General features: G+C 49.5%; 55 protein-coding genes (1 of these 55 running past the window's edge). 24 read left to right on the top strand and 31 right to left on the bottom strand.

What is annotated here, in order from left to right:
- Positions 1–155: 155 nt before the first annotated feature.
- From rpmG to PQQ36_RS16680, 4 genes are all read right to left on the bottom strand, one after another.
- On the bottom strand, positions 156–326 hold the full coding sequence (rpmG, locus tag PQQ36_RS16665) for a 50S ribosomal protein L33 (protein ID WP_011078893.1): 171 nt from the start codon (positions 324–326) through the stop codon (positions 156–158).
- A gap of 15 nt (positions 327–341) precedes the next feature.
- The gene (rpmB, locus tag PQQ36_RS16670) at positions 342–578 is read right to left on the bottom strand and encodes a 50S ribosomal protein L28 (RefSeq protein WP_011078894.1); all 237 of its coding nucleotides are present in this window, start codon (positions 576–578) and stop codon (positions 342–344) included.
- Between the two features lie 311 nt (positions 579–889).
- Positions 890–1,564, bottom strand: a complete 675-nt coding sequence (radC, locus tag PQQ36_RS16675; RefSeq protein ID WP_011078895.1) for a RadC family protein — start codon at positions 1,562–1,564, stop codon at positions 890–892.
- A 113-nt stretch (positions 1,565–1,677) separates the two neighbouring features.
- Positions 1,678–3,345 (bottom strand): methyl-accepting chemotaxis protein, encoded by a 1,668-nt coding sequence (locus PQQ36_RS16680; RefSeq protein WP_130250723.1) that lies wholly within the window; start codon positions 3,343–3,345, stop codon positions 1,678–1,680.
- Between the two features lie 281 nt (positions 3,346–3,626).
- On the opposite strand from PQQ36_RS16680, the gene coaBC reads away from it, so the two are divergent.
- The 3 genes from coaBC (at position 3,627) to PQQ36_RS16695 (ending at position 6,515) form a co-directional block, all read left to right on the top strand.
- Positions 3,627–4,832 carry a bifunctional phosphopantothenoylcysteine decarboxylase/phosphopantothenate--cysteine ligase CoaBC gene (gene coaBC / locus PQQ36_RS16685; protein ID WP_072610254.1) on the top strand — a complete coding sequence of 402 codons (1,206 nt, stop codon included), beginning with the start codon at positions 3,627–3,629 and terminating at the stop codon, positions 4,830–4,832.
- A 150-nt stretch (positions 4,833–4,982) separates the two neighbouring features.
- Complete coding sequence (gene slmA, locus PQQ36_RS16690; RefSeq protein WP_011078898.1) at positions 4,983–5,573, top strand: nucleoid occlusion factor SlmA; 591 nt, start codon at positions 4,983–4,985, stop codon at positions 5,571–5,573.
- A 3-nt stretch (positions 5,574–5,576) separates the two neighbouring features.
- A complete protein-coding gene (locus PQQ36_RS16695) occupies positions 5,577–6,515 on the top strand; it encodes a Kdo(2)-lipid IV(A) acyltransferase (RefSeq protein ID WP_273661860.1) in 939 nt (312 codons plus the stop codon).
- 137 nt (positions 6,516–6,652) lie between these two features.
- On the opposite strand, the gene pyrE is transcribed toward PQQ36_RS16695, so the two are convergent.
- A complete protein-coding gene (gene pyrE / locus PQQ36_RS16700; RefSeq protein ID WP_011078900.1) occupies positions 6,653–7,294 on the bottom strand; it encodes an orotate phosphoribosyltransferase in 642 nt (213 codons plus the stop codon).
- Between the two features lie 226 nt (positions 7,295–7,520).
- Positions 7,521–8,237, bottom strand: a complete 717-nt coding sequence (rph, locus tag PQQ36_RS16705; RefSeq protein ID WP_011078901.1) for a ribonuclease PH — start codon at positions 8,235–8,237, stop codon at positions 7,521–7,523.
- Positions 8,238–8,442: 205 nt separating this feature from the next.
- On the opposite strand from rph, the gene PQQ36_RS16710 reads away from it, so the two are divergent.
- On the top strand, positions 8,443–9,309 hold the full coding sequence (locus PQQ36_RS16710; protein WP_011078902.1) for a YicC/YloC family endoribonuclease: 867 nt from the start codon (positions 8,443–8,445) through the stop codon (positions 9,307–9,309).
- A gap of 67 nt (positions 9,310–9,376) precedes the next feature.
- Here the strand turns inward: PQQ36_RS16710 and PQQ36_RS16715 are convergent, their stop codons facing one another.
- From PQQ36_RS16715 to PQQ36_RS16725, 3 genes are all read right to left on the bottom strand, one after another.
- Positions 9,377–10,348 (bottom strand): DMT family transporter, encoded by a 972-nt coding sequence (locus PQQ36_RS16715; protein ID WP_176301080.1) that lies wholly within the window; start codon positions 10,346–10,348, stop codon positions 9,377–9,379.
- 114 nt (positions 10,349–10,462) lie between these two features.
- Positions 10,463–10,843 (bottom strand): hypothetical protein, encoded by a 381-nt coding sequence (locus PQQ36_RS16720; protein ID WP_039552276.1) that lies wholly within the window; start codon positions 10,841–10,843, stop codon positions 10,463–10,465.
- 157 nt (positions 10,844–11,000) lie between these two features.
- Positions 11,001–11,426: a phosphate-starvation-inducible protein PsiE gene (locus PQQ36_RS16725; RefSeq protein ID WP_039552275.1), complete on the bottom strand. Its 426-nt coding sequence runs from the start codon at positions 11,424–11,426 to the stop codon at positions 11,001–11,003.
- A gap of 228 nt (positions 11,427–11,654) precedes the next feature.
- Between PQQ36_RS16725 and PQQ36_RS16730 the strand changes: the two genes are divergently transcribed.
- Positions 11,655–13,553: an LTA synthase family protein gene (locus tag PQQ36_RS16730; RefSeq protein ID WP_225470920.1), complete on the top strand. Its 1,899-nt coding sequence runs from the start codon at positions 11,655–11,657 to the stop codon at positions 13,551–13,553.
- A gap of 40 nt (positions 13,554–13,593) precedes the next feature.
- Here PQQ36_RS16730 and PQQ36_RS16735 read toward each other — a convergent pair whose 3' ends face one another.
- From PQQ36_RS16735 to PQQ36_RS16755, 5 genes are read right to left on the bottom strand one after another with little or no spacing between them, the layout of a single operon-like run.
- A complete protein-coding gene (locus PQQ36_RS16735; protein WP_080933279.1) occupies positions 13,594–14,433 on the bottom strand; it encodes an ABC transporter ATP-binding protein in 840 nt (279 codons plus the stop codon).
- Between the two features lie 10 nt (positions 14,434–14,443).
- Positions 14,444–15,313, bottom strand: coding sequence for an ABC transporter ATP-binding protein (locus tag PQQ36_RS16740; protein ID WP_181388645.1), 870 nt, complete (start codon positions 15,311–15,313; stop codon positions 14,444–14,446).
- A gap of 23 nt (positions 15,314–15,336) precedes the next feature.
- Positions 15,337–17,166, bottom strand: coding sequence for an extracellular solute-binding protein (locus tag PQQ36_RS16745; RefSeq protein WP_206636418.1), 1,830 nt, complete (start codon positions 17,164–17,166; stop codon positions 15,337–15,339).
- Positions 17,167–17,207: 41 nt separating this feature from the next.
- Positions 17,208–18,251, bottom strand: coding sequence for an ABC transporter permease (locus PQQ36_RS16750; protein WP_045596129.1), 1,044 nt, complete (start codon positions 18,249–18,251; stop codon positions 17,208–17,210).
- Position 18,252: 1 nt separating this feature from the next.
- Positions 18,253–19,278, bottom strand: a complete 1,026-nt coding sequence (locus PQQ36_RS16755) for an ABC transporter permease subunit (protein ID WP_011078910.1) — start codon at positions 19,276–19,278, stop codon at positions 18,253–18,255.
- Between the two features lie 833 nt (positions 19,279–20,111).
- Between PQQ36_RS16755 and PQQ36_RS16760 the strand changes: the two genes are divergently transcribed.
- The 13 genes from PQQ36_RS16760 to PQQ36_RS16820 all read left to right on the top strand — a co-directional run bounded on the left by PQQ36_RS16760 (position 20,112) and on the right by PQQ36_RS16820 (position 35,927).
- Positions 20,112–22,700, top strand: a complete 2,589-nt coding sequence (locus tag PQQ36_RS16760; RefSeq protein ID WP_045623819.1) for a TonB-dependent receptor — start codon at positions 20,112–20,114, stop codon at positions 22,698–22,700.
- An 83-nt stretch (positions 22,701–22,783) separates the two neighbouring features.
- Positions 22,784–23,548 (top strand): DUF3450 domain-containing protein, encoded by a 765-nt coding sequence (locus PQQ36_RS16765; protein WP_013572562.1) that lies wholly within the window; start codon positions 22,784–22,786, stop codon positions 23,546–23,548.
- Between the two features lie 2 nt (positions 23,549–23,550).
- Entirely contained in the window at positions 23,551–24,912 is a 1,362-nt protein-coding gene (locus tag PQQ36_RS16770) for a MotA/TolQ/ExbB proton channel family protein (RefSeq protein ID WP_130349483.1), read from the top strand.
- A gap of 9 nt (positions 24,913–24,921) precedes the next feature.
- On the top strand, positions 24,922–25,449 hold the full coding sequence (locus PQQ36_RS16775; RefSeq protein WP_011078914.1) for a MotA/TolQ/ExbB proton channel family protein: 528 nt from the start codon (positions 24,922–24,924) through the stop codon (positions 25,447–25,449).
- Between the two features lie 81 nt (positions 25,450–25,530).
- On the top strand, positions 25,531–25,938 hold the full coding sequence (locus PQQ36_RS16780) for an ExbD/TolR family protein (protein WP_011078915.1): 408 nt from the start codon (positions 25,531–25,533) through the stop codon (positions 25,936–25,938).
- A 4-nt stretch (positions 25,939–25,942) separates the two neighbouring features.
- Positions 25,943–26,575 carry an energy transducer TonB gene (locus PQQ36_RS16785; RefSeq protein WP_011149230.1) on the top strand — a complete coding sequence of 211 codons (633 nt, stop codon included), beginning with the start codon at positions 25,943–25,945 and terminating at the stop codon, positions 26,573–26,575.
- A gap of 10 nt (positions 26,576–26,585) precedes the next feature.
- Complete coding sequence (locus tag PQQ36_RS16790) at positions 26,586–27,803, top strand: hypothetical protein (RefSeq protein ID WP_039552265.1); 1,218 nt, start codon at positions 26,586–26,588, stop codon at positions 27,801–27,803.
- Positions 27,804–28,088: 285 nt separating this feature from the next.
- Complete coding sequence (gmk, locus tag PQQ36_RS16795; RefSeq protein WP_011078918.1) at positions 28,089–28,712, top strand: guanylate kinase; 624 nt, start codon at positions 28,089–28,091, stop codon at positions 28,710–28,712.
- Positions 28,713–28,839: 127 nt separating this feature from the next.
- A complete protein-coding gene (gene rpoZ / locus PQQ36_RS16800) occupies positions 28,840–29,112 on the top strand; it encodes a DNA-directed RNA polymerase subunit omega (RefSeq protein ID WP_011078919.1) in 273 nt (90 codons plus the stop codon).
- A 34-nt stretch (positions 29,113–29,146) separates the two neighbouring features.
- Complete coding sequence (spoT, locus tag PQQ36_RS16805) at positions 29,147–31,267, top strand: bifunctional GTP diphosphokinase/guanosine-3',5'-bis pyrophosphate 3'-pyrophosphohydrolase (protein ID WP_011078920.1); 2,121 nt, start codon at positions 29,147–29,149, stop codon at positions 31,265–31,267.
- A gap of 87 nt (positions 31,268–31,354) precedes the next feature.
- Positions 31,355–32,041: a tRNA (guanosine(18)-2'-O)-methyltransferase TrmH gene (gene trmH / locus PQQ36_RS16810; RefSeq protein WP_038969587.1), complete on the top strand. Its 687-nt coding sequence runs from the start codon at positions 31,355–31,357 to the stop codon at positions 32,039–32,041.
- 143 nt (positions 32,042–32,184) lie between these two features.
- Positions 32,185–34,266 carry an ATP-dependent DNA helicase RecG gene (gene recG, locus PQQ36_RS16815; RefSeq protein ID WP_263195486.1) on the top strand — a complete coding sequence of 694 codons (2,082 nt, stop codon included), beginning with the start codon at positions 32,185–32,187 and terminating at the stop codon, positions 34,264–34,266.
- Between the two features lie 254 nt (positions 34,267–34,520).
- On the top strand, positions 34,521–35,927 hold the full coding sequence (locus PQQ36_RS16820; RefSeq protein ID WP_263195485.1) for a uracil-xanthine permease family protein: 1,407 nt from the start codon (positions 34,521–34,523) through the stop codon (positions 35,925–35,927).
- A 76-nt stretch (positions 35,928–36,003) separates the two neighbouring features.
- Here PQQ36_RS16820 and envZ read toward each other — a convergent pair whose 3' ends face one another.
- The 3 genes from envZ to greB form a co-directional block, all read right to left on the bottom strand.
- Positions 36,004–37,302 carry a two-component system sensor histidine kinase EnvZ gene (gene envZ / locus PQQ36_RS16825; protein WP_011149224.1) on the bottom strand — a complete coding sequence of 433 codons (1,299 nt, stop codon included), beginning with the start codon at positions 37,300–37,302 and terminating at the stop codon, positions 36,004–36,006.
- A 92-nt stretch (positions 37,303–37,394) separates the two neighbouring features.
- On the bottom strand, positions 37,395–38,114 hold the full coding sequence (gene ompR / locus PQQ36_RS16830) for an osmolarity response regulator transcription factor OmpR (protein ID WP_011078925.1): 720 nt from the start codon (positions 38,112–38,114) through the stop codon (positions 37,395–37,397).
- A gap of 199 nt (positions 38,115–38,313) precedes the next feature.
- Positions 38,314–38,796, bottom strand: a complete 483-nt coding sequence (gene greB, locus PQQ36_RS16835; RefSeq protein ID WP_013572566.1) for a transcription elongation factor GreB — start codon at positions 38,794–38,796, stop codon at positions 38,314–38,316.
- Positions 38,797–39,031: 235 nt separating this feature from the next.
- Here greB and PQQ36_RS16840 point away from each other — a divergent pair, with 235 nt between their 5' ends.
- Positions 39,032–41,356, top strand: a complete 2,325-nt coding sequence (locus PQQ36_RS16840) for a Tex family protein (protein WP_273661867.1) — start codon at positions 39,032–39,034, stop codon at positions 41,354–41,356.
- Positions 41,357–41,438: 82 nt separating this feature from the next.
- On the opposite strand, the gene PQQ36_RS16845 is transcribed toward PQQ36_RS16840, so the two are convergent.
- Together PQQ36_RS16845 and bioH are read right to left on the bottom strand one after the other, a co-directional pair.
- Positions 41,439–41,909: a hypothetical protein gene (locus PQQ36_RS16845; protein WP_011078928.1), complete on the bottom strand. Its 471-nt coding sequence runs from the start codon at positions 41,907–41,909 to the stop codon at positions 41,439–41,441.
- Positions 41,910–42,046: 137 nt separating this feature from the next.
- On the bottom strand, positions 42,047–42,814 hold the full coding sequence (gene bioH / locus PQQ36_RS16850; protein ID WP_111416669.1) for a pimeloyl-ACP methyl ester esterase BioH: 768 nt from the start codon (positions 42,812–42,814) through the stop codon (positions 42,047–42,049).
- Positions 42,815–42,902: 88 nt separating this feature from the next.
- Between bioH and PQQ36_RS16855 the strand changes: the two genes are divergently transcribed.
- From PQQ36_RS16855 to cysQ, 4 genes are all read left to right on the top strand, one after another.
- A complete protein-coding gene (locus PQQ36_RS16855; RefSeq protein WP_045596124.1) occupies positions 42,903–43,613 on the top strand; it encodes an amidophosphoribosyltransferase in 711 nt (236 codons plus the stop codon).
- Positions 43,614–43,743: 130 nt separating this feature from the next.
- Complete coding sequence (gene nfuA, locus PQQ36_RS16860; protein ID WP_026050270.1) at positions 43,744–44,328, top strand: Fe-S biogenesis protein NfuA; 585 nt, start codon at positions 43,744–43,746, stop codon at positions 44,326–44,328.
- Positions 44,329–44,443: 115 nt separating this feature from the next.
- Positions 44,444–44,998, top strand: coding sequence for an ADP compounds hydrolase NudE (gene nudE / locus PQQ36_RS16865; protein WP_011078932.1), 555 nt, complete (start codon positions 44,444–44,446; stop codon positions 44,996–44,998).
- A 14-nt stretch (positions 44,999–45,012) separates the two neighbouring features.
- On the top strand, positions 45,013–45,840 hold the full coding sequence (gene cysQ / locus PQQ36_RS16870; RefSeq protein ID WP_045623813.1) for a 3'(2'),5'-bisphosphate nucleotidase CysQ: 828 nt from the start codon (positions 45,013–45,015) through the stop codon (positions 45,838–45,840).
- A 126-nt stretch (positions 45,841–45,966) separates the two neighbouring features.
- Here the strand turns inward: cysQ and PQQ36_RS16875 are convergent, their stop codons facing one another.
- The 12 genes from PQQ36_RS16875 to gspC are packed head-to-tail and all read right to left on the bottom strand — an operon-like array spanning position 45,967 to position 57,232.
- Complete coding sequence (locus tag PQQ36_RS16875) at positions 45,967–46,728, bottom strand: type II secretion system protein N (RefSeq protein ID WP_011078934.1); 762 nt, start codon at positions 46,726–46,728, stop codon at positions 45,967–45,969.
- A gap of 1 nt (position 46,729) precedes the next feature.
- Positions 46,730–47,221 (bottom strand): type II secretion system protein M, encoded by a 492-nt coding sequence (locus PQQ36_RS16880; protein WP_011078935.1) that lies wholly within the window; start codon positions 47,219–47,221, stop codon positions 46,730–46,732.
- Between the two features lie 7 nt (positions 47,222–47,228).
- On the bottom strand, positions 47,229–48,428 hold the full coding sequence (gspL, locus tag PQQ36_RS16885; protein WP_043920924.1) for a type II secretion system protein GspL: 1,200 nt from the start codon (positions 48,426–48,428) through the stop codon (positions 47,229–47,231).
- Complete coding sequence (gspK, locus tag PQQ36_RS16890; protein WP_225458102.1) at positions 48,397–49,419, bottom strand: type II secretion system minor pseudopilin GspK; 1,023 nt, start codon at positions 49,417–49,419, stop codon at positions 48,397–48,399. Before gspK ends, gspL begins: the two co-directional genes overlap by 32 nt.
- Entirely contained in the window at positions 49,412–50,113 is a 702-nt protein-coding gene (gene gspJ / locus PQQ36_RS16895; protein ID WP_013572574.1) for a type II secretion system minor pseudopilin GspJ, read from the bottom strand. Before gspJ ends, gspK begins: the two co-directional genes overlap by 8 nt.
- The gene (gene gspI / locus PQQ36_RS16900) at positions 50,100–50,462 is read right to left on the bottom strand and encodes a type II secretion system minor pseudopilin GspI (protein WP_011078939.1); all 363 of its coding nucleotides are present in this window, start codon (positions 50,460–50,462) and stop codon (positions 50,100–50,102) included. The genes gspJ and gspI overlap by 14 nt, the downstream gene beginning before the upstream one ends.
- On the bottom strand, positions 50,455–51,159 hold the full coding sequence (gspH, locus tag PQQ36_RS16905; protein ID WP_273661869.1) for a type II secretion system minor pseudopilin GspH: 705 nt from the start codon (positions 51,157–51,159) through the stop codon (positions 50,455–50,457). The genes gspI and gspH overlap by 8 nt, the downstream gene beginning before the upstream one ends.
- On the bottom strand, positions 51,086–51,529 hold the full coding sequence (gspG, locus tag PQQ36_RS16910) for a type II secretion system major pseudopilin GspG (RefSeq protein ID WP_011078941.1): 444 nt from the start codon (positions 51,527–51,529) through the stop codon (positions 51,086–51,088). The genes gspH and gspG overlap by 74 nt, the downstream gene beginning before the upstream one ends.
- Before the next feature lie 53 nt (positions 51,530–51,582).
- On the bottom strand, positions 51,583–52,800 hold the full coding sequence (gspF, locus tag PQQ36_RS16915) for a type II secretion system inner membrane protein GspF (RefSeq protein ID WP_011078942.1): 1,218 nt from the start codon (positions 52,798–52,800) through the stop codon (positions 51,583–51,585).
- Positions 52,800–54,299 (bottom strand): type II secretion system ATPase GspE, encoded by a 1,500-nt coding sequence (gspE, locus tag PQQ36_RS16920; RefSeq protein ID WP_013572576.1) that lies wholly within the window; start codon positions 54,297–54,299, stop codon positions 52,800–52,802. The genes gspF and gspE overlap by 1 nt, the downstream gene beginning before the upstream one ends.
- Entirely contained in the window at positions 54,299–56,320 is a 2,022-nt protein-coding gene (gene gspD, locus PQQ36_RS16925; RefSeq protein WP_273661873.1) for a type II secretion system secretin GspD, read from the bottom strand. Before gspD ends, gspE begins: the two co-directional genes overlap by 1 nt.
- 36 nt (positions 56,321–56,356) lie before the next feature.
- Entirely contained in the window at positions 56,357–57,232 is an 876-nt protein-coding gene (gene gspC, locus PQQ36_RS16930; RefSeq protein WP_172665345.1) for a type II secretion system protein GspC, read from the bottom strand.
- Positions 57,233–57,616: 384 nt separating this feature from the next.
- Here gspC and hslR point away from each other — a divergent pair, with 384 nt between their 5' ends.
- Positions 57,617–57,671: the 5' portion of a ribosome-associated heat shock protein Hsp15 gene (gene hslR / locus PQQ36_RS16935; RefSeq protein WP_273661874.1), read on the top strand. The gene runs 332 nt beyond the window's last position; only the first 55 of its 387 coding nucleotides appear in the window; its start codon is at positions 57,617–57,619; its stop codon lies beyond the right edge, outside the window.

Here is a 57,671-nt window from a genome sequence, read left to right on the forward strand (position 1 = left end):
TTCTAGGTTCTAGGTTCTAGGTTCTAGGTTCTAGGTTCTAGGTTCTAGGTTCTAGGTTCTAGGTTCTAGGTTCTAGGAGGAGCTTAAAAAAACAACAAATAAAAAACCCAGCTCGAAAGCTGGGTTTTCTACAATCTTCAAAGAGACTCAATCAATTACTTGATTTTCGCTTCTTTGTACACAACGTGCTGGCGTACTACTGGATCAAATTTTTTGATCTCGAACTTGCCTGGCATGTTGCGCTTGTTTTTGTCAGTTGTGTAGAAGTGACCAGTATTTGCAGTAGATACTAGACGAATTTTCTCACGAATGCCTTTCTTAGCCATTGCTAATTCCTCTTATTAAACGTTTTCGCCGCGTGCACGCATATCAGCTAGAACAACATCGATGCCTTTCTTATCGATGATGCGCATGCCTTTTGCAGTCAGGCGTAGTTTAACAAAACGTTTTTCGCTCTCTACCCAGAAACGATGAGTTTGTAGGTTCGGCAGAAAACGACGCTTAGTAGCATTTCGTGCGTGTGAGCGGTTGTTACCAACTGCAGGACGCTTACCAGTTACTTGGCATACTCGGGACATGAATGTCTTCTCCAAATCGTTTCAGCTCGATATCAACCTTGGTGGCCGAACCTCATCAATTAGAGGTCAAATACCATTATGGAAAATCCATACAAGGCTATCAAAGGTCGCGCATTATACTAACTTGCCATGCATTGCTCAAGACCCGAACAGATCCTTTTTACAGGTTTTCGTGATCTTTTTTTAGACAGCACGTTTTCAAGTAGTCCAAGCTGAATGTAAGTTAAAAATTTTGAGTGGCGAGGATTGTAGCAGAAACTCACTTATGAACAACAAAAAGTTTGCCTGTCAAGAGCGATGATTTTATTAACTCAAATCCAGCCTCTTTCTGCAAAGGAAACCACTTCCCCATCGCCCACCACAAAGTGGTCCAATACCCGTATATCCACTAAGCCCAATGCGTCACTCAAACGTCGAGTAATTCGCCGATCTGCTTGGCTTGGCTCTGCTACGCCTGAGGGATGGTTGTGCGCCAATATTAAAGCTGCCGCATTATAGTGTAAGGCTCTTTTAACAACTTCCCGAGGATAGACCGAGGCGGCATCGATGGTGCCTTCAAACATCACCTCATCTTTAATGACACGATTTTGATTATCGAGGAACAACACATAAAACGCTTCTCGATGGCGATCGCGCAGCATGGAAGAGAGATAAAGCTTAGTGTGCTGTGGACTGGTGAGCGCATCACCACGTTGCAATGTTTCGGCCAAATAACGTTGCGTCATTTCCAAAACAGCTTGTAATTGAACGTATTTTGCCTGCCCCAATCCTTTGTGACGACAAAAGCTCTGTTCATCGGCAGAAAAGAGTTTTCTCAGCGAACCAAAGTCTCGCAGCAGAAAATCAGCGAGTTCAATTACGTTCATTCCTTGTGTGCCTGTTCGCAAAAAGATCGCAAGCAACTCGGCATCAGACAAAGATTGAGGCCCTCGCTGAAGCAACTTTTCTCTTGGCATGGATTCACTAGGCAGGTTTTTTAGGCTCATCGTCTCTCTCAGTCATCTTAGATGCACCTATTGCAACGAGAAAACCAGCAAAGTCTAGTATGACGATGCTGGTTCGTTATTAATAGAAGAAGATAATGTAACTGAGCGTTTTATCAGAGCTTAAAGTGACCGACCAAATCATGCATTTCTTGGCCAGACACACTCAAGCGTGTGCTAATGGTTTCCGACTCTTGTAAGTTGTGATTAATCTCATTAACGATTTGCTGAATGGTGACCAGGTTTTGATTGATGTCCTCAGCGACCGCGCTCTGTTGTTCAGCGGCGGATGCCGTTTGAATGCCCATATCACGGATCATTTCCACCGCCGACTGGATACCAGCAAGTGATTCTTTGATTTGCACTGACTCAAGCGCCGTTTGCTCGCCACGCTCTTGGCTGGCAGACATAGTGGTGACCGCTCTGGCCACACCATTTTGCAACTGCTTAAGCATATCGCCAATTTCCAGCGTGCTGTTTTGTGTGCGACTCGCTAATGAACGAACTTCATCGGCAACCACGGCAAATCCGCGGCCTTGCTCTCCCGCACGCGCAGCTTCAATGGCGGCATTCAATGCCAGTAAGTTAGTTTGCTCGGCAATTTCGCCTATCACTTGCAACACTTTGGTGATTTGATCGGTCTGTTGGCTAAGCTGAGAAATGGCGTCTGAGGTGATGTTCACTTCGTCGACCAATTTACCAATCCCTTCTATCGCGTGATTCACTTCGACTTGCGCTTCTGAGATCTGCGCATTGGCAGAATCAATGGCCTGCGCCGTGGCATGGGTATTGTTGGCGACTTCTCTCGCCGTGGCGCTCATTTCCGTCACGGCGGTGACTACTTTATCCGTCTCCAAACAGTGCGTTTGCATTTGGTTACTGGCTAACGAGGTTTGTTGATCCAGCCCAGTGGCAGCGCTTTGCACTGTTTGCGCCGAGCTGCGAATATCGACCATCAAAGGATGCAATTTGTCCATAAACTGGTTGAACGCTTTGGCCACTTCCCCCACTTCATCTTGACTTTCGACACTCAAACGAGCGGTTAAATCGCCACCGCCTGCCGCTACATCTTGCAATGAGACCGCGATATGTTGCAGCGGTAAAATCGCCCGAGAAACAATCACGCTGATCACACCACACGCAATCAATAACCCCACCAACGTGAATCCAATCGCCGATAAGGTATGCTCATTCAAACTGGCAATACTTTGTACACGATGCTCTGCCACTTGCGTGTCGATATCGTCAATGTAGATCCCTGTGCCGAGTACCCAATCCCATTTTGGTAGATATTCCGCATAACCCAATTTAGGCGCTTGCGCATTGATGGTCGGCTTGTGCCAAGAGAAATAAAGAAAGCCATCGCCTTTTTGTGAAGCGTCAATCAGCCCCGCGATCACCGCGACACCATTGTCATCTTTCATGCCGTAAAGATTTTTACCTTCCAACTCTGGCTTGATCGCGTGCAGTGTGTTGACGCCTTTGGAATCATAAGCAAAAAAGTAACCATCACTTTCAAAGCGCATTGCTTTCAAAATCTGTTTGGCTTGTTGTTGATTGTTGCCATTCACATCCGCGTCATACAGAGGTTTAATGGCGGTGACGCCCATCATCAAATAGGCTTTTAGCTCGCTTTTGCGCGTTTCAATCAGCTCATTTCGATATTCGCTGAGTTCAACGTCTAAACTTTTTACACTGTTAAAATAGAAAACCGCTGTCACCATCGCTGTCAGCAGGACTAATGGGATTAACGTTAGCAGCAATAATTTGTTCCGACTCTTCATAACAAGTTCCGTCGCTATCCATATGATTGTTTTAATTTTTAAGAGGTATCGCAAACATTATCTGGTGTCTATTTAGTCAATGTCTGTGAGCAACGTGCTGTTTCTCTGATCTCTTTGTCGAGTTTGTCTTCAATTAGAGAAGTAAAACCGCCCTGGTCGTTTCTCTATTATTCAGGTGAACAATCCGATCCCAACCTTGCACTATCAATCGCCTATCTTTCAATCACCTGAGCAGATAATTTGTGTTAGGATCGGCAACAGTTATTTTGGAGAGTAATCAAATGCAAACATTGGCAGGAAAGAAGATTCTACTGGGTATCAGTGGTGGTATTGCGGCCTACAAATGTGCAGACCTCACCCGACGTCTTAAAGAAAGAGGCGCAGAGGTGCAAGTGGTGATGACTAAAGCCGCGAAAGAATTTATTACCCCGCTCACGATGCAGGCAGTCTCTGGCCGACCAGTCTCGGATAGCTTGCTTGATCCCGCCGCCGAAGCCTCAATGGGCCACATCGAGCTAGCGAAGTGGGCCGATTTAATTTTGCTTGCTCCTGCCACTGCCGATCTGATTGCTCGCATGGCCGCTGGCATGGGCAACGACCTACTGACCACCTTAGTGTTGGCCACTGACGCCCCTGTCGCAGTCTCTCCAGCGATGAATCAACAGATGTATCGCAACGTCGCGACCCAAGAGAACATTGCGACTCTGAGCCGACGCGGTATGGAAATCTGGGGCCCAGCGGCTGGCGAACAAGCGTGTGGCGATGTGGGCCCAGGCCGTATGTTAGAGCCGATGCAGTTGGTTGCGTTGTGCGAACAATTCTTCCAGCCAAAACCGCTGCAAGACAAATCGATTTTGATCACTGCGGGTCCAACTCGCGAAGCCATTGACCCTGTGCGCTACATTACCAACCACAGCTCAGGCAAAATGGGTTATGCGCTGGCGCAAGCCGCAATGCAATTGGGTGCGAATGTGACACTTGTCAGCGGCCCGGTTTCTCTGCCAACCCCCGTCAATGTCAACCGCATCAACGTCGACAGTGCCCAAGAAATGTATGACGCCGTGATGGCTCAGGCATCTGATCACGATATCTTCATCAGTTGCGCGGCCGTGGCAGATTACCGCCCAGCTACAATTGCTGAGCAAAAACTGAAGAAAACTGACGACAGTGATGAAATGACCATCACTATGGTGAAGAATCCCGATATCGTCGCGTCTGTCTCCGCCATGACAGAGAATCGTCCTTTTACAGTCGGCTTTGCGGCAGAAACCAACGACGTTGAAGTGTACGCTCGCCGTAAACTGGAAAAGAAAAAGCTCGATCTGCTCTGCGCGAACGACGTGTCCGTGGAAGGGCAAGGCTTCAACAGCAGCGACAATGCGATTACGCTTTACTGGTCACAGGGAGAGAAAGCCCTGCCACTCAACAGCAAAGCGGCATTAAGTATGGAGATCTTGAAACAGATCCAAACCCTGATGGGTCACTAATCGACATATCGCCCTCCGTTATCGATCAGGTTATTCGTACAGCTTTTTGCTAAACGATCTCACAAAACCTGATCGATACCTGATGTCTTGAACTGGGCATGCTGATATAATCGCTGACGAAAAAACGTCTATTCAAAAGGAAGTTAATCAATGGCAGGCAGTAAAAAATCAAACCGCCGTGAAGAGATCCTCCAAGCTCTTGCTCATATGTTGGAGTCTGCGGAAGGGGCATCGCGTATAACCACCGCGAAGTTGGCACAACAGGTGGGCGTATCAGAAGCGGCACTTTATCGCCATTTTCCAAGCAAAGCGCGTATGTTTGAAGGTTTGATTGAGTTTATTGAAGAAGCCTTGATGTCGCGTATCAACCGTATCTTAGATGAAGAGAAAGACACGCTAGAACGTATTCGTTTGGTACTGCAACTGCTGCTCGCCTTTGCGGAGCGCAACCCAGGGTTAACGCGTATTATGTCTGGCCATGCGCTGATGTTTGAAAATGAACGACTGCGCGATCGCATTAACCAACTGTTTGAACGCATCGAAACTCAGCTGCGTCAAATTCTACGTGAGCGCAAATTGCGTGAGGGGAAATCCTTCCCTGTCGAAGAGAAAATCCTCGCCGCTCAGTTACTAGGCCAAGTGGAAGGCAGTTTGAATCGCTTCGTTCGTTCCGATTTTAAATACCAACCAACTGAAAATTTTGAGGAATACTGGGCATTGCTCAGTGCACAGATTAAGTAATTTATGGCAACTGCAACAAAACCTGCGTTTTCAATTTCGCTGCTTCACCCTAAATACTGGCCAGTTTGGCTAGGCTTTGGCTTACTTGCCATCCCTGTCACCATCCTACCGTACAAATTGCAACTTTGGCTAGGTCGCGGTCTTGGGCAATTTTCCATGCGCTTCGCCAAAAGCCGTGTGCATGTCGCTCATCGTAACTTGGAGCTGGCCTTTCCAGAAATGGGCGAGCAAGAGCGCGAGGCCATTGTGGTTGAAAACTTCAAAAACACCGGCTTAGCATTGTTTGAAACGGGCATCGCCTGGTTTTGGCCAGATTGGCGTATCAAACGTCATGTTGTTTTTGGTGACACCCGTGAGCTAATGGAACTGGATGCCAATAAAAAAGGGGTGTTGGTGGTGTGTACGCACTCACTTAACCTTGAGATTACCGCGCGTGCCTTTTCATTGTTTGCGCCCGGTTATGGTGTGTATCGCCCACATGACAACCCCGCTTACGACTTTATTCAAACTTGGGGCCGCACCCGTTGTGGCAACCAAATGGTGGATCGTAAAGATGTCAAAGGCATGTTGAAAATTCTACGCGGTGGTGGCCGCTTGTGGTACTTGCCTGACCATGACTATGGCAACAACCACGCAGTATTTGTTCCCTTCTTTGCCGTACCCGATGCGTGTACAACGGCAGGAACAGGCGTATTAGTGGATGCGAGTAAGTGTGCGGTGATCACCGCGTCTAGTTTCCGCAAAGGCGAAACCTATACGCTGGAAATCGACCCGGATATCAGCGACCAATTCCCACGTAAAGACGCGGTTGGTGCGGCAACGGTGATGAACCAAGCGATTGAGAAAGTGATTTTGCGTGGATTAGATCAATGGATGTGGCTGCACAAACGCTTTAAGAGCATGGCTGATCCAAGCCAACCACGCGGCATTCGTTATAAATAGTTAGGTTCTAGGTTGCTAGGGACTAAGTACTAGGGACTAGGGACTAGGGACTAGAAGCCTAGATAACTAGATAACTAGATAACTAGATAACTAGATTCTAGGAGCTGCTTTTCCTAGAATCTAGCCTCTGCCTTTACTTAGATCCCGTATTGGGCGCGATACGCTTTCACCGCATCAAGATGCTCTGCTGCATCGCCTTTCTCTTCCAAGAACGTGATCAAATCCGACAGGCTAACGATAGAAATCACCGCACAAGCGAAATCACGTTCAACTTCCTGAATCGCCGACAGCTCACCCTTACCTTTTTCTTGGCGGTCAATCGCAACCAGTACGCCAGCCAGATCGGCACCATTGGCTTGGATGATTTCCATCGATTCGCGAATCGCTGTGCCCGCGGTGATCACGTCGTCCACCAGCATAATGCGCCCTTCTAGCGCAGAACCAACCAAGTTACCGCCTTCACCGTGATCTTTGGCTTCTTTACGGTTGAAGCAGTAAGGCGTGTCGATATCGTGGTGATCGGCAAGTGCAACCGCTGTCGTAGTCGCGATTGGGATACCTTTGTATGCAGGGCCAAAGAGTACGTCGAACTCAATGCCAGAATCCGCTAACGCCGCCGCATAAAAACGACCTAGGCGTGCCAAGTCGCGACCTGTATTGAAAAGACCAGCGTTAAAGAAATATGGGCTTTTACGGCCAGATTTCAACGTAAACTCGCCAAACTTAAGGACTTGTTTCTCTAGTGCAAACTCAATAAATTCACGCTGGTATGCTTTCATTACTTTCTCCGTCTATAAGTTTCTAGTTCCTAGCTTCTAGTCCCTAGAAAGATAACTAAAACTATAAAAGTGTTTTCAAAATAGATGTCTTTACGCGAGGCAGCGAGACTTTTCAGCGCCTGAGCAGAGTGCGCTATGTGATGGCGTGAAAAGTTAAAGCGAACAACGCGGCTCAGTTCTCTATACAGAAAACAAAAAAATAGCCCCCAAATGGGAGCTATCTAAATCAATTGGCTAACGCCGCCTTCTGCGCGGCGACGATCTCGCTAATGCCCTTTTTGGCCGACTCTAGCAGAGCCAGCAATTGTTCATGGCTAAATGGTTCGCCTTCTGCAGTGCCTTGGATTTCGATCATCTTGCCTTCTTCCGTCATCACCACGTTCATGTCGGTATCCGCCGCCGAATCTTCCACGTATTCCAAATCGCACAGTACATCTTCACCCAAAATGCCGACCGAAACCGCAGCCACATGGCCTTTCATTGGGTTTGCTTTTAGCTTGCCACTGTCAACAAGGTGTTGGAATGCATCCGCCATCGCCACGCTAGCGCCACTGATTGACGCAGTGCGTGTGCCGCCATCGGCTTGGATCACATCGCAGTCGACGGTGATCATAAACTCGCCCATCGCTTCCAGATCCACCACTGCGCGCAAGCTACGTGCGATCAAGCGTTGAATTTCCATGGTACGACCGCCTTGCTTGCCATTGGCCGCTTCACGACGAGTACGTGAATGAGTTGCGCGTGGCAGCATGCCGTATTCCGCCGTCACCCAGCCTTTACCTTGGCCTTTTAGCCAACGAGGCACCGATTCTTCCACGGTCGCATTACACAGCACCTTGGTATTACCAAACTCAACCAGCACGGAACCTTCTGCATAAGCCGTGTAGTTACGAGTAATTTTAATTGGGCGCACTTGGTCTGCCGCGCGATCATTTGGACGCATGGATGAATACCTTTTCTGGGGATCGATTTGATTGGGGGTGAAGTATAGCGGAAACCACCGCAAGGCACTAGGGAAAGGCTCACGGTTTTTAGCTCATGTTTTTAGCTCACAGTTTTAGCAACAATGCTTCACGCCTAGCCGCAACGCCATTCTGTGCTACTATTGCCAAGCGTTATTTTCAAAGATGATAAAACAGGAAAATTCGATGATTTACAGCATGACCGCATACGCGCGCAAAGAGATCAAAGCCGATTGGGGCAGCGCGGTATGGGAAATCCGCAGTGTTAACCAACGCTACCTAGAAACCTACTTCCGCATGCCAGAGCAGTTCCGCGGTCTAGAACCCGTGCTGCGTGAGCGTTTCCGCCAACGCCTTGCTCGCGGCAAAGTGGAATGCAGCCTAAGATTCGAAGCCAATCCAGCGGCGCGCAGCGAACTGACGATCAATGAGACCTTAGCGAGCCAAGTGATTGGTGCCGCAAAGCAAATCATGCAGCTCACCGGTGAAGATAGCCGCATCAACCCATTCCAAGTAATGCAGTGGCCTGGTGTGATGGAAACGCCAGAGCAAGATATGGACGCGATTAATCAGCAATTGTTGGCCGCTTTTGATCAAGCACTTAACGAGTTTATCGAAGCGCGCGGCCGTGAAGGCGACAACATGAAAGCCTTGATTGAGCAGCGCCTAACAGCCATCACCGCGGAAGTAGTGAAAGTACGCGCCCGCATGCCAGAGATAATTGAGTGGCAGCGTGAGCGTCTGTTCTCGAAATTCGAAGAAGCCAAGGTGGAACTGGATGCTTCTCGCGTAGAGCAAGAGCTGATCATTTTGGCGCAGAAATCGGATGTGGCAGAAGAGCTGGATCGCCTCGACTCTCACGTCAAAGAGACCACTAACATTTTGAAAAAAGGCGGCGCCGTTGGCCGTCGTTTGGATTTCATGATGCAAGAGTTCAACCGTGAATCCAACACGCTCGCTTCAAAATCGATCGCCACTGACATCACCGCTTCAGGTGTAGAGCTTAAAGTGTTGATTGAACAAATGCGTGAGCAGATCCAAAATATCGAGTAGGTTCTGACTCTATAACGATTTGATAAAGCCCCGAGATTCGGGGCTTTGTTTTGGATAACGTTCTCGTCTAAACGTTCAGCTCCTTCATACATCGCTCGCACAGCACTGGCTTTGACTTAATACGCTTGCGGCCAAAACGAGCCCAAAACTGAGGTTCTGCTTTGGTCACAAAAATCCCACCGAGCAGTGGCAACAACAAAACCACCGAGGTCGAGGAAATACTGTTGCCTGCCATCCAAGTAGAAAGACTCAGTGCGATCAACGGGAAAAACAAGAAACAAATCGAAGCGGTAAAGGGCGTTGAAACCTGGCCCAGTTTAAAATAAGCCACAATGCCACCCACGCTGGCAAAGACCCCCAAGTAAATGACAGATAACATCGACACTTGAGAGAAGACTGAAAACGCCGGCTTCTCAATTATCCAAGATGCCGTCAACAACAGCATGGATGCCATCAAACTCGGCAGCGCGTTGTAAGTCAACACTGGAATGTCTTGGCAATACTTCTGCACGCACACATACATCACGGCATGAATGGCAACTGCGCCACCAAGCGCTAGAAAACCGAGTAGATAGTCGTCTCCGCCCAGACTCATCTCTTTCGCCAAAATCAGGACCAAACTAAGTACGGCGATCAACAGCCCAGCCGTTTGCAAACGACGCAACGTCAATCCGAGAAACCATCTCGACGTGATCATCACCGCGATAGGCATGGTGGCAAAAATAATCGAAGCCAAACCTGACGAAATATACTGTTCACCAAAAATCATCAAGGTAAACGGGATCGCAAAATAAAAAATCGCGACGATGAACATCCAATGCATTTTTCCTTTTGGAAAAAAGAGTGGCTGTCTAAGACGTTGCCCGAGTATGAGCAGCAGAGGGGCGGCAATCAAAAATCGTAGCCCAGTAGCGAAAATAGGCGGAATAGTTTGCACGGCAATCTCCATGGCAAACCATGTGGTTCCCCAAATTAAACATACCGAGAGAAACAACAACGCAGGTAGAGACTCAGCAAAAGTAAATCGATGAGTTTTCATTTTTGAATTCCTATCACTAGGTGGTGCAAATAGTAATCTATTCACACGCATGACTAATTCGCACGGCATAGCGCGCAATAAGGTTGTGGGCAGTAAACCACTGCGAGATAGGAATTACGCTATTGGGGGACGATAGTGGGTGCGCATCTCTGCGCTGGTGTAAATGACAATCGGGCTTGCAATCCATTCATTGCGATATGGCGCTTCGTCAGTATATTGCTGGCTTTCAATCACCGCAGCCCCCATCGAATGTCCATAATGGGTACAACATTGGTTTTGATAGCAGCGACCACCGGGCTCACAACAGCCTGGCTCGTCCTTTTCTACCGCTTCCAACGACCAATCACAGTAGCTCACATTCGTGATGTCGTTGCTCGTCTTATGATGAAGGTTTGATGGTGGCTCCGTCTGCGCACGTGCAAACCCGCTTGATAGCAACAATGCCATCAAGAGACTCAACAGAAGCAACAGGTTCGCGGTGCCTTTACGCAGCATCACACTCTCTCATTCAGCGGTGAAACGGGTCACTGTGACGATACTCATCCAAGGAGTAAGAGACAAGCGGCCTTGAGATGACTTTACACTTTTTTACCCTAGTCACTCCCACCATCCATTCGGAGTGAAATAAACCCGCACGATGGCGGGGCAATAATCATTCGTCTTTTTCTGCTGTGTGATTATCCACATACGGCCAGTAGTGGTGACCCACACGTATCAGCAACGTGGCAGCCGCCAAAACAAACGCAGCAACAGAGAGCCACACAACAAGGGTCGCATCGAGTTCTTTCATCCCTAACGTGATGTAACGTGCAATCGCCATCATCGCTATATAAATCGGATAGCGGACTGGAATCTTACCGTTCATCACAAACTGCTGCACCATCGCCAGCACTTCGAGATAAATAAACATCAAAAGGATGTCGGTGAGTAGCACCCGTTTTTCCACAAACACATGAATGAATTCTTGCACCATGGCATAAAGCGTGGCCAGCGTAATGGCAACCAGCAAGACCGCTTCCAAGATATGAAAGATTTTTAAGAATGGGCGACTGAATGATTTAGGTAGATGTGACGGCACTTGTAACATTCCAAGCAAAACAATGAATTAAGCTGGCAGTGTAACATGCGGTATTAACTAAGAAGAAGCCAAGAGGCACACCATCTATCCCCAACCACCGTAAACACTACAGCTTGCGTCATCTCTTGTTCCTGACAAAAGAATACAAGAATCTTGTGCATCCATATTTTGTGTTGCGATATAGTTGTCAACTCGCGCAATTCATTAATTATAAAAATCTGTCTATTAATGTTCATTCACAATACGCTCGTCTCATTTTTTTTCTTACTTGTCGTTGCACTTGGCAGCAAATTGATTGCTCTTGCCACCTTCACACAGCTTCCTATTGAACTTTTTTCAACTCCATCGGTTGAAGCGATATTTTTTGGCCTGCGCTTTGACGCTACCATCTCGGCCATGTTGACAGCTCTGATCTTTTTACTGAGCATTCCTCTACTTCTTATCAAGTTTGATAGCCGTAGATGGATGAAAGGGGTATTGAGCCTGTTTGTGTTCTGGATTGTAGCGACGACATTTTCAGATGCGATCTATGCCAAAGACGCCAGTAAACACGTCACTTTCGAACTGTTTACGGCAGATGGAATGGAAAGCGAATTGCTGATCACCGCAATGAGAAGTTATTGGGGCACTGTTTGCGTTGGCATGCTTTGGCTTGTTCTGTGCCAGTATGTCGTTTGGAGCAAGATAGCGCTTTCCAATCAACATCATCATGCGTGGTATACCAATATTAGCTTTGGTTTAGTCTGGTTACTCTGCACGGTTACTCTTATTCGAGGTGGCTGGAGTGACGCTCCGCAAACGCCAATGCGTGCATACAATATCGGCAACAGCGAGCAAGCCTTTATTGCTTGGAGTGCGCCCTATAGCATTACCTACTATCTCTCAAATGGTGATCGAGCCGCAATAAAGAAAATCACGAAAGATCCCTCTCAAGAGCAGCTTGCACAGTGGCAAGAGGCTCTGCAAGCTGGGCGAGAAGCTCAGTTAGAGAAACTGAAACAAGCTAATGTCGTCATGATATTGCTCGAAAGCTGGCCAGCGTACGACATGCAAAGTTATGCAGGCGTTGCTAATGCAACCCCGTTTTTTGATGAGCTCCGTCAGCGCTCACTGACGACGGATTCCAGCTACGCGGATGGCTATCGCACGGTACAAGGCATGTTTGCCACCTTTTGTTCTTACCCAAATCCAACCAGTGGCATTATTTCTACCAGCCAATTACAAAATGCACAGTACGTTTGTTTACCACATATTTTGCGTCAGCAAGGGTGGCAAACCACCTTTATTCAGGGCAGTGCAAAAGGTAAAGTTGGCTCCTTTGCCCAAACGCTGGGCTTTGCTGAATCTTTCGGTAAACACGATTATCCCTTCGAAGCAATGCATAACGAATGGGGCTATATGGACAATGATATCTACCGTTATTCGTTGCAACAAATAGAGCGATTAAGCCAATCAACACAGCCATTTTTTATCACCATAAACACCGGAACGACTCACGGAGCCTATTTACCAGAGGAAGACGGTTATGCCTTTGGCCGTGACAATCAAGTCAACGAACGTCGCAGTGTCATGAAACATGCGGATCAATCATTGCGGCAATTTATCCCTCAGCTAGACGCAACACTGGCGAGACTCGATAAGCCTACACTGGTGGTGCTTGTGGCCGATCACACCGCAAAAACCGTCAAAGGTGGTTTTGTAAAAAATGCGATTCCACTCGCTATCTATTCAAGTGACCAGTCTCTACCAGCGAAACATCTCCCTATCACGGCCTCTCAACGTGATGTCGGTGCCACTATCTTAGATTGGCTTGGAGGCTACGCGCCTTGGTTTACTGGCCACTCACTCCTCGACTCAAATTACTCTGGGCGCGCCAGTTTTGCATTTGGCACTGGTTTTTTCTGGATGACAAAAGAACATGGCATTGCCATTAATGTCGAAACGGGAGAGCTGGCTCAATGTTTTGATATTGGCCAAGACAGAGTGACCAAACATACGGTGCCGTGTGAGACTCAACCTTGGGCGAAAACACTCTTCAATGAAGCAAACTACTACAACACCATTTCGCAATACCTATTGTTTAAAGGTCGCAGCACCGATTATCGTTCACGTCCTGTAAGCGAATAGAAACAAAAACAGCAGCGAATCGCTGCTGTTTTCTAATACCTTAAGCCACATCTTGTTGCTGCTCGGCTTTGCGTTTGTGTTTGCGATATTTGGGATGGGTAATTGGAATCGCAGACAAGAGTTTTTTGGTGTAATCGTTTTGTGGATTGGCGTACACCTCTTTGGCGCTGCCCTCTTCCACCACTTTACCAAAGTACATCACTGCCACTTTGTCGGAGACGTGTTTCACCACCGACAGATCGTGCGAAATGAAAATGATCGCCAAATTCATCTCTTGCTGAAGCTGCAGCAATAAATTGAGGATCTGTGCTTGCACGGACACATCCAACGCAGAAACGGACTCATCACAAATAAGCAATTTAGGCTTTAACGCAATCGCGCGCGCAATACCGATGCGTTGACGCTGGCCGCCGGAGAATTCATGTGGATAACGATTAACGGCTTCTGCGGGCAATCCCACTTTCACCAGTAACTCTTTCACCCAAGTTTTACGCTCCTCCGGAGTGCCTATTTTGTGGATGATGTAAGGTTCTTCCAATATCATGCCAATGGTGTGACGCTGATTGAGTGATTCCATTGGGTCTTGGAAAACAATTTGCATTTCTTTGCGCAGTGGGCGCATCTCTTTGGGAGAAAGCTTGGTGATATCGCGCCCTTCAAAGAAAATTCGCCCTTCCGTTGGTTCATACAGTTTAAGCAGCGTGCGCCCTAAGGTGCTTTTGCCACAACCCGACTCGCCAACCAAACCTAAGGTTTCCCCTTGGTTGACCGATAAACTGACGCCATCCACCGCTTTGACGGTATAGCCTTTGCGAAACAAGCCTTTGCCAGAGACAAAATGTTGCTTGAGGTTTTCAATCCTTAATACTTCTTTACTCATCCTGAATTTCTTAGCTCCTCTGACTTACTTCAAACATGCTGCTATCCATCGGCTTAATGTCGATGAGCTGCTTAGGCTCACTGTCCAAGCTTGGCATTAAGCCCATCAACCGCTCAGTGTAAGGGTGCTTAGGATGATCAAACAGTTCAAAAATCTCTGCGTACTCAACAATCCGACCACCGTACATGACCGCGACGTCATCGCACACTTCCGCCACCACACCCAGATCGTGCGTAATGAAAATCATCGCCATACCGGTTTCTTGTTGTAACTCGTTCATCAGTTCCAAAATGGATGCCTGAACGGTCACGTCCAACGCGGTGGTTGGCTCGTCACAGATCAAAATGTCCGGCTTGCACGCCAGTGCCATCGCAATCATCACTCGCTGACGCATCCCACCAGATAGGTTGTGCGGGTACTCATTGAGGCGCTTCTCTGGCAGTGGAATTCTCACCTTTTTCAGCATCTCAAGGGCGTACTCATTGCGAGTGCGTTTATCCAAATCAGGGCGGTGCAACTCTAAGACTTCGTTAATCTGGCGACCAACGGTGTGAACTGGATTAAGCGCCGTCATTGGATCTTGAAAAATGATGGAGATTCGATCACCACGCATAGCATACATCTGCTCAGCAGGCAGCGTCACCAAATCGGTGCCGCGATAGAGAATTTGTCCATTCACGATCTGACCATAAGGCTTGGGCAACAACCCCATGATCGACATGGAAGTGACACTTTTGCCACTGCCAGACTCGCCAACCAATCCCAATGTACGTCCTGCACGAACATCAAAGTTGACGCCGTGCAATACCTTGACTGGGCCATCATCGGTAGTGAAAGAGACCTCGAGATCTCTGACACTCAGAATCACATCATCCTGCATCGTGCTTCCCTCTTGTGGCCAACTTATAGTTTATAGGTGTCATCAATCACCGTCACAGGGGCAAAGGCTTTCCCTGCTTTAATGGCTTTTTCGGTTTCTTTCTTCGCGTCTTTATCGATCCAGAATGTCCCTAAACCGATCGCACCACCACTGGTAAATAAAACTTCCGATTTTTTGGTCATCGCCTTTTGAGGGTACTTTAACCAGCGCCAGTAACCCACACGGGTATACGGCACCATGTAGCCTGGAACAATCAGGTTCGCATCACTAATAATTTGCTGGATTTGATGGGAATAGTTGTACTTCTTCTCCAAATCAAATTCGTTTTTGTACGCCATGATCAACGTGTCCAGTTCAGGCGTGCTGAAATTGGTGTGGTTATTGGTTTGTGGGCGATTCGCATTGGCCGAATGGAAGTACTCCCAATAAGCTGGCACATCGGAAGTACCCATATCTAAGAACGCCAGTTCATGCTTTTTCTCGAGGATGAACTTAAACGCAGAGGAGCCATCCACCAGTTTTAGTTCAAACTCCAATCCCGCTTTCTTCGCTTGCTCTTTCAAATACGCGATACGTGGCGTGTGGTGAGCATAACCATACGTGATAGCGAAACTGAGACGCTGGCCTTTATCGTTGACCCGCACCCCATCGGCACCAATTTGGTTAAAGCCCGCCGCTTCAAAGTAGCGAATCGCTAATTCCGGATCAAACTTAGGCGGCACAGGGTTAGGCAAGTCGTATTTACCATGGCCAGAGCCGAGCGCGTGCGGCTTGCGTGAGTAGTCACCACGGGTGATCTTATCGATCATGCCATCGTAATCGGTAGCATGCATGATCCCTTTGCGCACATTGAGATCATCCAGCAGAGGCGTGGCAACGTTCATCCATAGACCACCCGCACCTTGTGGCGTTTGGTTGTAACCCCAGAACTTCTCGATGTAGCCTTTTTGGTACGGTTCTGTGTTGGATTTGTCGTGCCACAAATCCGGCAGGATCAGGCCAAAAGTATCCAAATCGCCTTTTTCGAAATGCTTCATCGCGATGTCGTTATCGCGGATCACCGTGATACGGATTTTCTCCACATTGTAACGGTGTTGATAATACTTGTTGCTGTAACCCCACCAATCTTGACCAACGTGTTTGAAGGTGACGCTTTTGCCCTTCTTAATGTCATCAAGGTAGTAAGCGTTGGTGGTTGGCTCAGCTTTGAAGTTGTATTTGCGTACGAAGTTATCGTCAATACCATCGCCATTTTCATCTTTTGCTGGTTTCGCATAAAAGTGCGCAGGTCGCGGACGAAGCGCACCTAAGGTATAGAGAAGATCTTCTTGGTTTTTTTCAACTTTGCTCACCGCCGCGAAGGTGTGCTGATCAATTTTCTGCACATCGTCAATCACATTGGTGTAGTACTCGTTATACCAAGGTGCCACCAAATCTTTTGAGCGGTAGAACTTGAGCATAAAAACGAAGTCATCGGCCGTCACAGGTTTGCCGTCCGACCATTTGGCATTGGGATTTAATTTGAAGTAAACCGTACGGTTATCCCCTGCAAAGGCCCATTCATTGGCTAAGGCTGGGATCCACTCCAACGTGTCTGGATGCTGATCTACCAGCGCAGGCGTCTCATCGAGGAAAAAAGAACGCAATCCTGAGTTAGAATCAGGTCCAACACTGCGTAAAGTTTGTGGAAAGCTTTGAATGAAAGTACGGAATGTCCCACCAAATTTGGCATCCGAAGAAGCAAACAACGGCTCATCCCAGTTGGTCTGCCAGTTCACATCCGCGGGTAAAGTGGTGGCGTAAGCACCGGCACTCATCAGCGATAACGCTGTGGTTAGTAAGGTTTTTTTCATCATTATGTCCCTATATTATCCGTTCCAACAGTATTGACCATTTAAACGTAACGGGTGAATTTTTTCGGATCAAAGGCTGCACGAATGGCTTCACCAATAAAGGTCACCATCACCAAAACAGCCACGATAGAGCTCACCACCGACGCCACAATCCAAGGCGAATCCAAGTTCGATTTCCCTTGCTGCAGCAGTTCGCCCCAGCTTGGCGTTGGCGGCATCAATCCTAGCCCTAAGTAATCCAATGCGGTTAATGCCGTAATATTGCCAGCGATGGTAAACGGCGCCAGCGTCACGATCATCACCATGGTATTTGGCAAGATGTGCTGGAAGAGAATCCGTGCTGTCGATGCACCAAGCGCTTTGGCCGCCAATACGTATTCGCGCGCTGACTCTTTATAGGTCATGGTGCGCATGTACCACGTCATGCCCATCCAACCAAATAGAACGTTGATGCCAACAAAGAGCGCGAAAGTCGGTTGCACAATCGAGACCAAAATCATGATGACGTACAAAAACGGCACCATCGACCAGATCTCAATCAGTCGCTGGACAAACAGGTCAAATTTGCCGCCCCAATAGCCCATCGCACAGCCCACCGCCGTACCAATCGCATAAGAGATGGCCATCGTCAGCAGTGCGAACCCCATCGCGGTCCGAAAACCGTACACCAGTCGCGCCAGAATATCGCGACCAATCACATCGGTGCCGAGATAGTGTTTTGATTCTGCACTGGGCGCTGTCGGCGGAAAATCGCCCGAAAAGTCCTGTTCGTAGGGGTTCCATGGCACAATCGGCATGATCACGAAGTTGCCGGACTCTTCCGCTGCAAACTGTTTTTGCAACTGGCGATAGTTGGCTTCACCCGCAGACTCTTGCCCAAACTCACTGCCACTTCTCACATCACTGATGACGGGAAAGTAATAGTGGCCATCGTATTTCACCATCAAGGCTTTGCTGTTGATCAGCAATTCAGCGAACAGCGATAACACCAACATTGCAGAAAGAAGAATGAAAGACCAATAGCCACGCTTGATCGCCTTGAAGCTTCTTATTTTCTTTTGAGTTAACGGACTCACTTTGATCATATTAAGCTCCAAACTTCACACGAGGATCGACCAGCGCAACACAAACATCGGAAATGATATTTCCTAGCAGGAGAAGCACCGCATTAATTGCCACAATACCCATTACAACAGGATAATCACGCTCAATGATCGACTCATAGCCTAATAAGCCTATGCCATCGATATTGAAAATAACCTCAATTAAGAACGCACCAGTCATAAAGAAGAGTAAGGAATTACCAAAATGGCTAGCAATAGGAATTAAACTATTTCGTAAAGCGTGTTTGCGTACTGCCGTTTTAAACGGCAAGCCTTTGGCGATTGCGGTACGAATATAATCCGATGACAAGTTCTCCATCAGGTTGTTTTTCATCGTCAACGTCAACGTAGCGAAATCACCAATCAAATAACAGATAAGCGGCAACACCGCGTGCCACATGACGTCTTTCGCACGCTCAAAAAACGTCTCCAAATCATCGAAATCATCGCCGACAAAGCCCCCCATAGGGAACCATTCCAAATGGTAGGAAAAGAGTGTGATCAACAGAACACCGACCACATAACCGGGCAGCGCATAGCCAACAAAAATTAAAATCGACGAGGCGGAATCAAAAACCGAGCCATGCCGAAGCGCTTTGTAATAGCCCAGTGGAATAGAAATGAAGTAACTGATAAAAAAGGTCATTCCACCGTAGAAGAGAGAAACCGGAAGACGCTCTGCGATCATGTCTCCCACCGGTTCGTAATAGCGAGTGGACTCGCCGAAATCTAACCTAACCAGCTTGCTTAGCCAATCCAAATACGCCTGTGCAACAGGTTTATCCAAACCATAAAAGGCATTGAGTTCCGCCATTTGCTCTTCAGACAGTGCCGAGTTGCCCCCGGCAGTGGTCATGGCCGCCGCACCATCGCCTTGTGCCTGCATTTTAGACAGCATGCGTTCCACTGGACCACCAGGAACAAAACGGGTAATAGCAAAGATAAGAATAGTAATTCCTAGGAAAGTAGGAATGACCAGCGCCAGTCGGCGCAGAAAATATGACAGCATATACAACTACTCCATGTCGACTGCCTATAAATTAGAGTTTGTTAAATTAATAAATAATCAAATTCTAACTTATCTAGAGAATTAGGAACTTAATTGAAATAAGTCGGTCGAAATGTTCATCCTGAACAGCTTCAATCTCTGGAATTCAAGTTCAACGCCAGATATTAAGCGCCATATGTATCTTGAAATAACCAAAGCTTCAAGTATTTGTGATGAAAGCATGACAAATTACCAACCACATCTAAATTCTATAAATAAATTTGTAAAAAAATATAAAAGACTGCTCATTTTCCAATCACAGAATATCAAACTGTAATGAATGGGGCTTTTGCACTACATAAAAATGCAATATTGCACAATAAACAGTCAGCCATTCTAACAGTTAAAAAACGCAAAAACCATGATGAGCCCTTATGATACAAGGGGTATCATAATTTGATACCACCAGACTCATCTTACCAGTTTGCACAAAAATGAAGCATAAAACATCATTCAGTTTAAAGCTTCAGCCAAATGAGATTAATCAACACATTTCACTACAATAGATCCACCCTCCAACACATACCATTAGATAATGCGCACAACACAAAATACGGTGTTTTATTGAAACATTTCACAATAAAGTGCGCCAAATCACAGACAATCATGCTGTATATATAACTTAATTTAAAATTTTACATATTTTTTACATTTCATTAGCCGTGCATCCCACTGGTTTGACTTGCAAAATTCATCTCATGTATATCTGTCGCGAAACGTTAACGAAACATTAACGTCACATTTGGTCGTCGTTCAGACCAAACATAGGAATTAAGCAACACGGAGCAACACGGATGTATAAAAACACAACAGCCTTATCCGTTGCGATCAGCCTTGCATTGGGTACAGCAGCCATGTCCCCGATAGCTTTCGCAGAAGAGCAGCAAGTCGAGCAACTACAAAAGATGAAAGTCACCGGTTCACGAATCTCAACCACTGAGATGGAAGGACCTTCTCCTGTCACCGTCATTACCAGCAAAGATATTGCGGCGAAAGGTTTTAACAGCGCACAAGACATTCTCAACAGCTTGACGCAAAACACGGGTGGTACACTCGCGCAAACCAACTCATTCTCATTCACTCCTGCAGCACAGTCCGTTAACCTTCGTGGTCTAGGCGCTTCACGTACGTTGATTTTGATCGACGGTCGTCGTATGCCGCAGTACCCACTGGCACAAAACGGCGTTTCAAACTTCCAAGATATCGGCCAAATCCCTGTATCGGCGATTGAGCGTGTGGAAGTAATGACTGACTCTGGTTCGGCCATCTACGGTTCTGATGCGATCGGCGGTGTGGTTAACTTTATCCTCAAGAAAGATTTCGACGGCGTGTCAGTGAAAGCGCGTTATGGCGATGCGACTGAAGGTGGCTACGAAAACGGCCGTCTTGATATCGTTGCGGGTAAAGACATGGAAGATAAGCGTGTTTTGTTTGTTGCGCAGTTAGCGGGCAACGAAATGCTGCAACAAAGCGACAGAAGCTGGGCGGGTGACGATAACTCTGATCGCTCTGCCTTTGGCGCTTACTCAAGCTACGGTGCGAGCTTTGTTGAAAAAGGCACCGGCAACGTTCTAACACCTGCGGTCAATGGCAAAACGTGTCAAGACGTTGTGGGTGAACATGGTATCGATCGCGCCGATGGCAAGTGTGGTTTTAACCGCTCTGCGTATCGCTCATTAAAACCAGAAAACAAACAAGTCGACCTACTACTTCGTGGTGAAATGGATCTTAATGATGATCTAACGGCGATGGCAGAAGCGCGTTTCGGTTACAAATCTACCTCTTCCATTTTCGAACCGAACCCATACGACATTGAAACGGACGCAACACACTTCCGTGGCGAAGGTAAATACACTCGTCGCTTGGTGGAATTTGGCCCACGTGAAAGCAACACGGAAGCGAACGCGTTCGGCTTGACCACAGGTTTAACTGGTTTACTGGCAAATACCTACGATTGGGAAGTGTACGCCAGTTACTCTGAGCAAAAAGTCGAGACCGACAACCCTGCGGTGTTGAACACTCTCGATCAAGCGGTTCAAAACGGTGACATCGACCTACTCGATACGATCTCTGCTGCCGACGTTGCCAAATACAGCGGCCGCTCAACCAAAGAAGCGTACTCAAAACTCTACTCTATCAACGGCTCACTTGCTGGCGATCTAGTGGAACTGCCTGCCGGTATGTCTGGCTTTGCGGTTTACGGTGAATGGAACCGAACCGATTACAACGAATCTATCGATGCGATCACCAAATCAGGCGGATTCTCTGGTCTAGGCGGCACCTCTGGTGGTGGTGAGCGTGATCAAATCGGTTTAGGTGTGGAAGTACTTATCCCAGTACTGGAAGACCTAGAAGTGACGCTAGCGGGTCGTTATGACCACTACTTTGATGATTCTGCAACTGGCGGTGCCTTTACACCGAAAGCGTCGATCGCTTACCGTCCTACCGATACCCTATTGCTACGTGGTAGCTACGGCCTTGGTTTCCGCGCGCCAGACTTAAAACGTCTGTTTGGTGAAGAAACGAAAGCGTTTGGCTCAGGCTTCGATCCACAACTTTGTGCTTCTGTCGGCGGTACTGGTCCTAACGACACCATTCCTGAGTGTTCAACACAGTACTTTGATACGGTAAACGGTCCAAACGCCGAGCTTGAAGAAGAAACCAGCACCAACATCAACTTGGGCCTAGCGTGGGAACCTGTGGATGATCTTGGTTTAACCGTTGACTGGTACCACATAAAAATGGAAAACGTGGTATCCGCACCTTCTTACCAAGACGTTATCAACGATCCGTCAAAGTACCCAGGTACCCAAGTGGTTCGTAACCCAGATGGCACCATCAAAACCGTTATTTATGGCCCAGTAAACCAAGCGTTTGAAACTCGCTCGGGTATCGACTTGTCATTGGGTTATGCGTACGACACGGTGAGCATGGGTTCATTCTCAACCAAGTTCTCTATCACTAAGATCTTGATTGCAGAATCTCAAGAAAGCAGCAGTGAGCCAGTGATCGATGAGCGTGACTTCCTACCGGAATATACCGCAACATTGAACCTAGGCTGGGCATATCAAGACGTGAACGTGAACCTATTTGGTAAGTTCCGCGACGAGATGTGTACAAGTTACGCGAACGACTACTACTTCGAAGATTGTGACGCTGCGAAAAAAGCGGGTTACGAAACTAAGATCTCTAGTATGACAACGTGGAACCTAACAACGTCTTACCAATTCAACGAAAGTGGTCGTGTCACTCTAGGCATCATCAACATGTTTGATAAAGAGCCGCCAAAAGATCCTCTAAACGACACTTCTCCGTTCTACGCGGACACTTATGACGATCCAATTGGTCGCCAAGTGTATGTTGAGGCGTCTTACGACTTCTAAATAGCAACACTTTGTAAACCCTTTTGGCGCGGGAAATGCCCGCGCCCTTTTCGACTGACAAAAACACTGACAAGGATGCAACCATGACGTTAAAGAAATTTGGCGTGAGTGCACTCACCGCAGCGATGCTGAGCCTAACAGGCAGCGCGTTAGCCGCAGACGCAGGAAGCGTGATTTCCACTCAGGCAGGCACCAATAAAGCCGCTCAAGCCTCTCAAGACAAAATCGATGGCTACGCGGATAGTACCGACACCATGCTCGCCGAATACAAGGCCATCATGCGCCAAGTAGACAGCATGAAAGTCTACAACGAGCAGATCAATCGCATGGTGCAATCGCAGCAAGGCGAACTGGATTCATTAGATCGCCAAATCGCGCAGATTGACCAAACCGCGATGGAAGTGGTGCCACTGACTTTAAAAATGATTGATGCGCTCGACGAAATCGTCACGCTCGATCTGCCATTCCAAACCAAAGAACGCAACAAACGAATCAACGAACTACGCGAGCTGATGGATCGCGCAGACGTCACCACCTCGGAAAAATTCCGTAAAGTGATGGAAGCGTACCAAATCGAAGAAGGCTTCTCTCGTTCTATCGAATCTTACAAAGCCAGCTTAGATCGCAATGGTGAAGTGGTGACTTACGACTTCCTACGCATTGGTCGTACCGCGTTGCTCTACCAATCGCCAGACGGTGTTGAAACCGGTATGTGGAACCAGCAAACCCGCCAATGGGAAGCGCTGCCTGAAAGCTACCGTATTGCCGTGCAGCAAGGAATTCGTATCGCGAAGAAACAAGCGCCACCGGCTCTGATCAAATTGCCAGTGTTTGCTGGGGAGGAATAATCATGAAAGGATTCAAAACCATCGCCGCCGCACTGCTGGCTAGCCTGTTTATGGTCTCTGGCGCGCATGCGGAAGCACCAAAATCACTCAACGAACTGCTCAAGAACGTCAAATCAGAAAGCATCGTTGAGTCAAAAGAAAACAAAGCGCGTGAGCAAGAATTTCTTGCCGATCGCAACAAACAAGCGGAACTGCTCAAGCAGGCAAAAGCCCAACTCAAAGCCGAAACGGCACTGGGTGAGCAACTGAAAGCCACCTTTGACGACAACGACAAAAAGCTAACCGAACTGACTGAAACGTTACGCCAACGTTCAGGCACTTTGGGCGAAATGTTTGGCGTGGTTCGTCAGTATGCGGGTGAATTCAAAGGCCTATTCAACGCCTCACAGAACGCAGTTCAGTTCCCACAACGTGACGCTTTGCTCACCAAACTGGCCGAGAGCAAAGAACTGCCTTCCACCGAAGAACTGGAGTCGTTCTGGCACACCGTGCTACAACAGATCATTGTGTCTGGGGAAACCTCAACCACACCTGCAACCGTGGTTTACGGCGAAGGTAAAGAAGCCGTACGTGATGTCACCTTGGTGGGCGAATTTAACGCCATCGCTGATGGCAAATACGTTACCTACGTCCCTCAAACCGGCAAGTTCGAAGAGTTGTCTCGTCAACCACGTACCAATATCACCCGTCATGTAGCGGGATTTGAATCCACGTCTTCAAGCTATGAGCCGCTATTTATTGACCCTTCTCGCGGCGTCATTTTGTCTCTACTGGTACAAAGCCCGACCGTAAAAGAGCGCATCGACCAAGGTGGTATCGTGGGTTACGTGATTCTCGCTATGGGTGCATTAGGCGCATTGATTGCCCTATTCTGTTACCTACGCTTACTGGTGATCGGCGGCAAAATGCGTAAGCAAGCCAAATCCGATGCGGTGATTGAAGGCAACCCACTGGGTGAAGTGATTCAAGCGTATCAAGATCACAAAGGCGACAACTTGGAAGATCTAGAAGCGAAACTGGATGAAATCATTCTACGCAACGCGCCTAAGATCGAGCGATTCATTGTCTCCATCAAACTGTTTGCTTCCGTTGCGCCACTACTGGGCCTCTTGGGTACGGTAATGGGGATGATCGGCACCTTCCAAGCAATCACTCTCTTTGGTACTGGCGATCCGAAACTGATGGCCGGCGGTATCTCGGAAGCACTTGTGACCACTATGCTTGGTCTGGTTGTGGCCATCCCACTGCTGTTCTTCTACACCTTAGTGCACAGTAAAGGCCGTCGTTTAGTGCAAACCCTTGAAGAGCAAAGCGCTGGCTTTATTGCTCGCTACCAGGAAAAACTGCACACAGCCGAACGCTAAGGAGGCGCTATGTGGTGGTTAATTGAAGAGTTAGAGTCCATCAGACGATTCCTTGGCATGGGTGGCGACGTACTGGTCGCGATCTTTGTCCTCAGCTTCATGCTGTGGGTCGTTTTGCTGGAACGCTGGTTCTACTTTATCGCCGTCGCTCCTCGTGCCATGAAGCAAGCTCTTGCCACTTGGACCGAGCGCACGGAGCACACCAGCTGGAACGCCAGAATGATCAGACAGGAGATCATCTCCCGTCAGGATATCGAGAATAAAAAAGGGTTACCGATCGTCAAAGTGTTGATCGCCCTCTGTCCACTGCTTGGTCTTTTAGGCACCGTGGTGGGCATGATTCAAGTATTCGATATTTTGGCCATCGTCGGAACAGGAAGCCCTCGCGCCATGGCGTCAGGGATCTCAAAGGCAACCATTCCAACACTTGCAGGAATGGTGGCATCGCTATCGGGGTTGTTCTTTAGCACCCGCTTAGATCACTTAGCGAAAGTCACCACTCGTAAACTGGAAGATAAGTTGAAGCATATTGCCTAATACCAATGGCAGAGCGATCGCCTTTTCTCTCTATCGCTCTGGCTGATTTGGTATCAATAAATGGAATTAGAGGTATAGGTCATGAAAAGACGCTATAGCAGTGACAGTAATGATGAAATGGCCATTGATATGACCCCGATGCTCGACATCGTTTTCATCATGTTGATCTTCTTTATTGTAACAACGTCATTTGTAAAAGAAGCGGGTATCGATGTGAACCGCCCTAGTGCCAACTCGGCACAAACCGTCGCCAAAGGCAACATCATGGTCGCGGTTGGCGCGGCGGGTGATGTCTGGATCGACAAGCGACGCGTCGAAGTCGATGCGGTCCGTGCCAACGTTGAACGCCTGCGTGCAGAAAGCCCAGATGGTGCAGTGGTCATCCAAGCGGATGAAGAAGCGAATGCTGGTGTGGTTGTAAAAGTGATGGATCAGATACGCATGGCTGGTGTAGCCAATATCTCCATCGCCGCGACCAACAAGGATTAAGCTTATGCGTTATCTGGCCTCAATTGCACTGGCGCTCGTTGTCTCCCTCGGATTGTTCTGGGGGATGGACAAGCTGGTAAATAAAGAGCGCCACGAACTGGCATCGAACGATGATCTGCGCATGGTGGATTTCATTCGAGTCAAACCCGAAGAAAAAGTACAGGAGAAAAAACGCGAGCTACCCAAACCGCCACCACCGAAACGTCCACCACCACCGCCGGAGATGAAGATCACCTCCACAGTAAAACCAGTGATGGAACAGATCCCTATGGACATGCCCAAGCTAGATCTGCCCGTCAACATTACTGGTGGTTCCGTTCTTGGTCATTATTCCCAAGGTGGCGGGGCACAAGTAGCCGGCACTGGTGGCCCGATGCCATTAGCGACTTTCCAACCGCAAATGCCGCGTAAAGCCGCCAAAGCGGGATTGGAAAAAGGTTTGGTTGTTCTTGAGTTCACCGTCAACGAGCGTGGCGGGGTGGAAGACATCAAAGTTCTCAAAGAGGAACCTCGCCGCATGGATTTGGGTAAAGAAGCACGGAAAACCGTGTCGAAATGGACCTTTAAACCCAAGATGGTCGATGGCAAACCTGTGAGCTCTCGTATGGCTCAAGAAATTGAGTTCTCGGTAAACTAAGGAGTCAAACATGATGAAATCATTCAAAAATGTCCTGGCTTCCCTCACCTTGATTGCTGGTGTGATACTCACACCAGCGCAAGCGAAAGAAGCTCCGGAACTGTCTGACCGTACCTTCCGTACTGTGAATAAGGTGCAGGAACTGATCGCAACAGAGAAATACTCTGCGGCATTGGAAAAGCTCTCTGACGCGCTGGAAGGCACCACCAAAAAATACGATCGCGCGGTACTGCTGCAACAAACGGGCTTTTTGTATTCCCTCAAAGAGGATTACAAAAATGCGGCAAAATACTTCGCGGAGTCGTTAAAACTGGAGGCTTTACCGGTTCCTGTGGCTCAGCAAGTGCGTTATAGCTTGGCCCAATTGTACCTTTCTGAAGAAAAGTACAAACAGTCGGTAGAGACGATGAAAACGTGGTTTGACATCGCCAAAACCACCGATGAAAAGCCTCAAGCCCATGCGTACATCACTCTCGCCAGTGCCTACGTTCAAATGGATGATTACAGAAACGCGATTGCGCCTACCAAGCAAGCCATCGCAATGAGTAAGAATCCAAGTGAATCCTGGTATCTGCTGTTGATGGCATCGCACTACGAGCTGAAGCAATTGAAAGAAGTGGTGGGCGTTTTAAAAATACTCACCACAAAATACCCAGAGAAAAAACGGTATTGGATGCAGTTGTCGGGAACCTATATGGAACTCAACCAAGAGCGCAATGCCCTTTCTGCACTCGAAATGGCTTACAAAATGGGGCTACTCGATGAAGAGAAAGAGTTTCTTCGCTTGGTGAATTTCTTAGCATACCAAAACATCCCATACCGAGCGGCGAAAACGCTGCAAACGGAACTGGATAACGGCAATATCACGCGAAATCAGGACAATTTGGAGCGTTTAGCCAGTTTTTGGCAACAAGCAAAAGAACTGGATAAAGCGATCGACACTTATCAACAAGCGTATGCTTTGGCCCCTACTGCCAAGAGCCAAATTCGCATCGCGCGTTTGATGCTTCAAGATAAGCAGTTTGATAAAGCGACCGAGTTTACCGGTACGCCAGCGGCTGATGCCAAATTGGATCAAAAAGCAGAGCTGGAATACGTTCGTGGCCTTGCTTACTTTGAACTGAAAGATTCTCAGCGTGCGTTACGCTCAATGCAAAGTGCTGCTCAGTCAGAAAAAATGCGCCAAGTGGTTAGCCCTTGGATCACATATCTGGCGGGTCAAGGATAACCAAACGTCTGAATTGTTAGCAATTCTGGCATCTGGTTAAGTGTGAGTCAGTCGCACGTGTCTGGGGAAGCTTGTCTTCCCCTTTTTTCTTCTACACAACAGGCAAATCGCGTTCATTTTGGAGACAACTTCAACTGGCAACCACCCTCAGTTCGTGATACTCTTCGCCTCCATTTTTCTGGCCGAAAAGTCATCAACTGGTGAATTTTAGATGGTCAGTGCTATCTTTTAGTAGCAGATATTCCCTATCCGCTCTCAATCCAAACCAAACGTGGACTAAAACAGATGGGCAAAGGTACTCTTTACATCGTCTCTGCTCCAAGCGGTGCAGGCAAATCCAGCTTAATCTCCGCGATGCTGGAGAAAAACCCGACTTACGCAATGAAAGTGTCGGTCTCTCACACCACACGTGGCATGCGCCCAGGTGAACAAGATGGCGTGCACTACCACTTTGTCGAGAAAGAGCATTTTGAAGATCTGATTACCAAAGGCGAGTTTCTGGAATACGCAGAAGTGTTTGGTAACTACTACGGCACCTCACGTGTTTGGATTGAAAACACCCTAGATAAAGGCATTGATGTTTTTCTCGATATCGATTGGCAAGGCGCTCGTCAAATTCGTGAGCAAATGCCACACGCTAAGAGCATCTTTATCTTACCACCATCCAATGGTGAACTTGAGCGTCGTCTTAATACGCGTGGTCAAGACAGCGAAGCGGTGATCGCCAAGCGTATGGCGGAAGCGAAATCCGAAATCTCGCACTACAACGAATACGATTACGTGATCATCAACGATGATTTCGATACTGCTTTGATGGACTTTAAAGCCATTATCCGAGCAGAAAGATTGAAGCAAGACAAACAAGCTGCTAAATATAGCGGTATGCTTGACGCGCTTTTAGCGGAATAAGACCCCAGAAAGCATTCTGTGGCACTAATAATACAACTCAAGGTACCTCAAGCTAGACACTGAGAACTGAGAGCCTGTATACTTTCTCGTCATTCAAAAAAATTTAGTTAACTAATTTGGAGTTCTCATGGCACGCGTAACTGTTCAAGACGCTGTTGAAAAAGTTGGCAACCGTTTCGACTTGGTTCTGATTGCGGCTCGCCGCGCTCGTCAAATGCAAACTGGCGGTAAAGATTCACTAGTGCCGGAAGAGAATGATAAGCCAACCGTTATCGCTCTACGCGAAATCGAAGAAGGCCTTATCACTAAAGAAGTGCTTGATGCACGTGAGCGTCAAGAGCAACAAGAACAAGAAGCAGCAGAACTAGCGGCCGTTAGCAGCATCGCTCGCAACCGTTAATTCGCCTTAAAACACAACATCCCGGGCCCATAATTTGTATCTATTCGATAGCCTCAAAGACGTTGCCCAAGAATACCTTACAGAGCCTCAACTTGAGGCTCTGCGTCAATCTTATGTGGTAGCGCGAGATGCCCATGAAGGGCAAACCCGCTCAAGCGGTGAACCGTATATCATCCACCCAGTCGCGGTGGCGCGCATTCTGGCCGACATGCGCCTGGATGTTGAAACTCTACAAGCAGCGTTACTCCACGACGTCATCGAAGATTGTGACGTCAGCAAAGAAGATCTCGAAGCGCAATTTGGCCATACGGTGGCAGAATTGGTTGATGGGGTTTCCAAGCTGGATAAGCTGAAATTTCGCGATCGCAAAGAAGCACAAGCGGAAAACTTCCGCAAAATGGTGCTGGCGATGGTGCAAGATATTCGCGTTATCCTGATCAAACTGGCCGACCGTACTCATAATATGCGTACCTTAGGCGCACTTCGCCCAGACAAAAAACGCCGAATTGCCCGCGAAACACTCGAAATCTATTCACCTTTGGCTCATCGCCTTGGTATCCACAATATTAAAACCGAATTGGAAGAGCTCGGCTTTGAAGCCCTCTACCCCAATCGCTACCGCGTATTAAAAGAGGTGGTGAAATCGGCGCGTGGTAACCGCAAAGAGATGATCCAACGTATCCACAGTGAAATTGAAGGCCGCTTGCAAGAAGTGGGCTTACAAGCGCGCGTCTTAGGTCGTGAAAAGAATCTTTTCTCCATCTACAACAAGATGAAAACCAAAGAGCAGCGCTTTCACACCATCATGGATATTTACGCGTTTCGTGTCGTGGTCGATACCGCCGACACCTGCTATCGCGTACTCGGTCAGGTGCACAGCTTGTACAAGCCTCGCCCTGGTCGTATGAAAGATTACATCGCGGTCCCCAAAGCCAACGGCTACCAATCGCTGCATACCTCGATGGTGGGCCCTCATGGTGTTCCAGTGGAAGTGCAAATCCGCACCGAAGACATGGATCAAATGGCGGATAAAGGGGTTGCGGCACATTGGTCTTATAAGGGCAATGGCGAACGCACTGGCACCACGGCGCAAGTGAAGGCGCAGCGCTGGATGCAAAGCTTGCTGGAACTTCAGCAAAGCGCGGGTAACTCCTTCGAATTCATCGAGAACGTTAAATCGGATCTCTTCCCGGATGAGATTTACGTCTTCACACCGAAAGGCCGCATTGTTGAACTGCCTGTTGGGGCAACGGCGGTGGATTTTGCCTACGCCGTGCATACCGATGTCGGTAATACCTGCGTTGGTGCACGTGTCGATCGCAATCCATACCCACTGAGCAAAGCGCTGAAAAATGGCCAAACCATTGAAATCATCAGTGCGCCAGGCGCCCGTCCTAACGCAGCTTGGCTCAACTATGTGGTGACTTCTCGTGCGCGCACTAAGATTCGCCAAGTGCTGAAAACCATGCGTCGTGAAGAGTCGATTACTCTTGGTCGCCGTTTGTTGAATCATGCGCTCGGTGAGCACTCACTTGCCGACATCAGCCCAGAAAATCTCAACCATGTCTTGAGCGATCTCAAAATCCAATCTTTGGATGATCTGCTTGCCGCCATCGGCTTGGGTGAGCGTATGAGTATCGTGATTGCGCGTCGTTTGTTAGGCGATGCAGACGAGCTCACAGAACTGCGTTCAAACGACAGCAAAACCAAGAAGAAGCTGCCAATTCGTGGCTCAGAAGGGTTACTGCTGACGTTTGCCAACTGTTGTCATCCAATCCCAGATGATCACATCATTGCCCATGTTTCACCGGGCAGAGGCTTGGTGGTTCACCGTGAGACCTGTCCAAACGTACGTGGCTACCAACGCGAGCCCGATAAGTACATGGCGGTGGCATGGTCAGACGATTACGATCAAGAGTTCATCGCGGAACTTAAAGTCGACATGCTCAATCATCAAGGTGCCTTGGCAGAGCTGACTAACGTGATTTCCAAAACGGGTTCAAACATCCATGGCTTATCGACTGAAGAGCGTGATGGCCGTTTGTATACCGTGACGGTGCTGCTGACCACCAAAGATCGTGTGCATCTTGCAGGCATCATGAAGAAGATTCGCGTCATGCCATCTTGTTCACGCGTGCGTCGTCGCAAGAACTGATCTCCGCATTCGATCGCTTTTCATCGCCCTTGAAATCAAGGTTTCAAGGGCTTTCTATTTTTATCAGAAAGCCAAATTCAAAATGTTATGAATGAAGAACGTTATCAGAGAATCCAACAAGTTTTAAAAGCACGTCAAACCGATCTCACCCTGTGCCTTGAAGAAGTGCATAAACCCAATAATGTGTCAGCGATGATCCGCACTGCCGATGCCACGGGATTGCACAAAGTGCATGCCGTGTGGCCCACCGAGCGAATGAAGACATTGAAAAACACCTCTGCTGGTGCAAGAAACTGGGTGGAAGTGGATACGCATGATTCCATCGCAGACGCCGTGAGCGCTTTAAAAGCACAAGGCATGCAAGTGTTGGTGACCAACCTCTCTGATAGCGCCGTCGATTTTCGCCAAATCGATTACACCCAACCAACCGCCATCATTTTGGGCAGCGAAAAGATTGGTGTTTCTGAACAAGCCAAGGCGCTGGCGGATCAAGACATCATTATTCCTATGGTGGGCATGGTGCAATCACTCAACGTTTCGGTGGCTTGCGCGGTGATTCTGTATGAAGCGCAGCGCCAACGTGAAGCCGCGGGCATGTACCAAAACGACGAAAGCTCGATTGATGCCGAAACCATCAACCGCATTTTGTTTGAGCGCGGCCATCCGGTGCTGGCCAAGGTCGCCAAACGCAAAGGACTCGCTTACCCACCACTGGATGATGCCGGACAAATTGTTGCGGATCCTGACTGGTGGGCAGACATGCAAAAGAAATAGTCGTTATCTAGTTTCCTAGTTTTCTAGTTTTCTAGTTTTCTAGTTTTCTAGTTTTCTAGTTTTCTAGAGCCTATTTTTTCCTGTACAAAAACACAGCCTAATGGTTAACATAACGCTATGTTTATCATTGTCTTGAGGCCAATATGTCTGCCCAACTGTTATCTGCTGTCCCCCTCACGTCCCTCAGTGGGGTCGGTGCTAAGGTGGCTGAAAAACTGGAGAAAATTGGCTTAAGCAGCGTGCAAGACCTGCTGTTTCACTTGCCACTTCGTTACGAAGACCGCACCCGCATCTACCCGATTGCCAAATTGCATGCTGGATTGTGGGCCGCTGTGCAGGGCCATGTGATGCAAGTGGATACCTTGTTTGGTAAACGCAAGATGTTGACGGTGAAGCTCAGCGACGGGAATGGCACCATCACGTTGCGTTTTTTCAACTTTACCGCGGCAATGAAAAACAATTTTGCTGAAGGTAAGTTAGTACACGCTTACGGCGAAATTAAGCGCGGTAATATGGGGCTGGAGATCGTTCACCCAGACTACAAGTTTTTCGCCCCAACGCAGAAGCCCGATGTGGAACAGAGCTTAACGCCTGTTTATCCTACCACCGATGGCTTAAGGCAAATCACGCTGCGTAACCTCACCGATCAAGCCCTCGCCCTGCTCGATAAAGCCGCGGTTCAAGAGTTACTGCCTGCTGGGTTGTATGACCAACAACTGACCATAGGGCAAGCGCTGCACATTATCCATCGTCCTTCGCCGGAGATTAATCTGGAACTGTTCGACGAAGGAAAGCACCCAGCCCAAATCCGCTTAATTATGGAAGAGTTGCTGGCTCAGAACTTATCCATGCTCGCCGTGCGCAGCAAAGGTCAGCAAGATGTCGCGTTGCCACTGCCCCCCGTCCACCAGCTTAAACAACAACTGTTAGCTCAACTGCCTTTTTCTCCGACCAATGCCCAAGCGCGGGTGGTGCAAGAGATTGAAGAAGATTTGCAAAAAGCGCATCCGATGATGCGTTTGGTGCAAGGGGATGTCGGCTCGGGTAAAACCTTAGTGGCAGCCTTGGCCGCGGTACGCGCTATCGAACATGGCTACCAAGTGGCGCTGATGGCGCCCACCGAACTTCTGGCCGAGCAGCACGCGATCAACTTCGCCAATTGGTTTGAAAAAATGGGCATTCCCGTTGGCTGGCTCGCTGGCAAGCTCAAAGGTAAAGCCAAAGAAGCCGAATTAGCCCGCATTGCCAGTGGCGAAGCGAAAATGGTGGTCGGGACACATGCGCTGTTCCAAGAACACGTGGTGTTTGACCATCTTGCTCTTGTGATCATTGATGAACAGCACCGCTTTGGCGTGCATCAACGCTTGGAACTGCGCGAAAAAGGCGCCAAACAAGGCGCTTACCCACATCAACTGATCATGACTGCTACACCGATCCCTCGCACATTGGCCATGACCGCTTATGCCGATTTGGAAACATCGGTGATCGACGAGTTACCGCCGGGACGAACCCCTATCCAAACCGTCGCGATTCCCGACACCAAACGCGAGGACATTGTCGAGCGCATTCGTCATGCCTGCCTCAATGAGGGTAAGCAGGCGTATTGGGTCTGTACCCTGATTGATGAATCGGAAGTATTGGAAGCCCAAGCGGCAGCAGAAACCGCCGAAGAGCTGCAACGTAAATTGCCTGATGTGCGCATTGGTTTGGTGCACGGCCGAATGAAACCAGCTGAAAAACAAGCGGTGATGCAAGCGTTCAAAAACAATGAATTGCATCTTTTGGTGGCCACCACAGTGATCGAAGTCGGTGTCGATGTGCCCAACGCCAGCTTAATGATCATCGAAAACCCCGAGCGCTTGGGTCTCGCACAATTGCACCAGTTGCGCGGTCGCGTCGGTCGAGGCTCAGTAGCAAGCCACTGCGTATTGCTCTATCACGCTCCGCTGTCCAAAACGGCGCAAAAGCGCCTCTCGGTGCTGCGCGAAAGTAACGATGGTTTCGTCATTGCTCAGCGCGACCTTGAGATCCGCGGGCCAGGTGAGCTGCTCGGCACCAAACAAACTGGCCTGGCGGATTTCAAAATTGCCGATCTCGTCCGCGATCAGCGACTGATCCCTGAAGTTCAACGCGCCGCACGCTACATTCACCACAATTACCCACAAAATGCCGCCGCGATTATTGAACGCTGGTTGGGCGAGCGTGATATTTATTCTAAGGCGTGATCCACGCCTTTCATTGACCATTTTCTCTTCGTTCCCTGTCGAATCCATCATCCTGTTTAGTCAATACAAATAGCAAACGATTGCTTTTTAGAATAATCGCCCTATAATGCCGCACAAATTGTGAGGATGACTTTTCTCACCTTCCCAACCAGAGCGGATTTCTGAATAACAGCAATCACAGATGATGACATCCGTTCACCTTGGCCTCCCATTCAGCGAGCGCTAAGTCTGCGTACAACAATTAGGAACATACCATGACAACGCCGAACCCGACGCGTAAAACGGATCTGATCTATCAACTCAACGATCGTCCACCTTTGCCTCAAACTTTGTTTGCTGCACTGCAGCACTTGCTGGCGATGTTTGTCGCTGTGATCACCCCATCCTTGATTATTTGCCAAGCGCTTGGCGTGTCTGCCGAACAAACCAACACCATCATCAGCATGTCGCTGTTTGCTTCGGGCATTTCTTCCTTTATTCAAATCCGCACTTTTGGTCCGATTGGTTCTGGGCTGCTGTCCGTACAAGGCACCAGTTTTAACTTCTTAGGTCCGATTATCGGAGCTGGTTTAGCGCTGAAGGCAGGCGGCGCCAGCGTTGAGAGCATGATGGCGGCGATTTTTGGCACCATTTTGGTTGCCTCGTTTGCAGAGATTCTCCTTTCGCGCGTGTTGGAATACGCGCGTCGCATCATTACGCCATTGGTTTCTGGCATCGTCGTGACCTTAATTGGCTTAACCCTGATTCAAGTCGGCTTGGTATCAATGGGCGGCGGCTACGCGGCCCTGGGCGATGGCACTTTTGGCAGCCTCGATAAGTTGGCGCTGGCAGGGACGGTACTGGGCCTGATTGTGTTACTCAATCGCACCAAAAACCCTTACGTACGCGTGGCGTCGATTGTGATTGCCATGTTGGTGGGCTATGTCATGGCCTATTTCATGGGCATGGTAGACACTCGCCAAGCCAGCAGCAGTAGCGCACTGATTGCCTTGCCAATCCCAATGCAGTTTGGTCTGAGTTTCGACTGGTCGCTGTTTATTCCACTGGTTCTGATTTTCCTCATCACCGCGCTGGAAGCCATTGGTGATATTACCGCCACCTCGGAAGTGTCTGGCGAACCAGTCAAAGGCCCGGTGTATATGAAGCGCATTAAAGGCGGCGTATTGGCCGACGGTCTGAACTCGGCATTAGCGGCGGTATTCAATAGTTTCCCAAACTCCACTTTCAGCCAAAACAACGGCGTGATCTTGCTAACGGGTGTCGCAAGCCGCTACGTCGGTTACTTCATCGCCGGCATGTTGGTACTGCTTGGGCTGTTCCCTGGCGTGGCTGGTTTTGTTCAGTTGATTCCGGAACCGGTTTTAGGCGGTGCAACCATCGTGATGTTCGGCACCATCGCCGCTGCAGGTGTGCGCATCATTTCTCGAGTTGACCTCGATCGCCGTGCCATTCTCATCATGGCACTGTCATTCTCGATGGGTTTAGGCATTGCGCAGAAACCGGAGATTTTGCAGTTTATGCCTGAGTTCATTAAGAGCATTTTCTCTTCCGGCGTTGCTGCTGGCGGCATTACCGCGATTGTGCTTAACCTTCTTCTGCCTGAAAAGCTTCAGGACGAAGAAGAGGAAAAGGCGCACGAGCCCGCGACTGTAAAGCGCTAATCTACACAAAGAAAAAGGGTTGCCGACTGTGGCAACCCTTTTTTAACCCAATGACCCTTCCTAAATAAGGTTACGACTAACGTTCGCTGGTCGGAAAGCTCAACTGTACTTTGAGCCCACCTTCGCTGCGGTTGTTCACCACCACCGAGCCGTGATGCTGGCTGACAATACGTTTGACAATGGCCAGCCCTAAGCCTGTTCCTTCGCTACCACGAGCCGTATCGCCACGGGTGAAAGGTTCAAACAACTTCGCCACTTGTGATTTTTCAATCCCTGGGCCGTTATCTTCCACACACACCCACACCAACTTGCTGTCTGCGGTCATCCCCGTGCTGATTTTCACCCATCCATTACCGTAACGCAGTGCATTGACCACTAAGTTGCTAACGGCACGCTTAATTGCGATCGGGCTGCCAAAAGCGGTGCGAATCGAAGGCTGGAAGGCGGTCTCAATCTGCACTTCGTAACCCCCTTCGGAGCTCGCTACATCCCCAGAAATACCATTGATGTCGACCTCGGTGAAACTTTGCGTATTCACTGGTTTGAGGTAGTCCATAAACTGGCTGATGATCTCATTACACTCTTCAGTATCACTGATGATCCCTTCCGCTAAATAGCTGTCTTCTGGTGACATCATTTCAGTCGCAAGGCGAATTCGTGTTAACGGCGTTCTTAAATCATGGCTAATACCCGCCATCAACAACGCGCGGTCAGCTTCCAACTCTTGAATGCCGCGAGACATTTGATTGAACGCGCGCGTCACTGCACGGATCTCTGTAGCCCCTTTTTCTGGCAGCGGTGGCGGGATTTCCCCTCGACCGACTTCCTTGGCCGCCTTCTCCAGCGCGATGAGTGGCCGGTTTTGTAAACGGATAAACAGCCAACCACCAGCGATGATCAACAGCGCCACAATCAAACTGTTGCGAAACAGTGGAGCGAAATCTTCTTCTTGCAGTTCAGAGAGCGGAATGCGGATCAGTGAGCCTGGAAGCGCGTCAATTTTCATCCACAAAATGTAGCTTTCGCTGCCCAACAGCAGACGCACTTCCGTTGGCGAACCAAGTTCGTGAGTCATCTCTTCACTCATCAAATCGATGGTCATCGCATGGTCAAACTCTTTGGCTTGTTCACTATCGGCCGCGTGCACCGTCACACCAAGTTGCTCCAAAACCTGCCGACGCAACGGCGCATCCGCCATCAGAGCGCTGTCGTCATCGAGCACCAAATTCAGCTCATGGGCGAGGATTTTGTTGAACTGCTGCAAACTCGGCAATAGCGCGTAGTTGAACACCGCGTAATAGGAGAACACCTGACTGGCGAGCAGCAACGTAATGAAGATAAATATCGATTGGGTAAAGGAACTACGAAAACGCATCAAAGACCTCGGCAGCTAGGTAGAGTACGAAGGTAGAATAAACAACAATCCCTGGTCAAAGCCAGGGATTGGAGAAGAATCATCATGTCAGATTAAGCTGGTTTGCCATCAGGAACAAACACATAACCTAAGCCCCACACGGTTTGGATGTAGCGAGGTTTGCTTGGGTCCTCTTCCAACATACGGCGTAGGCGAGAAATTTGTACGTCAATGGAACGTTCCATCGCGGAGTATTCACGTCCGCGCGCCATGTTCATCAGCTTGTCACGCGACATCGGTTCACGCGCATTGGTCACCAGCGATTTCAGTACCGCAAATTCACCCGAGGTGAGTGGCATCGGTTCATCACCACGGAACATTTCACGCGTGCCCAAATTAAGACGAAACTCACCAAACTCGACAATTTTCTCTTCCGCGCTTGGCGCGCCTGGCAGCTCGATCGTTTGACGACGCAACACTGCTTTTATACGCGCGAGTAACTCACGCGGGTTGAATGGTTTTGGCAGGTAGTCATCAGCACCCACTTCTAAACCCACGATGCGGTCAACTTCATCCCCTTTTGCCGTTAGCATCAGGATGGGCAACATGTTGTTGGCATTACGCAGACGACGACAAATCGAAAGACCATCTTCACCAGGAAGCATTAAATCCAACACCATTAAGTGGAAGTTTTCACGGGTCAATAGGCGATCCATCTGTTCCCCATTGGCGACACTGCGCACTTGGAAACCTTGTTCTGACAGATAACGCTCCAACAACGCACGCAAGCGAGCATCATCATCAACCACTAAAATTTTAAAATTCTCTTGCATGTGTCCGTCCACCTATTTCATAAGCTTCCACCAAATTTGGTTCGGTAAAATGTAACACCGATTATCCATTTATGGCGCAAAGAATTGTTAATCTTTATTACTTTTAGCGGATGCACCACCCGCTTGCAACGTCGTACGTCACTAATCGTTAAGATAAAACAAACCCGCACGAGGCGGGTTTGAAAGGTGACAAGAGAAATCACGCCCCTTTGTCGTATTCAATCGAGTTGATGAACCACTCTTTGATGCCGCTTGGGGTTGGCACTTGCACTTCGTCATCGACTTCTTTTTTCAGCAGCGCGCGCGCCATCGGCGAATCAATCGAAATGTAGCCTTTGGCATCACCGTAAATCTCTTCCGGGCCGACGATGCGAAATTTCATCACTTCACCCGCTTCGTTTTCAATTTCCACCCACGCACCAAAGAAGACTTTGCCCTCTTGCTGCGGTGCGTAATCAACGATTTTGACTTCCGGTAAAAACTTACTCAAAAAGCGCACACGGCGATCGATTTGACGCAGCAAACGCTTGTTGTAGGTGTAGTCGGCGTTTTCTGAGCGATCGCCGAGACTCGCGGCCCACGACACTTTTTGCGTGATCTCAGGGCGGTGCTCTTTCCACAGATAATCGAGCTCTTGCTTGAGCTTGTTGTACCCTTCACGGGTAATCATTTTGGTTTTCACGAACTTTCCCTTAATGGCTCGAACGGAATCAGATGGAGCGAAAAGTAACGAGTTTTGCCGCGCTTTGCCAGTCACCTGCGAAGATTTGACGCAATACTCTCAAAAGCGGCGGTAAAACGTGTTATTGATCACCAACATGAACGCAGGTCACTCAGCCACTCTCCCACAAGGGTAGAAACTGACGCGAACTGTCCCCATATTAGACCCACTAACGAAGAACAAAGAGATCCCACGGATGAGCCAAGCTATCTGTCGTCTGATTGCTCAAGAGCTGAATGTTCGCCCTGAGCAAGTCACTGCTGCCGTTGCCCTAATTGATGATGGCAACACCGTTCCTTTTATCGCCCGTTACCGTAAAGAGGTAACCGGTGGGTTAGATGATACTCAATTGCGCAACCTTGACAGCCGTTTGTCCTATCTGCGCGAGCTGGATGACCGTCGCCAAACCATTCTTAAATCGATTCAAGAGCAAGGCAAACTTACCGCTGAACTGGAAAGTGAGATCCTCACTGCCGACAGCAAAACGCGCCTTGAAGATCTGTATCTGCCTTATAAGCCAAAGCGCCGTACCAAAGGGCAAATCGCGATTGAAGCAGGCCTAGAGCCACTGGCCGATACACTTTGGAACCACCCGCAAACCGAGCCAGAAAGCGAAGCGATCCGCTACATTAATGCCGACAAAGGGGTGGAAGACAGCAAAGCCGCGCTCGATGGCGCACGTGCCATCATCATGGAGCGCATTGCCGAAGACGCCAACTTGCTGGAGAAAATTCGCCAGTACCTCAATCGTCATGCCGAAATTGTGTCACGCGTGGTGGCGGGCAAAGAGCACGAAGGCGAGAAGTTCAAAGATTACTTTGAGCACAACGAAGCGATCAGCAAAGTGCCTTCTCACCGCGCTTTGGCGATGCTGCGCGGCCGAAACGAAGGCTTCCTCAGCCTGACGCTCAATGCCGACCCACAGCAAGAAGAAAGTGTGCGCCAATCCTATTGCGAAACCCTGATTGCCGATCACTATGGTGTGACGCTGAGCAGCGCCCCTGCTGACAACTGGCGCAAACAGGTCATCAGTTGGGCGTGGCGCATCAAGGTTTCAATGCACATGGAAACCGAGTTGATGGCGGCAATGAAAGAGCGCGCGGAAATCGAAGCGATTGAAGTGTTCGCCACCAACCTCAAAGATCTGTTGATGGCTGCGCCTGCGGGCCCACGCGCAACGCTTGGCCTTGACCCTGGCCTGCGCACCGGTTGTAAAGTCGCGGTGGTGGACGCCACCGGTAAAGTGCTGGCCACCGACACCATTTACCCACACGTGCCGCAGAACCAGTACGATCGCGCCATGCAAACGGTGGCCGCGTTGATCAAGCAACACAACGTCGATTTGATTGCGATTGGTAACGGCACGGCTTCACGCGAAACCGATGCCTTTGCTGCGGATTTGATTCAGCGTGGCAATCTCAAAGTACAGAAAATCATGGTCAGCGAAGCAGGCGCATCGGTCTACTCCGCCTCAGAGCTGGCGGCCAAAGAGTTCCCGAATATGGACGTGTCACTGCGTGGCGCGGTGTCGATTGCTCGTCGCCTGCAAGACCCACTGGCCGAACTGGTGAAAATCGATCCGAAATCAATCGGTGTGGGCCAATATCAGCACGACGTGAGCCAATCCATGCTGGCGAAACGCCTTGATGCGGTGGTGGAAGATTGTGTAAACGCGGTCGGTGTGGATGTGAATACCGCTTCCGCCGCGCTGCTGACCCGCGTGGCGGGTCTCTCGACCACGTTGGCGCAGAACATTGTCGATTTTCGTGATGAACATGGCCGTTTCGACAGCCGCACCACACTGAAAAAAGTGCCACGTTTAGGGCCAAAAGCGTTTGAACAGTGTGCGGGCTTCCTACGTATTATGGATGGCAAAAACCCGCTCGATGCCTCTTCAGTTCACCCTGAAGCCTACCCTGTGGTCAAAGCGATTGCCGAGAAGAACCAAAAAGCGGTCAAAGCGCTGATTGGCGATTCGGGCTTCCTTAAAGGATTGCGCGCGGTGGATTACACCGATGAACACTTTGGTGTGCCAACGGTGACCGACATCATCAAAGAGTTGGATAAACCGGGCCGAGACCCTCGTCCTGAATTCAAAACCGCCACCTTCGCCGAAGGCATTCATAATGTGTCCGATCTCGAAGTGGGGATGATTCTTGAAGGGGTAGTATCAAACGTGGCCAACTTTGGCGCCTTTGTTGACATCGGCGTTCACCAAGATGGCTTGGTGCACATTTCAGCACTGACCGATCGCTTTGTTTCTGATCCGCGTGAAGTGGTTAAAGCGGGCGACATCGTCAAAGTCAAAGTGATGGAAGTGGATGTGCAACGCAAGCGTATCGCACTGTCAATGCGCCTCAGTGATGAGCCAGGGCAAGACAATCGCAGCCAACGTGCTGCCACACCACGTGGCCAGCAAGAGCGCCGCGCTCCTTCGCCACGTCGCCATGACAACGACAATACACTTGGCGGTGCCATGGGTGGTGCGTTTGCCGCCGCGTTTGCCAAAGCGAAAAAGTAACCGCAGCCCGCTGAGCAAAATAAAACCCACTATGCTTTCATAGTGGGTTTTTATTGTCAGTCACTGCGGTGGTGTTTGCTTGCTATAACACCGCAATCACTTCTGAAGGGGTATGAGGCGCGACAGAGTGACCGTAATGGTACTTGATGATCGCTCGACGCTTCTCCATGATCCCTTCTCTTATCGCCGCATCCAAGATACGTTTGGGCAGACGATAGCGCATTGCGTAGCCTTTACCCTGTTCTTCACTGTAACTTCGCAGTGCCAGAAGTCCAAAAAGCCGCTCAAGCGTGTCTTTGGGGTCTTCATGATAGACCGAGATCTCTTGCGTATTGGTTTCCATCTCATAGCCAGGGTGCTCTGAAGGATCCCACGAAGATTGACGTCGGCGTTTATCATCACTTTTGACTTTACGTTCCGCGTTAGATTTGGCCAACGCAACGGTTGGCGCCACAGGTTCACGCACTCTGTTGTCGCGCGCGGCCTGCTCTGTCTGCACATTTACCGATGGGGCGATCAGTGGCACACTCACAGTGGTCGGTGACACTATCATCGCGATACCTCCTCAAAGAATCGCCCTACCATGCACATCACTGCACAGCCCCAAAACCGCTTCACTAACCGTAGTAAGTTGCCTTGGTTACTTCTTGTATCGACCAATATTTGAACAGGTTTAATTTTATTTTTCGCTTACTTGCCTGCAAAGCTCAGCAACTGGTGGCAAAAGCTCTCTGGTTCAGTGATAAAAGGCGCGTGTGACGACTGGGTGAAAATGAACTGCTCACTGGTGGGTAACGCTTTCTCCAGATCCTGCGCCACCTTGATCGGCACCAAGCCGTCCAAACGGCCATAGAGACGCAACATCGGCATGGTTAAGTGCGGCAGATGGTCACGCAAGTCCACCTCCGCCAGCATTTGCAGCCCAGCCAAAAGTGATTGGGGGTTGGGTTGCGGGCGCGAGAACACCGCTTGTTTGAGGTTTTTCACATCTTGTCGTGCAGAAGGGCTGCCCATGGCTTGCAGCGCCATAAAACGCTCTACCGTGATGTGAAAATCTTCACTCAACTGCTCGGTAAAGGCGCTCAATACTTGTGGCTGAATGCCACGCCAACGCGCTTCTTCAGCGAACTTGGGTGAGCTCGCCACCGTCACTAACTTACTGACGTAATCGGCGTGATGCAGCGCCATGTGCGTCGCCACCAGCCCGCCTAATGACCAGCCAACCCAAATAGCTTGTTTCGGTGCATGCTCGAGAAGCTGCTGGGCAATCTCTTCTAAACTTGCCGCATGAAGATGGGCACTGTGGCCATAGCCAGGCAGATCCACCACATGCAAACGAAAGTGCGGCTCCAGCCTTTCAACCACCTGCTGCCACACCGCGCCATTCATGCCCCAGCCATGCAGCAACACCAAATCGGGGCCCTGACCTTGTGTTTGCCAGTGTAAATCTGTGCTCATCTTCCCTCTTACTCCTACTTTTTCCAGCCTCAAGCGCCACATGTGGTCGAGTACGCTAGCGACACGATTCATTCGCCCCACTGCCCGTATGTTAACCGATTGGCTTAGTGAAAAAATACTCCGATCTCTTCCTCGCCTCTGTCATCTGTGCGGCTTGCCGATGAATCACGACCATCACCCGCTTTGGTGCCTGCACTGCCTAACCCTGTTCGATGCCGAACCGCGTTGCCAACGTTGCGGGCTGCCGACGTTAACGGTTGTCCCCCAGTGCGGCCAATGCCTGAAATCTCCGCCCCCTTGGCAAAGGCTCTACTGCCTCACGCCCTATCGCTTCCCGGCCTCACACTACGTCAATCAGATCAAACATCAGCGCAAGTTCTGGTACTGCGCCAGCTTGGCTCCTTTGCTCATCCAACGCATTGATCGCCCCGCGCCACTGCTGCTCTCTGTGCCGATGCATTGGCGTCGGCAATGGTTACGAGGCTTCAATCAAAGCGATGTGTTGGCGGCGCAACTGGCCCGGAGATTAAATCGCCCATTCCTTGCTCACGCGTTTACTCGTTTGTTGCACACTCCGCCACAGCAAGGGCTCAATAAACAGCAGCGTCAACGCAACTTAGCGGGTGCCTTTCGCCTCAATCGCTCGGCTCTGCCCCATGCAATTCCCAAGCATGTCGCGATTGTCGATGATGTGGTCACGACAGGCAGTACGGTACGACAATTATGTCAATTACTGCTTGCAGTCGGCGTGGAAAGCATTGATATTTATTGCCTCTGCCGAACTCCCGAGAAGGATTAAGTTGGATGTCACTATCGCTTGACAGTGTGGCGTGCGCTCTAAAGCATGTTTTCTCATCAAAACACTAGATCCTTTCGTTATCAGGAGTAAAATGGCGTCAATAACCTACAAATTTACTCGGGTATTCGTCGTGTCAAATATTACTATCACTGAAGCAGCACAAACTCATTTTGCCAATCTATTGGGCCAGCAGCCTGATGGAACCAACATTCGTGTTTTCGTCGTCAACCCAGGCACACAAAACGCAGAGTGTGGCGTATCTTACTGCCCACCTGAAGCGGTAGAAGCTACCGATACCGAAATCCCATACCAAAGCTTTTCTGCCTACGTTGATGAGCTCAGCTTGCCGTTCCTTGAAGATGCGGAAATTGACTACGTGACCGACAAAATGGGCTCACAGTTAACGCTGAAAGCGCCCAACGCCAAAATGCGTAAAGTCGCGGACGACGCGCCACTGCTTGAGCGTGTTGAATACGCGATTCAAACTCAAGTGAACCCACAACTTGCTGGTCACGGCGGCCACGTGAAACTGATGGAAATCACTGACGCAGGTGTTGCAATTGTTGCCTTTGGTGGCGGCTGTAACGGTTGTTCAATGGTCGACGTGACGCTAAAAGAAGGCATCGAGAAAGAGTTACTACAGCAATTCTCAGGTGAGCTAACGGCGGTTCGCGATGCCACTGAGCACGATCGCGGCGATCACTCATACTACTAAGTTATTCTCATTTTGGTTATAACTGAGACGAAATTTAAAGGTTGGCACACTTGGGCCAACCTTTTCTTTTAGTATATATTCCAGTCATCAATGTTTTGCAGGAGGAATCAACGTCATGAGCAGAAGGAAAGAACCCGATATTCTCAATCGTAATGTCGTTGCCCAATCACGACTCTTTTCTATCGAAAGCCTTGAACTGCGTTTCTCCAACGGCGAAGAGCGAATTTACGAGCGCCTCAAACCGAGCGGTAAAAATGCCGTGATGATGGTTCCCGTTACTGAGCAAGGTGACCTATTATTAGTGAGAGAGTACGCTGCAGGTACAGAGCGCTATGAGCTTGGCTTCCCTAAAGGGCTTATTGATCAGGGGGAAAGCGCCGAACAAGCAGCGGATCGGGAATTGAAAGAAGAAATCGGCTTTGGCGCGAAACAATTAACGCCATTGAAGCAAGTGGTGCTGGCTCCTTCCTATTTCTCAAGCAAAATGACGCTGTTTTTGGCACAAGATCTGTATCCAGAAACATTGGAAGGCGATGAGCCAGAGCCACTTGAAGTGGTTCGTTGGCCACTCGCGCAGGCAGAAGAACTTCTTCATCACTTAGATTTTTGTGAATCCCGCAGTATCACAGCGCTACTATTGGCACTGAGAGCACTTCGACCGGCCAAGTAGTAAGGAAGAGAGTTATGCCTACCTCACAGGATTTATCGGCACTGTTGCCGCAAGTTATCGATATTGCTCGCACCGCGGGGCAATTGATTCTAGATATCTACCAAAGTAAGCAGTACCAAGAATACACCAAAAGCGATGAGACGCCGGTCACCAGCGCCGATCTCGCCGCGCACAAATTGATCAACCAACGACTGAGTGAGTTAACCCCGGACATTCCAGTACTGTCTGAAGAAGCGGCGGATATCAGCTTGGAACAACGCGCGCAATGGAACCGTTACTGGTTGGTGGACCCTCTTGATGGAACGCAGGAATTTATCGCCCGCAGCGGCGATTTTGCCACCATCATCGCCTTAGTGGAGAACAACAAGCCGGTAATGGGCGTGGTGTATGGTCCGGTTTCAGGCGTGACCTACTATGCGTATCAAGGTAAAGGCGCATGGAAGATCCCTGAGATGAACGAAAGCTTGAAAATTCAAACCCACAAACATGAACTGCCCGGACAAAACATCGCGATTGCCATCAGCCGCCGTCAGGACATCAATCGCATCACCAGCCGTATGAGCAGCAGTTGGAATTACGATTTGGTGCCGTTAGGCTCTGCGGCGTTGAAAGCGTGCTTGGTCGCAGAAGGAGCCGTGGATTGCTATTTGCGCCTTGGTCCGACTGGGGAATGGGACACCGCGGCGACACAATGTATCGTGGAAGAAGCCGGTGGGCGCATCCTTAGCACCTACTTGGAACCGCTTTCTTATAACGAACGAGACACCTTGGAAAATCCGAACTTCATCGTATTAGGCGATGCCGATTTGCCGTGGAACGACATTTTGCAGGTCAAAGGCTAGGGACTGTTGACCTAGCTGCCGGCGGCAAGTACCAGCGAAACGTGCCGACGGAAAAGTAAAAAGCGAGCTCTGCTCGCTTTTTTGTGCCATTAATCTTTCTTTGCGTTCAGCGCCAAGGCAATCTTGCTAAAAGCGCCCTTGGTAGTCAAACTCATACTGCCCTTGACCATTCGGGTTCCCTAGCCAGCTCAGCTGTGATTTCATCGCCGCTGGAAATTCTGCACCCGGTTTAAACCAAGCCGAGGTCGTGTATTGACGATTTGGCGTCACTTGAGCACTGAATTGCGCGCTGACTTGGGCGCTTTGTTGCTCGCCCTTCACCGACAATTGGCTATTTTCACAGGTGAAATCGGAAATCACCGGTCCCAAATCCAATGCGCCGATCGGGGTACCGACTTTACTGGCACTCCACACTAACGTGCCCGTGCCACTGGCGCACCAAGGCGCTTGGTAAACCGCGTGACGCACGTTCACTTCCACTTGCCCTTCCACTTGCAGAGGCAAAGGCATGGGCAAACGTGAGGCCACTTTTTCCGCGGGTAACGAAGCGACAAGATTTTCCACATACGCCCCTTGGCCAAGACCATAGCCGACCAAACCTTTGCCACGCAGATTCAAATCGCTGCCGCGACCAAAGCGCAATGCGTATTGCACGTTACCGGTGAACAATTTGCTGGTTTGAAAATCCCAATGCACCTCACCAAAGCTCTGACCTTGCCAACGAATGGTGCTTGCACTGCCCTGCCACACCGTACCGGAGGTGCCCTCAATCGTCAGGCCACGCACGGGTGGCAAATAATTGAGCGCAAAGCTAACCGGAATGCTCGACAGTAAACTGATGCTAAAAAAGAGAACAAAAATCAGGCTGTAAATAATCGCGCGCTTCACCCTAGCCTCGCTTAAACTGTAATCGGTTAACTTCCACTAGACCGGACTCTTTACCACGGTCGATGTCCATGAATTCCACTTCAATGCCTTGCTTCTCTTTCAAAAAGGTAAGCCAATCCACTAAACGGTTAAATGGCATCGGAGCGACCCACACTTGCAACATCTCATTGCGGGGCTGAACACGTTGTAGCTCCACCTTAAATTGGCGCGCGGACGAAGCAATGACTTGGTTTAGCGGCTGATTGGAAAACGACACACCGCCACTGGCACGTAAACCGGTGAGCTCATCGGCTTTCTCACTCACCCAACTGAGTAGCTGTTTCTCACTTTGGATACGTAACTGAGCTTGCTCAGCGCGCGCATTGATAGGCTGCAAAACGCCCCAGTAAATCAGCCCGATAAGACCGAAGACACCACACACCACCACTAAACGTTGCTCACGCTGGCTAATGCTGCTCCACCAAGCTTGGAACATATTGAGTAAATTTGTCATCTGCTCCTCACTTACGCTTTAACACAAAGCTGCCAATCACAGCGTCGCCAGTGCGGTTAAGCTGCCCTTGCTCCACTTGGAACTGCTCGCTCAACTTCACGCGTGCCTGTTCAAAAATTTGGAAATCGTTACTTTTCGCCTGAATGCGGACTTCGCCTCGATTCCCATCGTATTTGATGCTCAGCACTTCAAAGTTCTTCACTTGGCCAATGGTACCCGGCAATTGTGCCATCCACTGCAACATCGAATCACCCGCGCCACCCCCAGACAAACGGCGAATTTCGTCTTCCATTTGGCGTTTGAGGTAACTGACGGTTGGGATCTTGTTTCGGCCCGGCATCACTTGACGGAAAATGCGCTCGCTCTCTTCTCGATACGCCTGCGCTTGCGACTCATAGCGCTGAATCGTGAGCACTTGTTGCGCGACCAACGCGGCGATCAATAAGCTGCCACTGATCGCCACCTTCTGCCACACTTTCCAATGCTTAAAGAACGAGCTTTTCGGCTTAAATTCACCGGTTAGCAGCGAGAATTTACCATCAGCAACGCCTTGGCTGAGTAACGCCATGGTCATTTCCACTGGGCGACTTAGCCAATGCGCTTGACCTTGCTGCTCAGGCAACGAGCTAAAGCAGGCGACAGAAAGGGGTTGCTCGCCGGCAAGGGCATTCAAGTAGACGGGCATCCAGCTGTCGTCGACTGCGCTGCCTTGGCAGGCAGAATGACGGAACAACCACTGCTCCCCCAATTGCGCGGCGCTGATGCCTTCGTCGTCGAGTGGCAGCGCCAGTGAGTCTGGCAGCACACGTTTGACATCCAAACCTTGAGCGCGAAATGCATCAAGCATATGTTGCAACCAACGACGATCCACACCACACACTTGCGCTTTGCCATTCTCTTTGGCCAACACAGAGAAATGCAAATCATCCACATCTTGGGCGATTTCATCTTCCAGCAGGTAAGGCAACATGGACTCAAACTGACGTGAAGCGCCCGGTGGGATGTCCACTTCGGTTAACACCACATCGCTGGCCGCGACCAGCACTACGATCGGCCTCTGCTCGGCATAATTTTTGAGATCGTCCAGTTGTTGCCAATCCGACAACTCCCCACTGGCGATCACTTCTTGTTGGCTTGATGACCAAACCAACCAAGGAATGGGGCTATATTGTTCGCTACTCAGCCGAACGGTCAGAAACTCGCTCACTGATTCCTCCAAAACGGCGACGCACAACGGTCACGGTTTCTCTGTTTTTACTGTACATAAGGCTGCGAATTCTCACCCGAGAGTCCTCGACTAACACCTGTGCATCCAATTCAAAGTATCGGCTATCAACGCCAAGATACGCTTTTGCTTGTTTTTTGATTTCTTCGCTGATGCCCGCCATTTCAGATTCTGAAAGAAAAGCATCAATGTTCGCCCATCCATCAAAGGGGCGTTTTTCTATCAGTTGCTTGGCATCAGATTCACTCAACGCAGGCGAAAACAGCGCCACCAGCAAAGCGGCTTGCTCAGCGCTGATGGTATTGACGTTCAAGCGCCACTCATCGGTCGGTAAAGCACAGACCAAAGGCTGCAGCGTCGCCATCATTTCACCCGACACTTGGTAAACCGCGCGCAGTTCACTGCTGTCAGCAATGTACCCATTCGCCGCCAAATAGGCGGGTTTCATCCCTTCATAAGTCGAGTCTTCCACCCCAGAAGCAGAGCGCACCGCGTCATTGGGATCGACAAACTCCCACATGGAGTCGGCAATCACTTCGGATTCATAACTTTCAACGCCTGACTCTTCGAGCAAAGCCCGAAAGACTTTCACCAAATAAGGACGCTCTACCGCTGCGTCTTGCATCACCACGGGAGAGAGGGCATTGAGATTAAAGCACGCTTGCTTATCAAAAATGCGTCCTTTCGCTTGGCCATAGTCCAAGGGATAGGTTTTCTCTTCCAATGCCCAAGGCTGGTTTAAGTTAATGGTGTCACTGTCTTTGTAACTTTGCTCAATACCGACCTTCGCCAACGCTTCCACGCCAATGCTGTACCAGTACGCTTGCTGATAGCTGATCTGGTTAGTGCCACGCTTAAACTGTGCAAACAAACGCTCAGACATACTGCCTGCGATGGTGGCCATAATGGCCAGCAACAACAAAATGATGATCAGTGCCACTCCAGATTGGCGCGAGCGGTTCGATTTAGCCATTGTTGCCTGCTCCACCACTATTGTTTTGCCCGGAGTCTTCGCTACCTGACGCTTGTTTTTGCAAGTTCCCCTCTGGAGTGAGGTAGGTTCGCGCGATCTTCCCGTAATCTTTCAACGTCAGCTCTACCGAGATCGCCGCCGGTAAGGTCAACTCGTTGCTCCACTCATTGCTCCACTGTTTGCCGTCATAAAAACGCACATTGAGCTCTTCCACATCACTGAGTAACGGAGTCACGACCCCTTCTTGCCCTGCTGGGGTATCTGGGTAACGCCACCATACTCGCTCTAAGCGCTCATCTTTGATGCGATAACCCACTTTGGTGACCTCCCCGCGAGGAAATTGCTGCTGCGGATTGTGCCAACCTAAACGCGCGAACATGATGCCTTTGCTGTCTGAATCTAAGAGGTAATCCGCCCAATGCAGCAGTTTTTTGCTCGGCTCTTCGCCGTTGGTGCGTGTTTGACGCAGCGCTATCTGACGAAAATCGCTGTCCATCATCACCAAGGCGCGTTGCAATTCATTCAAACGTGCGGTGCGCTCTTGTGATAATTCATTGCTGCGCTGCACCTGATTGACCACCTGATACGCGGCCACACTTAAGGTGGCAAAAATGGCAATCGACACCAACACTTCGATGAGGGTAAAGCCACGTTGGCGCGTGTTTTTCTTTCGCCACGTTTTATTTCGCCACATAGCTTCTCACCGTAATCATTGGGCTGGCCTGCTTTTCGGCTGCCACACTCACATCAAACGCTTTCAGCAGCGGCTGGGTCGTGGCTACGGGTGCGACTTTCCAATACCAAGTTTGCCCCGCTAACTCTTCTTCGCCATTGCTGGCTTTTAGGTTTTTGGGGTTGAGCATCACCATCGCCATTTGATTGTCGGCCACCATGGCAGCAAACATCTTCTGCTCCAAATAACCGACGGTGTTGATGTGCTGGCTAACGGCACGGATCACGCTCATCGCCGCAGTGGCAAATATCGCCAACGCCACCAGCACCTCAAGCAAGGTCATGCCTGCGTATTTGCGTCGTCTAACCATCGTCTTGCTCTTCTTCACCGGGGGCCAGCAGAATAATCTGCCCTGTGTCTTTGGCTCGTACTCGCCAACCATTTTCGGTCGCGTCCTGATCGTCGGGATAAAAAGACAATGAAAACGGCGTCAATTCTCCGCTGGATAAAATGAAAATCTGCGGCGGTCGCTGTTTTTTCTCTTTTTCTTCATCGGCAAACATCTCTTCATCAAACAGAGAGCCCGGATTGAACAGGCGATCGTCTTGCTGCCATGCCCCTCCCCCTAAGGTCAGTTGCATCGCGACCTCGTCTTCAAGCTCGGTGGTGGCGGGGATTTTATTCAACTCCAACGTCTGCCAGCCATCGGCTTCTAATTTGAGTAAGGTGTAGCGCGATTTTTCTTCCTCTACCCGAACACCAAAATCTTTACCACTGAGTACCGCTTCTTCGTTGAGGAGCTGTAATCGTTGGTAAAAACTCTGCGCGTATTTCTTGCCCCGCTCGTCACTGCGAGTGGGAAGGGTGGCGATAACCGCCACCGCAGTCAGAGACAACAACACCAGCACCAACAGAATTTCGATCAGTGTAAAACCCGCTAAGCGAGATGAAAAACGTGGTTTCAAGTGGTTGCCTCTTCGACTCGACGTCCCATTATTGGAAGTCTTGCATGTTCCAGTTGCCAATATCTGCCGCTGCGCCTTCACCGCCTTCTTGACCATCTGCACCTAAGGTGAAGATGTCAATCGTGCCTTTGTCGCCAGGGCTCATGTATTGGTATTCGTTACCCCAAGGGTCTTTTGGCAGACGCTTGATGTAACCGCCATTACGGTAGTTGCGTGGCTCTGGGCTGCTTGGCTTGGTCACCAACGCTTCCAAACCTTGATCGGTGGTTGGATACACGCTGTTGTCTAACTTGTACATGTCCAGCGCATTTTCCAACGCGACGATGTCGGTAATGGCTTTTTGCTGGTCAGCCTTTTCTTTGTTACCTAGCAGGTTAGGGACAACGAAACTGGCCAGAATGCCCAGAATCACCACCACAACCATGACTTCAAGCAGGGTGAAACCCGCCTGTTTTTTTGCTTTATTTTGCATTGTTTTCTCCAGAATAATGAGGCCGAATGACCAAGCCACTCAGCACCCCAAAATCAGCCACTCATTAAATTATTCATTTCCAACATCGGCATCAGTGTCGCCATCACAATGAACAACACCAATCCCGCCATTAGCGCAATCAACGCTGGGGTAAAAATACCCAACGCGATATTGACCGTCGATTCAAAACTTTGGTCTTGGTTGTCCGCGGCACGCGTCAGCATGCTTTCCAACTCACCACTTTGTTCTCCACTGGCAATCATGTGCAACATCATTGGTGGAAAAAGGCGAGTTTGATCCAAAGCTTTACGCAGACTGGCCCCTTCACGCACACTGTCTGCCGCCAATAAGACCTGTTGTTTGACGAATTGGTTCGACATTACATCGACCGCCACGCGCATCCCTTCCAAAATGGGAATCGCACTGGAGGTACAAATGGATAAAGTGCGAGCAAATCGAGCGGTGTTCAACCCTTTCGAGATTTTACCCAGTAGCGGCAGGCTCAGGATTCGGCGATCCCACGCCATGCGAACATTCGGCTTTTTCAAGGCCGTTTTGAGTAGGTAAATGGCAAACACGATGCTTCCCAACAGCAATAATCCCCACTCTTGAACAAACTCACTCGCCGCCAACAAAAATTGCGTCGACTGTGGCAGCTCTTGACCCATTTGGATGATCGGCTCGACGATTTTGGGCACCACAGTGGCAAGCAAAAACGCCACAATCGTGACAGCAAACACCACCAATACCACCGGGTAAATCATCGCTTGCAGTAACTTAGAACGCATCTTCTGGCGATTTTCACAGTAATCGGCCAAGCGCTCTAACACCGCATCCAAATGACCCGATTTTTCCCCTGCCGCCACCATAGAGCGATACAGTTCATCAAAAATATGCGGGTAGTCTGACAGGCTGTCTGCCAAGGTGTAACCTTCTGTGACTTTGGCCCGCACCGCTGCCAACATACCTCGAATACGAGGCTTCTCTGCTTGATCGGATACCGCTTTGAGACACTCCTCCAGCGGCATACCCGATTGCACTAGGGTCGAGATCTGACGAGTAATCAACGACAGTTCGGGAGTGGAAATGCCCCGCTTAAAGCCACCTGACGATTTGCTTTTGGCCAACTTGGCTTTGGTTTCCATCACCTCGATGGGCACCATGCCTTGCTCTTTCAAGCGTTGGCGTACTTGGCGGGCATTGTCGCCTTCCAAGGTGCCTTTTTTGGTGCGCCCTTTTGCGTCGAGCGCTTTGTATTCAAACGCCGCCATTAAGATTCCTTGGTCACGCGCATCACTTCTTCCAGTGAGGTCACGCCTTGCAACACTTTGTCTAAACCGTCGCTGCGAATGCTCGGGGTATGTTCACGAATGTATTTGTCCATCGCCTGCTCTCCCGCCTCAGCATGGATCAGCTCTTGGACTTTATCGTCCACCATCAACAGCTCATGGATACCCGTACGGCCACGATAACCTTTGTGGTTACATTTTTCACATCCCTTGGCACGATATAAAGTCAGCGCATCTTTCTTCTTCGCGCCAAACAGTTTGCGCTGTTCTTTGTCAGCCTCGTACGGTTCTTTACAGTCTTGGCATAAGGTCCGTACCAGGCGCTGAGCCAGCACGCCCAGCAGTGAAGAAGAGATCAAAAAGGGCTCAATACCCATGTCACGCAGACGGGTAATGGCACCTACGGCGGTGTTGGTGTGCAAAGTTGACATCACCAAGTGACCGGTCAATGACGCTTGTACAGCAATTTGCGCGGTTTCCAAGTCACGAATTTCCCCAACCATCACCACGTCTGGGTCTTGACGCAAAATGGCTCGCAGACCACGAGCAAAGGTCATGTCGACTTTTGGGTTCACTTGGGTTTGGCCGATACCATCGATATCAAATTCGATCGGATCTTCCACCGTTAAGATGTTGCGCTCGTTGCTGTTCAGCTCTTGCAGGCCAGCGTACAAGGTGGTGGATTTACCCGAACCGGTTGGACCGGTGACCAAGATAATGCCGTGAGGACGCGAGATAAGATGACGGAAATTGTCGTGGTTCACCGGCGTCATGCCTAGGCTATGCAGGTCAAGGCGAGTGGCGTTTTTATCCAGCAAACGCATCACCACACGCTCGCCGTGTGATGAAGGCATGGTCGATACACGCACATCGACCGCACGACCACCGATACGCAGTGAAATACGGCCATCTTGTGGCACGCGTTTTTCTGCAATATCCAGTTTGGCCATGACTTTAACGCGAGAGACCAACAGCGGCGCCAGTTTGCGGCTCGGAGACAACACATCGCGCAAAACGCCATCGACACGGAAACGAATCGACAGAATTTTCTCGAACGTTTCGATGTGAATATCTGACGCACCTTCTTTGATCGCTTCGCCCAACATGGCGTTGATCAATTTGATGATCGGCGCATCGTCTTCCGCTTCCAGCAAATCTTCATCTTGCGGCAGCTCTTCAGCCAAAGAGAAGAAGTCATCATCCGAGCCAATGTCTTCCATCAACTGGCGCGCTTCTGACGAGTCGCGTTGGTACGCTTCGGTCAGTTTTTTTTCAAACGCTTCAGCGGCAATGGCTTGAGGGACAAACGTCTGTTTGAGCACACGACGGACTTCAACTAACGCCTGCGCATTGAGAGGCTCAACGTAGTAAAGTACCGGCGGCCTTTCTGGATGCTCGACTTCCAGCACCATTTTAAAGCGGTTAGCAAAACTAAACGGTAAACGGCGATACGATGGCGCCGTATCCAGTATATCTACCATTACTGCTGTTCCATTTGATCGATAAAGGCTTGAATTTCAGCCGGATGGCGTTTGTCTTCACCAAATTTCGGCAACACAGGAATGTGGCCATCATCCATCAATTTAAGGCCCTGATCCGCTTTGTAAAGCTGTTCGGCGCGAATGTAGTTGTACTTACGCTGGGTAATACCATCGGCCGTCATGCCATCACGAATGATAGTTGGCTTGATGAACACCATCAGGTTTTTCTTTTCAACTTGAGTATTGGTTGATTTAAACAAATGCCCCAGCACGGGAATATCCCCTAGCAGTGGCACTTTTGATTCACTCTCTAGCGCACGTTCATCAATCAAGCCGCCGAGCACCAACATTTGGCCATCTTGCACAATCACCGAGGTATTGAGCTGACGCTTAGCAAAACGTACGTCCACCGCGCCATTGGCACCCAAAACGTTTGACACTTCCTGTTCAATATTCAGTTGAACCGAGTCGCCTTCGTTAATTTGTGGCACCACTTTAAGCTTGATGCCCACTTCTTTGCGGTCAACGGTTTGGAATGGGTTGTCGTTATTGGACCCCGCTGTGGAGCCTGTGATGACCGGTACTTCTTCACCCACAATAAATGAGGCTTCACCGTTATCCATTACGGTAATACTTGGGGAAGACAGGATATTTGAGTTGGAATCACTCGATACCGCGCTAATCAACGCCGTCCAGTCACCCATCACGACACTGAGGGCCGCGCCATTGACCTTAGACAATGCAGAAGCCAGTGTTGAATAGTCCCCTTTTTCAGTGTACTGACGATCCACCCACTGATTTTTATCTGGATCCCAACGGCTTTCAGTCTTAGTTGTATCCTTTGCTTCCTCTAGACCAATCATTACTTGGCCAATCGATGCCCCTGTGTTGCTGTACTGGATCATCGCACCCGTTTCCAGGTTACCCCATTGCACACCCAAGTTCACACCATCGCCCTCTGCCATTTCGACAATCAAGGCTTCAATCAGCACTTGTGCACGGCGAATATCTAACTGGGTAATCACATCTTGCAGCGCCAACATAATATCGGGCGGCGCGGTCAATACCAGCGAGTTGGTGCCTTGGTGAGCGGCAATCACCACATCGTTGCGCTGTGAAGACGCGCCCTTTTGACCGGAGTTTTTCTCTGCTTGTAAGTTGTCTGAGACCCCTTTCAATACGTCGACTAAGTCTTCCGCTTTGGCGTACTTGAGGTAAACAACACGGTTGTTGCCTTTGCTCGCCATTTCCACATCAAGTTGGCGAATCAAACGCTTCAAGCGATCACGCACTTTGGGATCACCCGAAATCAATATCGAGTTGGTGCGCTCATCGGCCACCAATTTTGGCTGCAAAAATTCTGGGGTGTTTTTCGCATCGGTAGTGCGGTTTAGCGCATCAACAATACGGACCATTTCCGCCGCCGACGCATTACCTAGCTCTACCACTTCGATTTCGGTGTCACCCGCTTGGTCCACACGTTTGATGATTTCTGCCAAACGATTCACCACCGCTGCACGACCCGTGATCAAGATGATATTGGCCGGATCATAGTGCACCACGTTACCAGCGCCCGCATTATCAATCAGTTGGCGTAGCAAAGGAGACAGCTCTCGCACGGAGACATTGCGCACCGCAACCACGCGTGTAATGACATTGTCGCCCTTCACGGTGTCATCACTGACGACGGGAATGGCGGAGGTTTTGGAGTCTTTGGATTTGACGACTTTGAGTACGCCATTTTCCATTTCAACCACCGCGTAGCCATACACTTCAAGTACGTTTAGGAAAAAGCTGTAGCACTGCTCTTCATTTAATACGTCGTAGCTGCGTACATCAATTTTGCCTCGCACCGAAGGGTCGACAATGATGGTCTTTTCTAAGTTTCGACCGACAATATTGATGAACTCTTGAATATCGGTGCCTTTAAAGCTTGCACTAAACTCGTTTGCCAGCACGCCGCTTGAGCAGGCTAAGGTACCTGCGAGTAGCCAAGCGCTTTTGCTAAACCAATGTTTCACGTTTATCTCCCTGAACTTACGCTTTGAGCCTAAGTGTTAAAACTGGATGTAAATATCATGCTGCTGTCCGTCTCGTTCCACCGTGAGGTTCAACTCGGTGAGCTCTGAAACAGCATTAAAAATTTTGCCCATGGCGGCTGGGTCGGTGAGATCGTTGCCATTTAACTGCACGGCAATATCCCCATCTTGTAACCCAACGGCTTCAAACAGTTGTGGGCTTTTTCCCGGACTCACGCGATAACCAATCACTTTGTCTTCTTGCTTCACTTGAGACAAACGCACGTATTGGAAAATCTTCTGCGGATCGGCGGTAATTTCTTCTCGAATTTGCGCTAGCTGCTCATCCGTATCTGGCGGGTTATTCTTAGCGATCGTCGATGACGGAATGACACGCGGAGTAGATTCAGACAATTTCTTGTATTCCACGCCTTCAAGCATCAGGGTCTCGTCACGCCCTTCATTATCGATGATCACACGATCAACCAGAACTGCTTTTAACTTAGCGCGAGTGCCTTCGATTTCTTCCCCAACCCCGTAGGTTGCTTGCTGACCACGGTTGGCGATAACGGCCAAGCTGGTTTGAGGATTGCTGCTCGCCACCGCCCCAACTAACACCAAATTTAGCCGCGTTTTAGGCGCGTCTTGCACCACCGGCTGGCTGACAACAGGCTTAGGTTTATTCTCGTTGTAAACCCCAAACAAATTGATGGCTTGCAGATCGGCGAGGTTTAATCGCTCACCTTGTTTACCTTGTGCGTTTTGCTGCGGTGCAGGTCGCCAAGCGACGATCTGCGTATTGCTCTCTTGTGTTAGCCAGACGACTTGCCCTAAAGTCCAGCCTGTCAAAGCCACCAGCACGCCAGCTAATAAAGCACTCGCTCGACTCTGAATCATGCCGTTGTTGGCAATCATCCGCGTCAGCAATGGGCTATTGGCCAATCCGGCACTCAGCTCTGATGGTTTCACTCAATCGGTTCCTTTCACTGTTTAAATTTTGCGCTTTCGCTTTCTTTGCTTGAACGCACTGCGATTTATCTTTCTTTATTCGACTGAAGATAATCGCTCGCACTTTTCCTGATCAAGGTGGAAAAATGCTCTCCTAAAACAGCACGTTATGCTGTTGTTGCGTCGATAAATCTCGCTTCGACACAGAGCTTTGCACTATATCACAGCTTGCTTGTGACACGCCTCTCTGATTCCGATTTTGCCAACTGCCTTGAAAAATTTGCGGTAAGTCACCATTGTAAAGTGCAAGATTCAATCATTCACAGCAGTGATTAGAGAGTAAAAGTGACCATGAGTTCCCCAAATGAAGCCGTTAGGCTCGATAAATGGCTGTGGGCTGCAAGAT

The organism is Vibrio sp. CCUG 15886, assembly GCF_028570825.1.
Lineage (GTDB): Bacteria > Pseudomonadota > Gammaproteobacteria > Enterobacterales > Vibrionaceae > Vibrio > Vibrio vulnificus_B.

What these genes read in the sequence shown, in the direction of transcription:
- PQQ36_RS16740 (WP_181388645.1), bottom strand. Translation starts at nt 15,313, where the DNA reads ATGCAGGATGATGTGATTCTGAGTGTCAGAGATCTCGAGGTCTCTTTC.
- bioH (WP_111416669.1), bottom strand. Translation starts at nt 42,814, where the DNA reads ATGAGCACAGATTTACACTGGCAAACACAAGGTCAGGGCCCCGATTTG.
- PQQ36_RS16820 (WP_263195485.1), top strand. Translation starts at nt 34,521, where the DNA reads ATGACAACGCCGAACCCGACGCGTAAAACGGATCTGATCTATCAACTC.
- PQQ36_RS16745 (WP_206636418.1), bottom strand. Translation starts at nt 17,166, where the DNA reads ATGAAAAAAACCTTACTAACCACAGCGTTATCGCTGATGAGTGCCGGT.
- trmH (WP_038969587.1), top strand. Translation starts at nt 31,355, where the DNA reads ATGAATGAAGAACGTTATCAGAGAATCCAACAAGTTTTAAAAGCACGT.
- PQQ36_RS16845 (WP_011078928.1), bottom strand. Translation starts at nt 41,909, where the DNA reads ATGATAGTGTCACCGACCACTGTGAGTGTGCCACTGATCGCCCCATCG.
- PQQ36_RS16785 (WP_011149230.1), top strand. Translation starts at nt 25,943, where the DNA reads ATGCGTTATCTGGCCTCAATTGCACTGGCGCTCGTTGTCTCCCTCGGA.
- envZ (WP_011149224.1), bottom strand. Translation starts at nt 37,302, where the DNA reads ATGCGTTTTCGTAGTTCCTTTACCCAATCGATATTTATCTTCATTACG.
- coaBC (WP_072610254.1), top strand. Translation starts at nt 3,627, where the DNA reads ATGCAAACATTGGCAGGAAAGAAGATTCTACTGGGTATCAGTGGTGGT.
- PQQ36_RS16720 (WP_039552276.1), bottom strand. Translation starts at nt 10,843, where the DNA reads ATGCTGCGTAAAGGCACCGCGAACCTGTTGCTTCTGTTGAGTCTCTTG.
- PQQ36_RS16680 (WP_130250723.1), bottom strand. Translation starts at nt 3,345, where the DNA reads ATGAAGAGTCGGAACAAATTATTGCTGCTAACGTTAATCCCATTAGTC.
- gspF (WP_011078942.1), bottom strand. Translation starts at nt 52,800, where the DNA reads ATGGCGGCGTTTGAATACAAAGCGCTCGACGCAAAAGGGCGCACCAAA.
- radC (WP_011078895.1), bottom strand. Translation starts at nt 1,564, where the DNA reads ATGAGCCTAAAAAACCTGCCTAGTGAATCCATGCCAAGAGAAAAGTTG.
- PQQ36_RS16780 (WP_011078915.1), top strand. Translation starts at nt 25,531, where the DNA reads ATGAAAAGACGCTATAGCAGTGACAGTAATGATGAAATGGCCATTGAT.
- recG (WP_263195486.1), top strand. Translation starts at nt 32,185, where the DNA reads ATGTCTGCCCAACTGTTATCTGCTGTCCCCCTCACGTCCCTCAGTGGG.
- gmk (WP_011078918.1), top strand. Translation starts at nt 28,089, where the DNA reads ATGGGCAAAGGTACTCTTTACATCGTCTCTGCTCCAAGCGGTGCAGGC.
- PQQ36_RS16770 (WP_130349483.1), top strand. Translation starts at nt 23,551, where the DNA reads ATGAAAGGATTCAAAACCATCGCCGCCGCACTGCTGGCTAGCCTGTTT.
- PQQ36_RS16730 (WP_225470920.1), top strand. Translation starts at nt 11,655, where the DNA reads ATGTTCATTCACAATACGCTCGTCTCATTTTTTTTCTTACTTGTCGTT.
- gspI (WP_011078939.1), bottom strand. Translation starts at nt 50,462, where the DNA reads ATGGTTAGACGACGCAAATACGCAGGCATGACCTTGCTTGAGGTGCTG.
- rph (WP_011078901.1), bottom strand. Translation starts at nt 8,237, where the DNA reads ATGCGTCCAAATGATCGCGCGGCAGACCAAGTGCGCCCAATTAAAATT.
- gspJ (WP_013572574.1), bottom strand. Translation starts at nt 50,113, where the DNA reads ATGTGGCGAAATAAAACGTGGCGAAAGAAAAACACGCGCCAACGTGGC.
- gspC (WP_172665345.1), bottom strand. Translation starts at nt 57,232, where the DNA reads ATGATTGCCAACAACGGCATGATTCAGAGTCGAGCGAGTGCTTTATTA.
- PQQ36_RS16715 (WP_176301080.1), bottom strand. Translation starts at nt 10,348, where the DNA reads ATGAAAACTCATCGATTTACTTTTGCTGAGTCTCTACCTGCGTTGTTG.
- PQQ36_RS16840 (WP_273661867.1), top strand. Translation starts at nt 39,032, where the DNA reads ATGAGCCAAGCTATCTGTCGTCTGATTGCTCAAGAGCTGAATGTTCGC.
- PQQ36_RS16735 (WP_080933279.1), bottom strand. Translation starts at nt 14,433, where the DNA reads ATGAGTAAAGAAGTATTAAGGATTGAAAACCTCAAGCAACATTTTGTC.
- ompR (WP_011078925.1), bottom strand. Translation starts at nt 38,114, where the DNA reads ATGCAAGAGAATTTTAAAATTTTAGTGGTTGATGATGATGCTCGCTTG.
- pyrE (WP_011078900.1), bottom strand. Translation starts at nt 7,294, where the DNA reads ATGAAAGCATACCAGCGTGAATTTATTGAGTTTGCACTAGAGAAACAA.
- PQQ36_RS16710 (WP_011078902.1), top strand. Translation starts at nt 8,443, where the DNA reads ATGATTTACAGCATGACCGCATACGCGCGCAAAGAGATCAAAGCCGAT.
- PQQ36_RS16790 (WP_039552265.1), top strand. Translation starts at nt 26,586, where the DNA reads ATGATGAAATCATTCAAAAATGTCCTGGCTTCCCTCACCTTGATTGCT.
- cysQ (WP_045623813.1), top strand. Translation starts at nt 45,013, where the DNA reads ATGCCTACCTCACAGGATTTATCGGCACTGTTGCCGCAAGTTATCGAT.
- nudE (WP_011078932.1), top strand. Translation starts at nt 44,444, where the DNA reads ATGAGCAGAAGGAAAGAACCCGATATTCTCAATCGTAATGTCGTTGCC.
- PQQ36_RS16880 (WP_011078935.1), bottom strand. Translation starts at nt 47,221, where the DNA reads ATGACAAATTTACTCAATATGTTCCAAGCTTGGTGGAGCAGCATTAGC.
- gspK (WP_225458102.1), bottom strand. Translation starts at nt 49,419, where the DNA reads ATGGCTAAATCGAACCGCTCGCGCCAATCTGGAGTGGCACTGATCATC.
- PQQ36_RS16760 (WP_045623819.1), top strand. Translation starts at nt 20,112, where the DNA reads ATGTATAAAAACACAACAGCCTTATCCGTTGCGATCAGCCTTGCATTG.
- gspE (WP_013572576.1), bottom strand. Translation starts at nt 54,299, where the DNA reads ATGGTAGATATACTGGATACGGCGCCATCGTATCGCCGTTTACCGTTT.
- rpmB (WP_011078894.1), bottom strand. Translation starts at nt 578, where the DNA reads ATGTCCCGAGTATGCCAAGTAACTGGTAAGCGTCCTGCAGTTGGTAAC.
- rpoZ (WP_011078919.1), top strand. Translation starts at nt 28,840, where the DNA reads ATGGCACGCGTAACTGTTCAAGACGCTGTTGAAAAAGTTGGCAACCGT.
- PQQ36_RS16775 (WP_011078914.1), top strand. Translation starts at nt 24,922, where the DNA reads ATGTGGTGGTTAATTGAAGAGTTAGAGTCCATCAGACGATTCCTTGGC.
- PQQ36_RS16765 (WP_013572562.1), top strand. Translation starts at nt 22,784, where the DNA reads ATGACGTTAAAGAAATTTGGCGTGAGTGCACTCACCGCAGCGATGCTG.
- rpmG (WP_011078893.1), bottom strand. Translation starts at nt 326, where the DNA reads ATGGCTAAGAAAGGCATTCGTGAGAAAATTCGTCTAGTATCTACTGCA.
- PQQ36_RS16750 (WP_045596129.1), bottom strand. Translation starts at nt 18,251, where the DNA reads ATGATCAAAGTGAGTCCGTTAACTCAAAAGAAAATAAGAAGCTTCAAG.
- PQQ36_RS16855 (WP_045596124.1), top strand. Translation starts at nt 42,903, where the DNA reads ATGTTAACCGATTGGCTTAGTGAAAAAATACTCCGATCTCTTCCTCGC.
- PQQ36_RS16695 (WP_273661860.1), top strand. Translation starts at nt 5,577, where the DNA reads ATGGCAACTGCAACAAAACCTGCGTTTTCAATTTCGCTGCTTCACCCT.
- PQQ36_RS16755 (WP_011078910.1), bottom strand. Translation starts at nt 19,278, where the DNA reads ATGCTGTCATATTTTCTGCGCCGACTGGCGCTGGTCATTCCTACTTTC.
- gspG (WP_011078941.1), bottom strand. Translation starts at nt 51,529, where the DNA reads ATGCAAAATAAAGCAAAAAAACAGGCGGGTTTCACCCTGCTTGAAGTC.
- slmA (WP_011078898.1), top strand. Translation starts at nt 4,983, where the DNA reads ATGGCAGGCAGTAAAAAATCAAACCGCCGTGAAGAGATCCTCCAAGCT.